We start from the raw sequence: 41,257 nt of genomic DNA on the forward strand, positions 1-41,257 counted from the left end.
AATAAAATAATCCATCTCATTTTTGCAGTACTCAAATCTGGAAAAAAATATGAAAATAATTACCAAAATAGTTTGGCGGTGTCATAGAAATCAAGTCGGGTCGCAAATCTAGTTTTTTAAACAAGTCCTCGAAAAGCCAGACGTTTTTATTATATTTGGTCAAATATCTACGCATGAAAAAGTTTACATTGCTTTTGCTTCTTTTTTCTCAGCTTGTTTTTGCACAGTTTACCGACATTAATATCGTTAAAGAAATTCATGCTAAAAATAAAGGTTTGGTTGTTTCAGCCCATCCTTTGGCAAGTGAAGCTGGCGCAAAAATGATGAAAATGGGCGGAAATGCTTATGACGCCGTGATTGCAACACAACTTGCTTTAGCCGTAGTTTATCCGCAAGCTGGAAACATTGGCGGCGGTGGATTTTTAGTAGGCGTAAAAAATAATGGAGAGAAATTCACCATTGATTTCCGCGAAACCGCGCCCGAAAAAGCTTCCAAAGACATGTATCTCGACAAAAAAGGAAATGCCAATACCGATCTTTCTCAAAACGGCAGATTAGCAGTAGGAATTCCGGGTTCTGTTGCGGGATATTTTGCTACTTTAAAATATGCGAAACTTCCGATGGAAAAACTCATTCAACCCGCCATTGATCTTGCGGAACAAGGGTTTTCTATAACAGAAAGAGAAGCCAATTTGCTCAACAATCAAATGCAATTTTTTGATCAACACAATACCAATAAAACTGTTTTTCAAAAAACGGCTCCATGGAAACAAGACGATATTTTGGTTCAGAAAGAATTAGCTGCGACTTTAAAATTGATTCAAAAAGAGGGAGCAAAAGGTTTCTATGAAGGTAAAACTGCAGAATTGTTAGTCGCTGAGATGAAACGCGGAAACGGAATTATCACTTTAAATGACCTGAAAAATTATAAAGTCATCGAAAGAAAACCGCTTGCTTTTAATTACAAAGGAAATGAAGTGGTTTCCATGCCTTTGCCTTCAAGTGGGGGAATTCTTTTAGCGCAAATGTTGAAAATGGCAAGTTTCGAGAATCTTGAAAATCACGCGCAAAATTCTACGCAAGCGGTGCAAATAATGGTTGAAGCAGAACGTAGAGCTTTTGCTGATAGAGCAGAATATATGGGAGATCCGGAGTTTATTCAAGATCAAACTGCGAGGTTAATTTCTGAGGAATATTTAAAAAACCGCTGGAAAAGCTTCAATAAAAATGCTGCGACACCAAGTTCAGAAGTTGGTAAAATTATCGCGCAACCCAAAGAATCTACCGAAACGACTCACATCTCCATCGTTGATAAAGACGGAAATGCAGTTGCAGTGACGACTACTTTAAACGGACTTTATGGAAGCAAAGTGGTTGTTTCTGGTGCAGGATTTTTCTTGAATAATGAAATGGATGATTTCTCCGTAAAACCAGGTGTTCCCAATATGTTTGGCGCAGTTGGTGGCGAAGCAAATTCCATAAAACCCGGAAAAAGAATGTTGAGTTCCATGACTCCGACCATCGTTTTAAAAAATGGCAAACCCTATATTATTGTAGGAACACCGGGAGGAACTACAATTCCGACTTCGGTTTTTCAATCGATTGTAAATGTTTTAGATTTTAAATTGAGTCCAAATATGACCATCAATTCGCCGAAATTTCACCATCAATGGTTGCCTGAAACGGTGATGGTCGAAAAGAATTTCCCCGAATCTACGATTTTAGATTTAGAAAAATTGAAGTATAAAATAGAAAGAATCTCCCAACTCGGACGAACAGAAATGATCGTAATCGATGAAAAAGGAAGTGCTGTTGCGGTTGCAGACGGTCGAGGTGATGATTCTGTGGCAGTACAATAAGCGTATAAAAATGACAGAACAAACCAGATTTAAAGAGAAGCTTAGGAAGAAATTATTATCCATTAAACCAGATTTCAATGATCATGATTTAGAGACCGGGATCGAACGGTTTAAATTGTTTGAAGGGAAAGCCGGAGATCTTATTGTGAAAAAGGGAGAAAGATGCGATACTATTTTTCTCGCCGAAAAATCCATAAGCAGATGTTATATTTGGGATGAAAATCACGAAGAAAAAACAATTTGGATAGAACCTGAAATGAGTTTTCTTACGGAGTTTAAAAGCTTTAAATCTGGAGAAAAAAGTGGAGCAAACATTCACTTATACGAGGATTCACTCGTGTATCTTATCGAAAGGGAGCAACTGTTTAATCTGTACGAATCTTATCACGAATGGGCTTTACTCGGCATCCTTTTTTTAGAAGAATTTCTGCATTATACCATGGCTTTTTCTCATCAAATGCATTTTAATAATGCTACACAAAATTATAAGCTGATCGAAGAGAAGTATCTTCGGTATTTAAATATTGTTCCGTTAAAACATATTGCATCTCGTTTGAATATATCACCTGTTCATCTTTCTCGAATTAGAAATAAACCGGGTGAAAATAGTAAAAATTAACAAATGTTTAGTTGATCTTATCAATGAACTCATAAATTTGCCACACACAAATGATGAAGAAGAATTACACGATTCTTCTCTTTTTAACTTCTGCAGCGCTCATTTATTTTTTTCAAAAAACCTATAAATAGCGTTTTTTGAAAATTATTTTTATAATTAGTCGTCAGAAGTTCATTTCTTTTGATCAAGCAATTTTACTTCACTGATTTTATAGAAAGTCAATTATTTTCCTGCTAATTTTTTCAACATTCCATTAAAAATTAAGCCATGAAAAGGCAGAACGGAATACCAATACAATCTACCCGACAATCCAAGCGGACGAAAAGTAGCTTCCTGATGCAAAATGCCATCTTTAATTTTGAATTCTAACCAAGCTTCACCCGGAAGTTTCATTTCAGCGAAAAGCAAGAGCCTTTTTTTATCTTTGTCAGCATATAAAACGCGCCAAAAATCTACAGAATCTCCCGCTTCTAATTCAGTCATATTTCGGCGACCTCTTCGTAATCCGACACCACCAAAAACTTTGTCTAGAAATCCCCTGATTCTCCACAAGAAATCTGCGTAATACCAACCGGTGGTACCACCAATACTGAAGATTCGATTAAGTGTTGCGGTCTCATCATCGGTTTTTACTTCGCGAATATCTTTGAAGCAGCCTTCATCAGGAACTTCTAAGTATTGCCAAACTTGTCGGGTATGAAACTGACTCGTAAAGGAATCGTACCAACTCGACAATACATTATTTTGCTTAATCTTATCGAACGCCAGTTTGATGGCTTCCTGATAAGAAAAAAGATGAATTCCTAGTTTTTCGGCAAGATCATTTTTGGTAGCAACGACATCTATTTTCATACTGTCGACTAAATTTTGGGCCAGAAAATAACTCGTAGAAGTCACGAAATACAACCAGTACGAAGATAATTTGGGCGTCATCACGGGAACAATAAAAATAGTTCGCTTTAATCCTCGGATTTCAGCATACTGCAAAAGCATTTGCTTGTAAGTTAGAACGTCGGTTCCGGCAATATCGTAATGTTGATTATACGTAAATTCTTTTCCAAGAACACCATTTAAATATTGAATAACATTTCGAATCGCGATTGGTTGACATTTCGTATTCAGCCATTTTGGGGTGATCATGATTGGCAATTTTTCTACGATATCACGAATGATTTCAAAAGAGGCACTTCCGGATCCAACGATTATTCCCGCACGAAGACTTGTTAAGCCATAATTCGAACTTTGCAAAGCTTCCTCTACATTTTTTCTAGATTGTAAGTGCTTTGAAAGCTTTTCCTCATTGATAATTCCCGTTAAAAAGACAACTTGTTGAACCTTTGTTTTTTCTAATGCTTTGCGAAAATTTTCCGCTGAAATTTTTTCTTTTTCCTCAAAATCACCTTCATTGGAAGACATGGAATGGATCAAATAATAAGCAGTATCAAGATCTTGCGGAATATTATCTAAAGTTTTTTCATCTAAAAAATCGTTTTCAATAACTTCTATTTGATCTAAATTATTTTTAAATAATTGAGTACCGAAACGTTTCTGATCTCTCACAGAACATACAATATGGTGACCTTCTTCTAAAAGCTGAATAAGAAGCCTTTTCCCAATATAACCAGTGACGCCTGTGAGAAGTATTTTCATGATGTAAAGTATTTTTCTAAAATGGTAAATCGACTTTCAAAAATAAATCTGACTTTATTTTTCACTAAAGCTCCGCCAAATAAATCTCCAAAAATCCCGAAAGGCATTTTGAAATTTACGATGTCGGTCATCTTTACTTTTCCTGCTTCAATTTCTTCAAAATGATGTTCGTGATGCCACATCGCATACGGTCCGAAACGTTGTTCATCAACAAAAAATTGATGATCTTCTAAATGCGTAATTTCTGTAATCCAATTGGATTTAATCAAAGGTAAAATTCCGATTTTATAGGTGATGATTTGGCCTTTATATGTTTTGGAGGGCGGATTATTGGTGATTTTGAAATCCATTTCCTTGGGTGTAATTTTATCCAAATTGGTAGGAATCGTAAAAAAATCCCAAGCTTTTTCCGGAGAAATGGGTAAAATCTGTTCAGAAGTTAGCGTATAAATCCCGGACTGTTTGGTGATATTAATTTTCATCGGTTAATCTCAATTTTTTTTATTTTTTAAATATTCAAACACAAGGGTAATCGAATAGAGGAGTGCAAAGCAATAGAAACTGTCTTCCAAAGGAATTGTTCCCAACCGAATTCCTAAGTTCTCGGTATTGTCATAAAAAACGACGGGTTTTTCAGAATAACTTCCCGTAAGCGCAGAATTCACAAAAAAGAATGGAATAAAAATGATGATGAAACTCAAATAAAATCTTTGGGCATATTTCCATTCAAATATAATTTGTAACAGCATTAAAATGGTGAAAATCCCTACACAAACGAAGGTGTACATTTTATCATAATTAAAAACGGTAATCAATAAACCCACAAGAAATAAAACGTAGGTGATCCATTTTGTGGTTTTTTTCTCCAATTGAATGGCCGGAAAAAAATATTTGAGCGCATAATGAATAAAAACACTCGCATAAGGAATCAGTAGAAAAAACAACCATTCTTCAAGAGGCAGTTTCAAAATCCTAAATCCGATTAAATATTGATCGTTGAAGCCCCAAACATTTTGGTAGGCAAAATAAATATCCCACAAAATAAAGATGATTCCCACTGCAATGATGGAAGTGAAATAGGCTTTCCAATGTTGAATAAAATGCATTCTTTTTTTCTCAAAACTGAAAAGAAAAGGAACGATAAAACTAAATACATCTAAAAGGAGATAATAGTAAGATTGCAAGATTTATTTTTTTGAGGTTGATAATCGGGCTTCTCTGAAATACTTCATCGGTACGAACAACATTCCGAAACATTCACCGTCTTCTTTGCCTAAATGTTTATGATGAATTTTGTGAGCTTTTCTTAAACCTCGCAAATACCAATTGTTGGTATTGTCAAACCACTTGAATCTGCGATGAATCAAAACATCATGAACCGTAAAATAGGCGATTCCGTATAACAAAATTCCTAAACCCACGAAAAACATCCAATTGAATTCACCGCGTGTTCCGAAGTAAAAAAGCATCATACTGGGAACAGCAAACACCACAAAGAAAGCATCATTCTTTTCAAAAACGTGTGGATATCCCGGTTGATGGTGATCTTCATGCAAAAACCATCCTGCAGAACCGTGCATGACAAACTTATGAGTAAGCCAAGTAACGCCTTCCATCGTAATGAAAACCCCGAGTGTTAAAAAAATATAGCCTACAAATTCCATTTTATAATTTTAAATAATTTTTAATATACAATTTTAGATCATCGTCTTCTGTACTTTTATATGTCCTGGTTAAAAAAGTACGGTCTTCGGAAATATTTTGTGTATATCCCAATATTCGGGGTGCTTTTTCCTGGGTAATCAGTCGCATCAATCTGATTTCTAAATTTCCCGGATCTGATTTTACCGCATATTCCAACGTTTTTTTTCCGTCGTTGAAATACTTCATTTTTTTCAGAGGGTTAAAAATATGTTTCGCCATAAAAAACTGTCCTACCGCCAAAAAACCGGCATACAGCGGTTTGTTGGTTTTTTTATAGGCGATGGTCGATTTTTCTATTAAATCTTTCGCTGCCTTTTCTGAACTTTCGCCAGACTTCAGCAAAGTCCTGTATTCATTTAAGTTTTGCGACAACATCATCTGTGAAAATATTAAAAATATAAGGATAATCCATTTTTTCATTAAAGTAAATTCAGATTTTTATTTAAGATCATTTCCCCAAAAAGATACATTTTTCGTGCATTACTCACGCGGATTCTTTTGGTCAAAAGCAAATCGGGCCTTGTTCTTCTAATTTTTTTCAAGAGGTTGAAATAATATTTATACGCCATGAAAACAGCTAATTTACTGGAAATAGGCAACATTTTGATTCCGATTTTTGCGTGTTCAAAATCATTTGCAATATCTTTTTCGATGGTGATTTTATCTTGTTTGGAAAAATTTTTGAAATCAACCCCTGGAAAATAAGTGCGGTTTAAATCGGTAAAATCGGCATTAATATCACGCAAAAAATTAATTTTTTGAAAAGCAGCTCCTAAACTTTGTGCATAAGGTTTTAGTTTTTCATACTCTTTTTCATTGCCATTTACGAATACTTTCAAACACATCAAACCTACTACTTCTGCAGATCCATAAATATATTCGTTGTACTTTTCATCATTCAAATCCTTGATTTCACCTAAATCCATCTTCATCGAATGTAAAAATGCGTCCACTAAATGTTGAGGAATATTTTTTTCGCGCTGTGTAAGACAAAATGAATGCAAAATGGGATTGAGCGAAATGCCATTCTCTTTTGCAGATTCGTAATTCTGCTCAAATTCTGACATCAGTTTTGCTTTGTCGTAATCATGAAAAGTATCTACAATTTCGTCCGCTAATCTTACAAAACCATAAATATTATAGATGTGTTGACGAATCTCTGGGTGAAAAAGTGACGAGGCTTTATAAAATGAAGTGCTGTATTTTTCAGTAACCATCTTTGAAGATTGCCCACAAAATGAATTGAAAATTTCTAAATTATTCATGATATTAGAATATTTTATTTTGATGTTGAATGATATAATCGGTAACTACTTTTCCAGAAATCAATGCTGGTGGAACTCCAGGTCCCGGAACAGTTAATTGACCAGTATAGAAAAGATTTTTAATTTTTTTATTGCTGATACTTGGTCTTAAAATGGACGTTTGCAAAAGCGTATTTGCCAATCCATAAGCATTTCCACGACAAGAATTGTACCGCTCTTTAAAATCTTGTACTCCAAAACTTTTCTTAAATAGAACCGATTGTCGCAAATCTACGCCGATGTTTTTCTCAATACGATCCATGATCAATCCAAAATATCTATCGTGAATATCTTGGCTATCTTCTAAATCTACCGCGACAGGAATCAGGAAAAAACCAATTTCTTTTCCTTCCGGACATAAATCAGGATCCGTTTTGGAAGAAAAATTCGCATAGAACAAGGGTTTTGTCGGTAATTTCGGCGTGTCGTAAATTTCTTTAGCATGATGCTCAAAATCGGTATCAAAGAATAAATTATGATGCTGAAGTTCCGGCACTTTTTTATCGAATGCTACATAATATAAGAAGGAAGAAGGAGCGAAAACTTTTTTCTTCCAATATTCTTCGCTATAATTCTTTTGGTCCGTCTGTAATAATTTCTCGGTATGTGCGTAATCTGCTCCTGAAATCACCAAATCGGCCTCGAAAATATGGGTTGTTGTAATAACTCTTCTTGCTTTGTTATTTTCAGTTTCTATTTTAGTAACTTCTTCATTAATATGAAACTGAACTCCTAATTCTTTTGCCAATTTCACCATTCCTAAAGCTACTGCATTAAATCCTCCTTTCGGATACCAAGTTCCCAAACCAAAATCTGCATGGTTCATGAAATTATAAAAAGCCGGCGTATTTTGTGGTTTTGCTCCTAAAAATAAGACCGGAAATTCTAAAATACTTTGCAGTTTTGGATTTTTAATATTCTTCCGCACGGTTTGAGAAATGTTCTGAACGAAAAGTGGCAACCGAACAGCAGTTTCTACACTCACCAATTCTAACAAGGATTTTCCGGGGTTATAAACCAAATCTTTCATCGCAATCTCATAATTCTTGCGAGAATCTTCCATGAATTTTCTCAGATGTTTTCCACTTCCCGGTTCTACTTCTTCAAATTTAGCAATGATTTTTTCGGGTTCATCAGAAATATCGATGTAATCATCTTTACCAAAAATCACGCGATAACCCGGTGAAAGTTTCTGCAATTGGTAATAATCTGAAACTTTTTTCCCGAAATCAGCGAAGAAACTCTCGAAAATATCCGGCATCCAATACCAACTTGGTCCCATATCGAACTTGAATCCCTCGATTTCTAATAGAGAAGCGCGGCCTCCAAGTTGTTCGTTTTTTTCTAAAACTTGCACAGAATAACCTGCTTTTGCCATATAACACGCAGAAGCAATTGCAGAAAAACCAGAACCAATAATGACTACTTTTTTCATTTTCATAATAATAGAACAAAAATATACTTTTATTTCTTAAATAGAAAAAATTTTTACTAAATTTGTCAATAAATATTAATGAATATATGAAAAATATAGATGCATCCCAGCAAAAAATACTCGAGCTCTATTCCAATTATGTTTTGCGGAACAATAAGAAGCCTTTGAATGTTTTTACTTTTTGTGAAGACCATGAAATTAGCGAAACTGATTTCTATTTTTACTACGCAAATTTTGAGAAATTAGAAAGTGATTACTTGCGATTTTTTATGGAGGAAACGCTGCGTTTGATTGCTGAAGAAGAAAATTACCATCAACAAAACGCAAAACACAAAATGCTCTCCTTTTATTATACCTTTTTTGAGCAGTTGACCATGAACCGAAGTTTGGTGATCTATTTATTAGAGTCAGACAAAAATAACTTGCAAAATGTTAAAAGGCTTTTGCCATTGAAAAAAGATTTTCAACTTTTTATAAGAAGTTTAGATATTTCTGAACCGATGATGGAAAATACTACCGAAAGTATGGCGAAAATTGAAAGGCTTAAAAATAAAGGCATTGAAGAATTGTATTGGGGTCATTTTATGGCGACACTCAAATTTTGGTTGGATGATACCAGTTCAAATTTTGAAAAAACCGATATTTTTATAGAAAAATCAGTGGATACCAGTTTTGAATTTTTAGAGGTGAAACCCTTGAAGAAATTGGTTGATTTGGGTAAATTTCTCTTTAAAGAAGTTAAAAATAACAGATGAAAACATTAGATAGAATTCCAACTGGCAAAATAGAAAGAGCGAGTAAATTGATTTCAACAGGTGCGAAAATCGGCGTGAACTACCTTAAGTATTACGGCGAAAAAATCACCAAAACAGAAGATGAAGCCAAAGGAAACCTTAATAAAAACAATGCTTCTGATATTTACGACGGTTTAAAAGAATTAAAAGGAAGCGCTTTGAAGGTTGCTCAAATGTTAAGCATGGAAAAAAATATTTTACCCGCTGCTTATGTTGAAAAATTTTCCCTTTCTCAATTCCAAGTTCCGCCACTTTCTGCACCTTTGGTTGCTAAAATATTCAAAAATTATTTCGGGAAAAAACCAACCGAATTGTTTGATCGATTTAATCCAGATTCCAGCAATGCTGCAAGTATCGGACAAGTTCATAAAGCCTGGAAAGACGGAAAAGAGTTGGCTGTTAAAATTCAGTATCCTGGAGTTTCTGATAGTATTTCATCTGATTTAGCGATGGTAAAACCGATTGCGATGAAGATGTTCAATATTAAAGGAAAAAATTCCGACCAATATTTTAAGGAAGTTGAAGATAAGTTGTTGGAAGAAACAGATTATGAATTAGAATTGAAACAAAGTCTAGAAATAAGAAAAAGTTGCGAAAATTTACCAAACCAGGCCTTTCCAAATTACTATCCTGATTTATCGAACGGGAAAATCATAACGATGGATTGGATGCACGGAAAGCATTTATCAACTTTTTGTGAAGCGAATAAAAATCCAGAATTGGCGAATAAAGTGGGACAATCTTTATGGGATTTCTACATGTTTCAAATTCACAGTTTGCGAAAAGTTCACGCAGATCCGCATCCAGGAAATTTCTTGGTTTCCGACGATGGAACTTTAGTCGCCATAGATTTTGGTTGTATGAAAAGCATTCCGGAGGATTTTTATTTCCCTTATTTCGAATTATCTGTGCGCGAAAATTTAGAAAATAAAGCGTTTTTCGACCAGAAACTGTTGGAATTGGAAATCATTAGGGAAGATGATTCGCCCGAAGAAAAAGAATTCTTCACCCAGATTTTTTATGAATTGCTCTATTTATTTACGACGCCTTTTCAGCAAGACAATTTTGATTTTTCAGACAATGCTTTCTTTGAAGCCATCGCAGATTTAGGTCAGAAATATGCCAAGAATACCCAAATGAAGGGCAGAAACGCCAATCGAGGTTCGAAGCATTTCATCTATATGAACAGAACATTTTTTGGTTTGTACAGTTTGATGCACGACATTAATTCAAAAAATATCAAGATTAATAATTACAAAAATTTTATTTAAAAGTGATTTTAAACGACGCACAAATAGATCGAGTTATAGAAATGGCTTGGGAAGATCGAACTCCTTTTGAAGCCATCACTTATCAGTTTTCTCTCGCAGAAAAAGACGTCATTGCTTTGATGAGAAAGGAACTGAAAAGAAGTTCTTTTAATCTATGGCGCGCTCGTGTAAATTCTGGTGTGAGTCAAAAGCATCTGTTTAAAAGGAATTCTGAAATTGACCGTTTCCGATGCAGCCGACAGAAAGCCATTTCGGGAAATAAAATCAGCAAACGATAAAAGAGAGATGGAGAAAAAAGTGATCACCATGACTAAAGAGATGATTTTGGAAAGTGAAAAATATTTCCGAATCAAACTCATTAATTCTTTAGCGGGAATTCGACAAGCATCTTTGATAGGTACAAAATCGAAAGATGGGCAAGAAAATCTCGCGATTTTCAATTCTGTGATTCACTTGGGAGCAAATCCGCCCTTGTTTGGTTTTATTTCCAGACCCGATGTTGTAGAGCGCGATACGTTAGAAAATATTAAAGAAAGTGGGACTTATACGATTAATTTGATCGACAAAAAGTTCGTGAAAGAAGCACATCAAACTTCTGCACGTTATCCAAAAAATGTCTCTGAATTTGACGCAGTAGGTTTTACACCAGAATATGTAGGAACAATTTTTCCGCCTTTCGTGAAAGAAGCAGAGATAAAAATTCAAATGAAGTTAGAGCAGATTTTGAATATCGAAATCAACCATACCATTTTGGTGATCGGAAGTATTGAATCGGTTCAAATTCCCGAAAATCGTTTAGCAGAAGATGGTTTAGTTAAGCCAGAAAATTTATTGTTAAGCGGTGGTTTAGATGCGTATTATTCGAGCCAGTTTTTAGAGCAAATGCCTTATGCAAAGCCGTAGATAAGAAGTAAAATATTGAAAAATATAAAGAAAGAAAATCTCCCTTTCAATATTTGTCCGGTTTGTAAAAAAGAATTTACCTGGCGAAAAAAATGGGAAAAAAATTGGGAAAACGTGATCTATTGTAGCGAAAGATGCAAACGAAATAAATAAAAAAAATAACATTCAACCATGAAAAACATAGTGATAATTGGAGCAGGAAAAGGCATTGGACTCAAATCTGCAGAACTCTTAAAAAACGAAAATCTCTACACCATTTCTCGCAATTTAACACCTGAACTGGAAAGTTTAGAGACCACTTTTTTTCAATTGGATGCCTCTAAAAATGATTGGAGTGAATTATCTTTGCCCGATCAATTACACGGATTGGTTTTTTGTCCGGGTTCCATTAATTTGAAGCCTTTTAATCGATTAACCGAAGAAGATTTTTTAGCAGATTTTCAGCAGAATTTTTTGGGTGCAGTACGGGTTATTCAAAAATGTTTACCAGCTTTGAAAAAATCGGGTGGTGCAAGTATCGTTTTGTTTAGCACTGTTGCAGCAAAAGTAGGAATGCCTTTTCATACGTCGATTGCGGCGAGTAAAGGTGCGATTGAAAGTTTTGCGAGAAGTTTAGCTGCAGAATTATCCGCAGCGAAAATTCGGGTAAATGTGATTGCGCCTTCTCTTTCAGATACTTCTTTGGCAGCAATGCTTCTTTCAACGGAAGAAAAAAGAGAAGCTTCTGCGAAACGCCATCCGTTGCAAAGAATTGGTTCAGCTGAAGACAGTGCGCAACTCGTGGAGTTTCTGCTTTCAGACAAAAGTTCTTGGATGACAGGACAAGTAATCGGTGTTGACGGTGGTTTAGGCAATATAAAACTTTAAAAAAAACATTAATAATATGGAATTAAATTTAATCATTGATATTTTATCGGAACTCGATACTTTTCAAAAAGCACAGTCTGGAAATCAAACAAGTTTAGAAGATTTTCGACTGTATTTAAACCAAAAAGCTTACGAAAGTGAAACTCCCAGAAATCTTACCCAAAAGTTTGGTTTGGAAGTTTTCGACCTCGAAAATGAAATTGCTAAACAAGTAATTATGTTGGGAAGATATTCTAAACATTTGATAAAGAAGTCTTTAGAGAGTCATCCCGATTTGGTGAATGAAGATTTTACCTACCTTTTTAGATTGATGGATTATCCTTCGCTGACGAAAATGCAATTGATTGAAAAAAATGCCCACGAAAAACAAACCGGTATTGAAATCATCAAAAGGCTTGTAAGAAACGGTTTATTGGTTGAAAGTCCAGACGAAAATGACAAAAGAAGTACCCGAATTGCAGTCACCGAAAAAGGAAAGAAGGTTTTTACAGAATCGATGCAAGATATCACCATGGTTTCGAAGATTATGTGTGGAAAATTAGATCAAGATGAAAAGGAAAACTTATTGGTTTCTTTAAAAAAATTAAACACTTTCCATCATACGGTTTATACAAATCTCCGAAATGAAGATCCTAAGAAATTATTGAAAATGGTGGAGAATGAAGGATAAAATAAGTGTTTTTTGGTTTCGAAGAGATTTAAGATTATCCGATAACCACGGTCTTTTTAAAGCTTTGGAAACTTCTGAAAATGTTTTGCCCATCTTTATTTTTGATACAGATATTTTATCAAAATTGGAAAATAAAGAAGATAAAAGGGTAGATTTTATCATGCAAACTTTGCAAACACTCAACGAATATCTCGAAAAATCCGGAAAAGCAATCCAAATTTTTTATGGAAACCCTTTAATCGTTTTTAAAGATTTAATAAAAAATAACAAAATTGAAAATGTTATTTGCAATGAAGATTACGAACCTTCGGCGATCCAAAGAGATTTAGAAATCGCAGAATTTTTAAATGAAAACGGGATTGATTTTTTAACTTTTAAAGATCAAGTTCACTTTCATAAAGATGATATTTTAAAAGCAGACGGAACTCCATATACGATTTACACGCCTTATTCGAAGAAATGGTTATTACAATATAATGATGGTGAAAGGGAGTTTTATCCTAGTGAGAAACTCCTTCATCATTTTATCGACGTTGAAAAACAACATCTTTCTTTAGAAAAAATAGGTTTTATAAAAACAAATTATCATTTCGAAATCCCTAAAATTAATAGGGAAATTATAAAATCATATCACGAAACCAGAAATTTTCCGACGACTAAAACTTCTGAAATGAGTGTTCATCTGCGTTTCGGAACAATAAGTATAAGAAAATTGGCTCATGAAGCTGCGCAACTCAATGAAACTTATTTGAAAGAATTGATCTGGCGAGAATTTTTTATGCAGATTTTGTATCATTTTCCGAAAGTGGTACATGAATCTTTTAAGAGAAAATATGACCAAATTTTGTGGCTTTATGATGAGGAAGATCTAAAAAAATGGCAAGAAGGAAAAACGGGTTATCCTATTGTTGATGCGGGAATGCGCGAACTCAATGAAACGGGTTTCATGCACAATCGCGTTCGAATGGTTTGCGCAAGTTTCTTCACCAAACATCTTTTAATGGATTGGAGAATCGGCGAAGCTTATTTTGCAGAAAAATTAATGGATTATGATTTATCTGCGAATAATGGAAATTGGCAATGGAGTGCAGGAACCGGTTGCGATTCAGCGCCTTATTTTCGAGTGTTCAATCCAGAAGAGCAGCAAAAAAAATTCGATCCAGCGTTTAAATATATCAAAAAATGGATCAAAGAATTTGGAACAAAAGAATACCCAAAACCGATTGTAGAACACAAATTTGCGCGATTAAGAGCACTTGAAACCTATAAAAAAGGATTGCAGGAATAAGGTGATGATTGTGATAAGAATCGATTTAGACTAAAATCTTCAAACTTTTAGGCAAAACTTTTATGTGAATAGGAGAGGAGATTTCGTTGTATTCACCGTCTAAATGCCAATCTTTGGTATTCACGCTAAATTCAATTTCGGGAACTGAAAGATAGGAAACATATCGATCTTCCTTTAAATTTTTTGAAAACATTCTTGCCGCAAAAATAGCTCCATAATACATCGGAAATTTTTTCACCAAAACAATTTCGGCTAATCCATCAACAGTACTTGCATGTGGAGCGATATAGGCATTGTTTCCGAATTGACGCGTGTTTGCAACATTCAACATTAAATATTCACCATCGTGTTTTTTAAATTCTTCTGATTTAAATTGAACCTGAATTGGTTTGTAATTGAAGAAAGTCTTGATAGAAACTTTTATGTAATTGGTAAAACCTCGACTTGTTTTTTCGAATTCTTTGACCACTTTTCCGTCGAAACCGGTTCCAGAAACATTAATTGAAAGTTGATTATTCACTTTAAAAGTATCGATTTCGCGAAATTGAAAAGCTTCTATTTTAGCGAGAAGGTCGTCTAAATTTTTAGTAAAATTCGTTTCATTCGAGAAGCCATTTCCAGAACCTGCAGGAAATATAGCAAGAATTTTCCCTGTATTGATAAGGCTTTTTGCCACCGAAGAAATGGTACCATCTCCACCAACTGCTACAAAAATATCGGTCTTCTCAAAGTGATCACGAACGAAATTTTCAGTTCCGTGAAGCGATTCGGAGATATAAAAATTTGCATTTTCGACCTCTTTTTTTAGTAAATCAACAAAAGGCTGATAATTTTTTTTAGCAGAGTAAGGATTGATGATAAAAGCTACATTTTTCATGGTGTGCAAAAATAAACAAAGCAACGGATTAAATCTGCTTTCTTTGTCATTATTATATTCCCAACCGTTTTTTAAATTCGCTTTTCAATATTGTTTGAATGGCGGAAAAAGGAACTTTAATTAAAACCGGACCCGCTGCATAAGCCGTAATTTCATATTGATTATAAAGGAAATACAGGTGATCCTGGTCAAAATAAAAATTATCGTTGAGTGGAATTTCTTTGACCAAAAGCATTTCTGATTGACCATTTTCCAAATCATTCTTTAAAAAGTAATCCATTAAAATTTTACTCCATATTTTTGGATTTTTGTCGGACAGTACATCAGCTAATTGAAGTGTTTTTTTGGTTTGAAGATCAAAAACTTTATAAAATTCATAATAATATCCATGAGCTCCACCTGTAAATCCGTCTCCAGAATACTTTATTGTCAGCAAATCATTTTTATTGGAAAAAATGGTCATGTCTGAATTGTTATTCCATGTTTGTTCAAAATCGGGTTTCCAACTTTGCAGTCCATCTTTTGTTTCTTGATAAAATTGAGATTTTTTAGCCTGAAGTTCCTTCAATAAATGAGACTTAGAATAATTGGTCGGGTGAATTTCTGTTTTGGAATAAATAGAATCTAACAAAATAGAATCTTTTATTTGAGGAAAAACCAATAATTTGGATTGAAAAGCGGCCGTTACATTTTCGTTAATTTTCAATGAATCATCAATCTGTACCGAATCAATTGCGAATTTTTCAGGAAGGGAATCATTGATTTTTGTTGTTGCAGAAGTATCTTCATGCATTTTCTTTGCTTTATTGCAACTCATTGCCGCGAAGAATAGAATGGTAAATATGGCGAATAAATTTTTCATTTTTAAATTTAATCAAATTTACTTGTTTAAAAAAATGTTCGGGATGGATATCTTTAACGAAAAAGACTGCGAATTTTATTTTTTAAGGATTTTTTCCAAAAAAAAACTGCTCAAAAATTTGAACAGTTTTATATGATTATTTCAAAAAAATATTAGACATCAATTTTAGCATAGATGGCATTTTTCTCAATAAATTCTCGTCTTGGTGGTACTTCATCGCCCATCAACATGGAGAAAACGTTGTCTGCTTCTGCTAAACTTTCGATTGTAACTTGTTTCAAAATTCTGTTTTCAGGATTCAAAGTTGTTTCCCAAAGTTGTTCAGGATTCATTTCCCCCAAACCTTTGTAACGCTGAACTTCAACACCTTTTCCGTCTGGAGCCATTTCTAAAGTGATTTCTTCACGCTCTTTTTCATTGTACGCGTAAATCTTTTTGTTTCCTTTTTTCAAGAGATATAATGGCGGTTGAGCGATATAAATGTATCCGTTTTCGATTAATTCCTTCATATATCTAAAGAAGAAGGTCAAAATCAAAGTTGAAATGTGAGAACCATCGATATCCGCATCGGTCATGATGACTACTTTGTGGTAACGTAGTTTTGCCATATTCAAAGCTTTGGAATCTTCTTCTGTTCCTACAGAAACTCCAAGTGCGGTATAAATATTTTTGATCTCTTCGTTGTCGTATACTTTATGAACCATTGATTTTTCAACATTCAAAATCTTACCTCTTAATGGTAGAATTGCTTGAAAATGACGATCTCGACCTTGTTTCGCAGTACCACCTGCAGAATCTCCCTCGACTAAGAACAATTCAGAAATAGCGGGATCTTTGGAAGAACAGTCAGACAGTTTTCCAGGTAATCCACTTCCTCCCATTGGAGATTTACGTTGAACGAGTTCTCTTGCTTTTTTCGCAGCTTGTCTTGCTTTTGCAGCCAAAACTACTTTCTGAACGATGAGTTTTGCTTCATTTGGATTTTCTTCCAAAAAGTTGCTCAACATTTCTCCCACGATTTTGTCAACCGCACCAGAAACTTCGGAGTTACCCAATTTTGTTTTGGTTTGCCCTTCAAACTGAGGTTCCATCACCTTTACAGAAATCACCGCAGTTAAACCTTCACGGAAATCGTCACCGGTAACTTCTACTTTTTCTTTTGCAGGAAGTCCTAATTCATCGGCAAACTTCTTCAAAGTTCTTGTTAAAGCTCTTCTAAAACCTGCAAGGTGAGTTCCACCTTCATGGGTATTGATATTGTTAACGTACGAATGTAAGTTTTCGGTGTAAGAAGTGTTGTATCTCATCGCAACTTCTACAGGGATATTATCTTTTTCACCTTCCATGAAAATCACATTATTCATGATGCTTTCACGGTTTCCATCGATATATTCTACGAATTCTTTTAATCCACCTTCAGAGAAAAACAGATCTTGTTTAGCATTTCCATCTTCGTCTTTTTCTCTTTCATCGGTTAACGTAATTTTGATGCCTTTGTTCAAATAAGAAAGCTCTCGCATTCTATTCGCTAAAGTATCGTAATTAAAGATTAATTCCTGAAAAATGGTATCATCCGCTTGAAAGAAAACTTCGGTTCCACGTTCTGTTGTGGTTCCAATTTCAGCAACTTCTGCGAGCGCTTTTCCTTTCGCATATTTCTGTTGATAAATTTTACCATCTCTGTTAACGGTTGCAATCAAGGAATTTGAAAGGGCATTTACTACAGAAACTCCAACTCCGTGAAGTCCACCGGAAACTTTGTAAGAATCTTTATCAAATTTTCCACCAGCTCCAATTTTCGTCATTACAACTTCCAATGCAGATTTTTGCTCCTTTTCGTGCAGGTCTACAGGAATTCCACGGCCGTTATCTTTTACAGAAATACTTTCACCCTCATGAATTGTTACGGAAATAGCGTCACAATGTCCCGCCAAAGCTTCATCAATCGAGTTATCCACAACTTCATAAACCAAATGATGCAAACCTCTTATACCTACATCACCGATGTACATTGAAGGTCGCATTCTTACGTGTTCCATTCCTTCTAAAGCCTGGATGCTACTCGCTGTATATTCTTTTTGACTCATAATATTTTTTATTTGTTGAAGTTTTAAAACTCCAACATTTTCAATGAAATTTAAATTAAAATGATACTGAAATTTCTGTCTTTTTTATCTTTTCAAAAGACTCACAAATATACTGAATTTCGACGTACTATCAAAGTTAAGGAAGTCATAAAATTGCAGTTCTGTTGCCAAAAAAAATCCTCAAAAATTTGAGGATTTGTATTTATTTAATGGCTTTGCGTGGAATTAAACTAAAGTTGCCTGAACTTTAATTTCGGTATTTAATAACTTGGAAATTGGGCACGTTTTTTCTGCATCTGCAACCAATTCATCAAACTTTTCATTTGAAATTCCAGGAATATTGGCAATTAGCGTTAAACTGGATTCTGTGATTTCACCTTTTGTAGGATCTAAATTAATCACGCATTTCGTTTCTAAATTTTGTGCTTTAAAACCTGCTGCATCAATTTTAAAAGACAAAGCCATGGTGAAACAACCAGCGTGTGCGGCTGCAACCAATTCTTCAGGATTTGTTCCTACTCCTTCTTCAAAACGGGAATTGTAGGAATATTGAGTCTGATTCAAAGTAGTACTTTGCGTGGTCAAATTTCCTTTTCCTTCTTTACCTGAACCTTGCCAAACGGCTGTTGCATTTCTTTTCATGACGATATTTTTTTAGATTTTACGTAAGTTTCATCAAGACAATATCGTCAATTTTTTCCACTTTTACCAGATTATATTTGGTTAAATTTTTCGCGGCTTTGTCCCATTTTTTACCAGAAAGTTCACTTTTCACTTTTACGAGTCCTAAAGTCATTGGTTCTTCCTGACTTTTTAGAATTTCTAAAACCTTTTTTTCGTCTTCATCCAATTCGAAAGTTGGCGCTGCTTTTTCCGGTTTCATTTGCGGGAAGAATAAAACTTCTTGAATGGAAGGATTGTTCGTCAAGAACATGATCAAACGGTCCATACCGATTCCCAAACCTGAAGTTGGCGGCATTCCGTATTCTAAAGCTCTGAGGAAATCTTCATCAATAAATCCGGTCGCTTCATCGTCGCCTTTTTCAGCGAGTTTTAATTGTTCTTCAAAACGTTCTCTTTGGTCAATCGGATCATTTAATTCTGAATAGGCATTTGCGATTTCTTTTCCGCAAACCATTAATTCAAAACGTTCTGTTAAACCTTCTTTGCTTCTGTGTTTTTTGGTTAACGGAGACATTTCTATCGGATAATCTGTGATAAAAGTTGGCTGAATGAAATTTCCTTCGCATTTTTCGCCAAAAATTTCATCGATTAATTTTCCTTTACCCATTGTTTCGTTCACGTCAACTCCAATGGATCTCGCAAAATCAAAAAGTTCCTGCTCCGATTTCCCAGTGATATCAAAACCTGTAAATTTCTGAATAGCTTCTGTCATCGAAACTCTTGGATAGGGCGCTTTCCAACTGATGATATGTTCGCCAAAAGTAGAATCTGTGCTTCCGTTCACTTGAATAGCAGAAAATTCCAACAATTTTTCTGTGAAATCCATCATCCAGTTGTAATCTTTGTAGGCAACGTAAATTTCCATTGCTGTAAATTCAGGATTATGAGTTCGGTCCATTCCTTCATTTCTGAAGTTTTTCGAGAATTCATAAACTCCATCAAATCCACCTACAATCAATCTTTTCAGATACAATTCATTGGCAATTCTTAAATATAATGGAATATCCAAAGCATTGTGATGCGTGATAAATGGTTTTGCCGCTGCTCCACCTGGAATTGCCTGTAAAATCGGAGTTTCAACTTCAAAATAACCTGCGTTGTTGAAATAAGTTCGCATCGCATTGAACAATTTTGTTCTTTTAATGAAAACTTCTTTCACTTGAGGATTTACAATTAAGTCAACGTAACGCTGTCTGTATCGAAGTTCTGGATCATTAAATGCATCATAAGTCACTCCGTTTTCATCCGTTCTTGGTTGCGGAAGTGGGCGCAAAGATTTGGTTAGAATTTTGAAATTCGTAACTTTTACCGTCATTTCACCAACTTGGGTGTTGAACAATTCTCCTTCAATCCCGATGATGTCTCCGATATCTAAAAGGTGTTTGTAAACGTCGTTATAAAGCGTTTTGTCTTCACCAGAACAAATTTCGTCACGATTAAAATACACCTGAATTTTACCTTCCGAATCCTGAAGTTCAGCAAAACTTGCTTTCCCTTGAATTCTTCGGCTCATCAATCGGCCTGCAATGGTAACTTTTTTCCCTTCAACAAAATCTTGCTTAATGGTTTTGGTTGTTTCTGTAATGGTATATTCTTCGGCCGGAAAAGCGTTGATCCCCATTTTTTCTAGGGTTTGTAGCTTTTCTCTTCTGATGATTTCCTGTTCTGATAACTGCATTTTTCTTGCTTTTTAAGTCCGCAAATTTAGTGATTTTTTATCTGAAATGATAGGGTTTATTAACAAAAAATACACCCAAAAGTCACTGTCTTCCAAAGTGTTTTTTGATAGCATTGTTACAAAATTAATAGGTAATAAAAACATTGGTCTTCACCAAAGGCAAGATCATATTGATCTGATCTTGAAAAAGATTCATTTTTTGAACATGAAACAATCATCAAATTCAATTTTTTTGAAAACGAAAAGATTATTGCAATTTATTATTTTGCAACAACTGAATGCTAATATCACGAATCATGCATTGTCTAAAACTTTTTTCATTTCATTTTATTTTTAGGAAAATCAATAAATCAAAGGGAAAAAACCTTCAATAATTTGAAACATGGACTGCTTCAATTTTTCTACATCAAACTTCTTTGGTGGCAATTTGCGTTTTCTGATACAATCTTTTGTAATTTTAAATTCTGAAAACCAAAACCATGAAAAAACAAGAATTAGAAATTCAATCGATCGATTTTACGGAGTTTTCAAATAAACTGAAAACGAAAGGTGAAAGTAAGGAAACTTATCTTCACTTGCTGAAAACTACTTTAGAAGAATTACCGAATTTTGCAATTGGTCCTTATTATTGGTTTATACCCGATAATACAGATATGTCGATTATTGACAGCAGTGATAATATACATGAATTAACGCCCTTCAAAAAAGACGAATGGAAAAAATATTATCCTAATTTTTTTGAACGAATAATGGCCACCGAAGATTACCAGTATTTCTTGGGTTGTACCGTAATGATGTTGGATTTTTTAGAGAAAATTGATGCGAAAGAAAGACAAAATTATAAATTCAGCATCTATTGTAGAATGGAAGATAAAAAGAAAAAACTGAGATGGACGTTGATACAATTTCCTAAAATTATTTATAATGAGGAAGGTCGCGGTGTAAGTGGAGTAGTAATGGTAACCGATTTGGGGATTTTTGAAGTCATTAATAAACCGAGAATGACCATTATGAACATTTCTAATGCAAAACACCCGTATTATTTGGCGATTTTGGAGAAGAAAAAAATTGAAAATTTAGATATTCCAAATATTTCTAGAAGAGAACGTGAAGTTTTGGCGTGCATCATCAATGGACTCAAAACACCCGAAATTGCAGTAAAACTCTTTATTTCTTACCACACTGTAGAAAACCACAAACGAAATCTTCGGATAAAAACGAATTGTAAAACTTCCGGCGAATTGGTGAATTTTGTGCTCCAAAATCAATTGATGTAAATATCTTATTTAATTCATTGCCCATTCAAAATCAATATCAATGAATCCGTGAATGATGTTATCTGTTGAAAATTCTGGAAATTGTTGCCAATGTCCTTGTTTGTAATTGGTAGAAATCAGCGTGAAATGTTCGTCTGATAAAGGTAATTTTTTAAAATTCAGTTCGTGGTAAAAATAAGAAACTGTGTTGAAAGACAAGGTATAAATTTTCCCTTGAACTAAAGGAAAATCTACAAAAATCTTGTGATAATCTTTGGTGTTTTCTATTTTTAAAAAATAGGTCGCAATTGGCAACCTTGTTTCGGTGTCCCACATCGTGATTCTTTTGATACCCAATTCTGAATTTTTGATGTTGATGGATTTTATTTTTCCGCCAGATTTTGCCAAAAAAGTTTCACCCATTTCCCAAGGTCCTGTATTTGCTATTTTTATGGGTAATCCGGAACTATATAAAGCCGTTTGAAAATAATTCTCTTGCGAACCGAATGAAAATCCACCTTTAAACATCATACAACCTACTGTAAAAAACAAAATAACAATCGATGCGTAAAAAGGAAGTTGGATTTTGGTTTTCATCGTCTTTTTTATTTCAATTAGTAGTCAATTTCGTTGATGCATTTTATCTTTTTAATATCCAATTTTTCAAACCGACTATTTTTGAGAACAAATGCCTGAAGAATTTTTAATTTGGGAGTATTATTGGTAACTACCGCAACAATTTTTTCGTCTGGATAAGGATTTTTTCTTGAACAACCGGAAACTCGTACTTCCTGATTTTTGAGGACATTTGAGAATTTCAAAACCTCAATCACCGATTTGGTTTTGGTTTCAGGATTCACCATTTTTTCAAAAATCACTACGCGAACATTTGCTTTTCTAAAGACTTCAAAAGCCAAATAATACGGCGCACTTTCTGATATTTCACCTAAAATAATACCTTGTTCATAACGAAATCCTTTCAAAAGAGACAAATCTTTTTCGGTGACGAATTTTTTTTCTAAAAGTGAAGAAAATTCATAGGAATATTTGCCTTGCGAAAAACAAAGTTGTGGGATGAAGAATAGAAAAATAAGGGAGTATTTCATTTATCTTCTTTTCATTATTTCTTGTATTTGGTCTCTCAATTTTTGGGCACCTGCATCCATAGTTGTGGTTTTCTTCTTTCCATCTTTATCAAAATTACAATTCAGATCGATGTCTTTTATTTTTTTGAAATAGTGAAGATTTTTTTCGCTGATTGCCTTCGCATAATTGGTTCCGTTTCTGGCATTTATTTGTTCTAACTGCGTTTTCAGTTCATTCAATTGGTTGATGGCGATGTTGTAACATTGTATTTTATTATTCGCGATGGTTTTTAATTTTTCGCCATAACCACTGTTGTTATTATAAATGTAAAGCGAATATTCCTGGCTGCAAATTCTTTTCTCTAATTCTAACCGATCCGTCACCACTTTATCTATCACATCCATTGCCATTGCTCCTAGACGAAGACCTTCTCTACTTTGTGCACTACCACCAGCTTTTAAGAAATTATTTAAGTTTTTTTCTTTATCCAACATTTGGCGTTTGTGTTGAACCAAAGCTTCGGCTGCTTCGCAATTTTTTTTCGGATCATTATTACCTTGATATTCTAGATCTTTTTCCTTTTCTCTTATTATTTCTTCATTGGTGGCAATAGCTTCTTGCATTTCATCACCAAAATCACGGCCATCAAAACATTCATTTACGTCTTCTATTTTTTCTATTTTCACAAAATGTTTGTCGCTTTCTACCGCCAAAGCAATCATCGTATTTCCCATGCTATCTTTATAATAACCTGTACCAAAAGCTCCGATGTAATCTTTTATAGAAATTCTCTGCGCATGATACGCACTAAACAAATATTTTTTGCTGCTTTCTGTACTTCCTTCAATTCTGTACGGAAGTGTTGGAAGATTTTGACTCGTAAATGGTTCTCGATAAGGTGAAGCAAGTGCATTAGGATTGTTGAGTACAAAATTGGTAAGCATTCCGTAAGGAATGGCTTCTGGAGGCAATTGTGCGAAAAACGTTTTTTTTCCTTCTTTACTTACCCGGAAGGTGAATGATTCTCCGATTTTAGAAATAATCATCATATCAAATCCGGGTTGTGTATTTGCCATTCCGTCGCAACTTTCTTCTCCACGAGACATAAATTGCGCAACATACCCATCTTTGGTATTGATGTAGAAACAACCTCTCATTACTTTCCCATAACTGTTGGAATAATATTGAAATTTTTTATCGAAACAGATTTTTCTATTTCTTTCAATTCTTCTCGGGACATGGTTTTTGAAAACCGAATTGGCGCCAATCAAATCACCATAAAAAGAACACGTTGTTGGGGAACGCCGACAAATTGAGTCCAATTTCGCTTGGTCTTTTCGTCTTTGCGCTTCTGTATAAGGACCTTGTGCAAAGGTAATTTGCAGAAAAAACAAGGTGATAAGAAAAGAAAATAGGGTTTTCATTTTTTTTAGATTTTTACGATTTTTTCTTCACGGTAAAAAATAACCAAATTCTGTGTGAGTCATCTGGATTACCTTGATAAGCACTAGAAACAACAGTACCTCCTCTTGCCGTATAAACAGAATAATACCCATCTGTTTTAACGAGCATCACTTCTTCTTTTGAAGGAATATCTTCCAAATAGAAATATACGATCTTCTTTTCAGTCATTCTTAAATGATCAAAACTTGCAAAATCATTATCTTTATGGGCATTCTTCATAACGCATTCCACCACGGCGACAATACGTCTTTCTTTAACTAATTTTTCAGAAACTCGAACCGAAATTCTCTTAATATAATTGTTAGAATCAACTTCTCTATTATCACCATAGTAACTATTGGAACGATGAAAGGCATTGTCCCCAGCAAAAATATCAAACAAGTTTTTCTGATTTAGATCTGTTTTGATTGGCGGGACATTAACGTTTATTTCTCCATTTGCATCTAATTCTCGAAAAGTCACATTTACTTCTCCCCAAGTTTGTCGGCAATCGTTATTATCAATGGTATTTCGGGAAGCTTCTGCTATTGCGATAGAATTTAAGGAAAATTCGTAGGAAACCAATTGGTCTTTTGCAGCATCGTCTTTATCTTTTTTTCCAACTTCTGTTTTTATAATTTTTTTAGTTTCTAATGCTTTTACTTTTGTTGGCACAAGTTGCGCCCAGAACATCATCTGAAAACATAAAAATGCAACTAGTGTAATTGTTTTTTTCATTGCTGGTTTTTTTAGTAAATGATTAAATGTCTTCCTTTCTAAAATTTTCTAATATATTGTTTGGACACCCGATTTTTTAGCACCGATAGAAGCGGCATCCTTTTTCTTGCGAGGGGAAAAGCGAAGGAAGAAAAAGATACAGCGGATAGCGGGAAATAGCTTCAAATGAATCGTGAATTATTTAATCACCACAAATTCCACTCTTCTATTGAGTTTTTTGTCGTTTTCAGAAGTGTTCGCATTCAACGGTTCGGTTTCGCCTTTTCCGAAAGTTTCTAATCGGGAACTGGATATTTTGTATTTGGTTTGAAAATATTGGGCAACTGCTTTTGCTCGGTCTTCGGAGAGTTTTTGGTTGGCTGCATCGTTTCCATCGCTATCGGTGTGTCCTGTAATACTCACTTTTACAGAAGGATTTTCGGCGAGCACTTTTCCTAATTCATCTAAAATTTTGAAACTTGCGGGTTTTATGGTTGCTTTATTTACATCAAACAAAATTTCGTTGGTGGTGAAACTTCCTGTTTCCAAAAGTTTGTGGCGTTGGTCTTCACCGGCTTCTGCCAATCGCAGATTGGTGATAAAATATTTGTCTTTTGTGTTTTTGTAAGTCCCGATAAAGAAAATAATCTGGTTGTAATTTGCTTCGCCAAATGCGGTTGGCAAATCCCAATATTTTTTGCCATTTATATACATACGGAAGCGGTTTTTTTGTCGCCAAACTTGTACACGAACGGTGTTGTTGGATTTATTAAATTCAGGTACAACTACTACATTTTTCATGATTTCCTTTTTTTCGGAAATTACAGAAATGTTGCTATTTCCTGTTGTTCCTGCTAGGGAATTTGCTGGATCTACACCAAATATCATGGCTTCTTTTCGTTTAAAGGTAGTGTTCCAAATATTATCTGCTTTGGTAGTTTTTTCGGTAAAAACAACGCTCAAAGATGTAGAATAATAATTAAAATTTTCGGTGGTGGTTACATCGAATTCAAAGGTGAAATTTTCGGGTAACTTGGTGATATTATTTGGGGTAAAACTGCCTTTATCAGAAATTTGCAACCATTTTTGACCGTTGAAATTTTGTATTTCTCCGCTGCTGTTGGTGAACCAATTGACAGGGAAATCTCCTTCTGCATCTTGACTAAATTTTTCTTCAAAAATCACTTTGCTTCCTGGGACAAAATCCGAGTTTTTATTCGTCCCGATTGATGAAGAGGAAGATGAACTATTTTTGGTGTTTGTTTTTTTGTTGTTCAAAATCGCATCCATACCTTCATTGGTGGTTTTGGTGGCTTTTTGTTCTACTTTATTTTCGATGGCTCTTTCAGTAGATTTTTGGGCTTTTTTTGCCAATTTTTCTAAGAATTGCGCGTTAGAAAACGAGAAAAATAGAACTAAAACGGTGGTAAATATGGTTTTCATGTTTATTTTATTTTTTAAAATGGTTTTTATTATTTCAATTAAATTTTTAGGATCCGTAAGTTGTTTGTAATGCATCTAAAACCTGAGTTGCGGTATACGACCTACCTCGTAAAAAGGTAGAAACATCATTTCTGGAAATGTTTAGATGTTTGCCTATTTTGGCTAATTCTAAAGCCGTTCTTGCATCTGTAGAACTAAAATATACATTTTTGAAAGCTACTAAAATTTCGATTGGTGCGGGTTCGAAAACCATTAATCCATCTGCATAATTAAAATTTCTATCCACACTTCCACCCATTCTAGAACGCATTAGCGTTTGTAAAATTTGGGTAAGTTGTCCTCTATTAAAATATCTTAATTTTCCATTTAATAAAATACAAACTTCTCTGCAATTGGTTGCTAAACCACCATAACCAATAGCATCAATCGTTTCCGAATCATTGGGTGAAAGCGTTAAAAGTACATCTACAATTTCACCGGGAATTTCGGTATATTTTGCTCTGATGATACTAACCATATCATCAAGCCTAATTCTATATGTTTCTTTTACGGCTCTTAGTACTAAATTTCTTGTAAAGGTACATCCTTCGGAATTTTTGAGTAAATGTGTCGTTTCCAAGGCGGTTTTTCCATCCATTTTTAAGGTTTCAGTTATTTCCCAAATAGTATAACCTGCGGTACACAATGCACCTACATTTTCGCTATCAGAGACACTTGGTTTCATCGAGTGATACACTTCCGGTGCGGTAGCGTTTTCTTTTTTCAGCATTGCAGCAATTTCTTTGGACGTTTTTCCAGAAATCCTTAGGTTTTTTGCATTAGCTACAGTTTCAGGGCTTAATTTCCTTACTTTAGGTAAATCTGGTTTTGCAGCGACATCACCATTGGGTTTAATGAGGTGTTGCGCATTAGAAATGGAAAATATTCCTAAAAAAAGTAAAAAAAAGTAATGTTTAATTTTCATTTCAATTAAGGATTAGGATTTTGTTTGATGAAATGTACTCTGAAGTCTTTGAAAATTCCGCCCGAAGCCAAAGTTGTATTATCAGGACTTCCTATTGCACGAAAAGGACCGATGCTAAAAAATGTACCCAATTCTGTATATGGAAGTCTTATGATTTCTTTTCTTGCCATTTTTACATTGGATGAAAAATCTGATGAAAAATCTCCGGATTTATGAGCAGAAGCCAAATCGATTTCAAATTCTACAAAAATTCGGTTTTCGGTAAGTGCATAAGAATTCACCAAAAACACATCGCCAATTTTTTGAGTAGCCGTTTTTTGTACAGCGGTGGTAATTTCTGGCACCGGATTGTTGCTGAAAACGTAATTGTGAAGCGTGTTTTGAGAATTGAGCGTAGGAACATTGAAAATGGTTGCTACAGTATTTGTAGGATTTTCTGGATTTTGCAGGGTTCTGTCGGCAATTTTTATTGGGCAATATATATATTGATTGTCGGCTGTTTTTTCGACCATTCTCATTTTTATACTTCCAAAAAATCTTTTGCAATCGTTGTTTTCAATAGTGGTAGAAATTCCTCCAAACCCAATATTAGCATATCCTGCTTGTACAATTTTTATAGAAAGAATTTTTTTAGTTCCTAGTTTTTGATAAAAATTAGGATTTTCTCCCCAAAAAATAATCGTGCTATTAAATTCATCATCAAAAGTAATGTAGGCAAGATAATCTGGCGCTACCTTCATTGAAATATATTGTGGATTTGCGAATGGCATTACAAAATTATTAACTTCTTGCGCATATTTCGCAACACTTCCTGTGAAACCATTTCTTTCGTAAAACGCAATCCAATCTGGACGATTTGTAGTAGGTAATGTAAGTGAAATGTGTTTTTGAGGAACTATTTGTTTAGCAACAGTAGTATTTATTTGAGCAAAAAAAGAACTTGTGAAAAATAAAGCGAAAAGTAAATTGAGAATTTTCATTTTTTTTTAATTTATCGAACGTTATACATTAGATTACCTTCATTATCAATATAAAATTGAGTGAAATAGACTTCTACATTGGGAATCCCAAGAAGAGCACGGTTGGTTGTAATTCCATCCATCAATTTATTAGAAATATCATTGATGGTTTCAGGAGTATTAAGATATTCGGTAATTTTTCCAGAAAATAAATCAAACAAAGGTCCGTTCATGGCTCTTGTAAGTGGCTCTAATTGGGTGAAAATAAAATTAAAACCATCGTGTCCTGCATTGGCGGAAATTTTCCCCACTGCATTTCTATATTTTATTTTTCCGTTTTCAGCATACGGTTCTATTTCTATATTTAAACTTAAATCATCTACCTGAAATTGTGGATTTCCAATTCCTCCGCAAACGATATTTCGTATACAATTCACACTTATTTCCACATCTTCTTTTTCAAAACCTACCGAAATTTGTATTTTTCCGTTTTTGGCTTCTACAAGTGCTCTGTTTGTATTAATGTTTTTAAAATAAACTGTAAGTGGCTCAAAACGAAGCGGCTCTAATTTAAAAATGGTTTCAACTCCATTTCTTCCCAATCGCATTTTTACGTCATCTGGTTTATAAAACTGAAAATTCCCCGAAGCATCGGTTCCTGCCGCGTCAAAATTGTTGATTTTGAGGTAGGATTGTCGCAAAGTAGCATTCAATAAGGTAACCCAAAGTCCACGATCTATTTTTTTTAGATAATTTATTTTTGGTTTATCAATTATTTTTTTTGCTACATTGGGATTTAGCACAATTTGAGCTTGCGAAAATTGTCCTAAGAATAGAACAAAAATCAAGAGTACAATCTTTTTCATGACTAAATTTTAAAGGACTTTAAAATAGTATGTACAAGTTTTACATGTATTTTTTCCGCATTTTGCAGACAAAACCAATTTGTAGTTTCCACTGGAAGGAAATTGAAGAACCTCGGTAAAATTAAATGGAGTGAAATTTTGAACCACGGTAGATCCATTCATCAGTTTTGCAGAAATTTGAGCTTTGCAACCTGCTTTGTCGATGCACAAATAACCGCCACTTACGAAGGTGATTTTAGCAGTAGTTTTCACGGTGAGTTGATAACCACAAGAATATTTATTGATAGGATCATCATTAATTCTGAAACCAATTCCGTCCCATCTGCTTTCTGAAGCGGTGGTTCCGCAGAGACATTGTGCATTACTATAATTCCCAAACGCAAAGAATAGCAGCATTATAATTATAAATTTTTTCATCATCTTATTTTTAAAGTAAAACTCATTAAAAATAATCATGAAAAAAATAGCAGATATCTGTCATTTTTTATGACAAAAATCATGTTTTGGAAAAAATTGTAAGTATAGAGTCCTAAAGCTTAGCAATATTTATAAAAAGCATAAATATTTTTAACTATTCCTGAAAATCAATTAATTAAAACTGTTCTAAATTATGAAGTAAAATAAAATCACGAGAATTTTTGCCTATTTTTGTAAAATCATTATTATTATGAAAAATTTTCTCACCTCTTTTCTCCTTGCTATTTATCTTTTTTCTTTTACAGAAGCAAGGGAGGTTTTGAAATTTCCAAATCTTATAGAACATTACATTTCACATAAGATTAGCAATAAAAATACGAGCATTTTTTCTTTCATTAAAATGCATTATTTAGATGATCAAGTTCTGGATTCAGATTTTAATCAGGATATGAAACTTCCTTTCAAAAAAGTTGAAGTAGTTCATTCAGTTACTATTTCTCTTCCTGTACTTTTTACTTATCATTTTCAAATTCCTGATTTCTTCAAGGAAAAAACGCTCATTTATTCAAAATCACATCATTTCAAGTCTAGTTTATTAGATTCAATTTTTCGTCCTCCGATTTTAGGTTAAATTTTAAACATAAAAAGATTTTTTTTTCAGTATGATAATTACTGGAAAAATCTCCCTATATCGTTTCAATTTAATTTTTAAAATCAAAAAAAATGAACAATGCACACTTGCATTTGGTGTTCAACCATTTGCCTATTATATTTCCTATTGTAGGAATCATCGTACTATTAATCGGGATTTTCACAAAATCCGAAGTTTCCAAAAGAAACAGTTATGCAATTTTTATTCTCGGAGCTATTGCTTCTATTGCAGCAATGGCAACTGGTGAAGGTGCCGAAGAAACGGTAGAAATTATCGCAGGAATTTCAGAAAACCTCATTAAAACCCACGAAGAAGCCGCCGAATTGTTTGCAGGTTTAACGTACTTTTTAGGTGGGATCTCATTAATTGCTCTATACGCGAGTTTAAAAAATCTTTCTTTTTCCAAGTTTTCACCATTCGTGATTGGTGTTTTTGTTTTGATCGCCATGTTTTTTGCCAAAAATGCTGGAACAACAGGTGGTGAAATTCGTCATTCCGAAATCCGAAGTGGAGCAACTGTTCAAAATGCAGAGCAAGGTGCATCAGAAAATGAAAAAGGTAAAAATACCGAAGAACAAGAAGACGAGGATTAATTAGAACCAAGAATCGAGCTTCAAGAACCAAGATTTTTTACGCTAGGTTCTTAAATATCGATTCTAAAATCTTTAAAATATATGCTTAATAAAATTATAGAATTTTCTATAAAAAATAAACTGATCATCATTTTGATGACGCTCGGTTTGATTATTTATGGATTGTTCGAACTCAAAAAACTTCCCATCGATGCGGTTCCCGATATAACCGATAATCAGGTTCAAATCATCACCGTTTCACCAAGTTTAGGAGCTCCAGATGTGGAACGGTTTATAACTTTCCCATTAGAACAAACGAATTATAACATACAAGGAATCAAAGAAATGCGGAGTTTTTCGCGGTTTGGTTTGTCTGTTATTACCATTGTTTTTCGTGATGATATCGATTTGTTGGTGGCTCGTCAACAGGTTGCAGAAAGGTTGCAACAAGTTTCAAAAGACATTTCTACAAATCTGGGAGTTCCACAAATGGCGCCGATTTCTACTGGTTTAGGCGAGATTTATCAATATGTGGTTCGTCCGAAAAAAGGTTTTGAACATCGTTATAATCCGATGGAATTACGAACCATTCAAGATTGGATTGTTCGCAGACAATTGCTCGGAACACCCGGAGTTGCTGATGTCGCCAGTTTTGGTGGAAATTTGAAACAGTATGAAGTTGCGGTAAATCCAGCCATTTTAAAATCAATGGGTGTTACGATTACCGAGGTTTTCAATGCCCTTCAAAAAAATAACCAAAATACTGGTGGAGCTTACATTGAAAAAGGACCAAGTGTTTTGTTTATCCGAACAGAAGGTTTGATGAATAAAATACCCGATATTGAAAATACGGTTGTCAAGAATTTGGCAGATGGAACGCCGATTCTTATTAAAAATATTGGGAAAGTTCAGTATGGAAAAGCCATTCGTTATGGTGCGATGACTTTCAACGGTAAAAGCGAAGTTGCGGGTGGAGTGGTGATGATGATGAAAGGTTCAAACTCCAATGAAGTGATCAAATTGGTGAAAAGTAGAATCGAAGAAATCCAGAAAACGCTTCCAGAAGGAGTGAAAATTGATGCTTTTCTAGACAGAACAAAAATGGTGAATAACGCCATCGGAACTGTAAGCAAAAACTTGTTGGAAGGTGCTTTGATCGTGATTTTTGTCTTGGTTTTATTTCTAGGGAATTTTCGCGCGGGACTTTTGGTTGCTTCCGTAATTCCATTGGCAATGCTTTTTGCGATCATTATGATGAATATTTTCGGGGTTTCCGGAAATTTAATGAGTTTGGGAGCCCTTGATTTCGGTTTGATTGTCGATGGAGCCGTGATTATTGTTGAAGCCATTCTGCATCGCTTCAAACATTTAACCAAATTTCAAGATAAAAAAATCTCTCAGGAATTTATGGATCGCGAAGTGTATACTTCCTCCAGTACCATGATGAATTCTGCAGTTTTCGGTCAGATTATCATTCTGATTGTTTATTTGCCGATTTTAACTTTGCAAGGCATTGAAGGAAAGATGTTTAAACCAATGGCTCAAACGGTAATTTTTGCTTTATTGGGAGCATTTATTCTTTCTCTTACGTACATTCCAATGATGAGTTCGCTCTTTTTATCTAAAAAAATAGATTTAAAGAAAAACTTTTCCGACAAGATGATGGATCAGTTAGAAGCCTTTTATCATCGCACTTTAAACTTGGTTTTAAAGATTCCAAACTTGGTTTTCTTTAGTGTTGTTGGCTTATTTTTGATCTCACTATTTTTAATGTCAAGATTGGGAGGCGAATTTATTCCGTCTCTTCCAGAAGGGGATTTCGCCGTTGATACGAGAGTTTTGCCCGGAAGTAATCTCAAAACTTCCACCGATGCAGTTCAGAAATCATCAAAAATTTTAATGAAGAAATTTCCCGAAATCGAAAAAATTGTCGGCAAAACCGGAAGCAGTGAAATCCCAACCGATCCAATGCCGATTGATGCAAGTGACATGATGATTATCCTGAAACCTCGAGCAGAATGGACTTCCGCAAAAACCTACAATGAACTCGCAGAAAAAATGTCTGCAGAACTAAAGAAAAATTTAGTGGGCGTTACTTATTCTTTTCAATATCCTGTCGCAATGCGTTTTAACGAATTAATGACGGGTGCAAGACAAGATGTCGTTTGCAAAATTTATGGGGAAAATCTCGATACTTTAAAAGTGTACGCTGAAAAATTAGGCGCAATTTCTAAGAAAATTAATGGTGCTCAAAACATTTATGTAGAACCCATTTCTGGAATGCCGCAAATCGTAATTTCTTACAAAAGAGAAGCACTTTCACAATTTGGTTTGAATGTAGAAGATGTAAATAACATCGTTAACACAGCGTTTGCAGGACAATCTACGGGTTCGGTTTTCGAAGGCGAGAAAAAATTCGATTTGGTGGTTCGTTTAGATGGTGAACAAAGAAAAAATGTAGAAGATGTTAATAATCTCCTCATTTCCACTCCTTCTGGAATAGAAATTCCGCTAAGTACCGTCGCAAGAGTTGAGTTGAAAGAAAGCGTCAATCAAATCCAGCGTGAAAATGCACAACGCAGAATTATTGTTGGATTCAACGTTAGAAATCGAGATATCCAATCAACCGTGGAAGATTTGCAGAAAGTGGTTGAAAATGATTTTAAACTTCCTTCCGGATATTCTATCTCTTATGGCGGAACTTTCGAGAATCTTCAACAAGCAAAATCTCGTTTAATGATAGCGGTTCCCATCAGTTTACTGCTCATTTTGTTGATGTTGTATTTCGCTTTTAATTCTGTGAAATATGGGTTGCTTATTTTCTCCGCAATTCCACTTTCTATGATTGGCGGAATTCTTTCCCTTTGGATTCGCGATATGAATTTCAGTATTTCCGCAGGAGTAGGTTTCATCGCTCTTTTCGGAGTTGCCGTATTGAATGGGATTGTTTTAATTGCAGAATTTAACCGGCAGAAATTGGTACATTCCGATTTAAAAGAAGTCGTAAAAATTGGTGGAAAAACCAGATTACGCCCCGTTTTAATGACTGCTTTTGTCGCCTCACTCGGCTTTTTACCAATGGCAATAAGCACTGGTGAAGGTGCAGAAGTTCAAAGACCATTAGCAACAGTCGTGATCGGCGGTTTGCTGTTGGCAACTTTCCTCACGCTTTATTTATTGCCCCTCATTTACATTTGGTTCGAGGAACATTTCCCGGATCGACGTAAAAAATTTCAGGAAGTAAGCGCCGAAGAAGATGGTTATGATGAGTAAAATGAATATTAAAATATAAACCACAAAGTCACAAAGATCATGAAGCCATTAATATAAGCAGATTTTTCTTTCTGAACTTTTAGCAATTAGTTTAGGAAATATTCTTTTGTGACTTTGTGGTTGAAGAAACCTTAAATATAAAAAATGAAACAACTTATAAAAATAGTACTAACAATTTCAGTGTTGATCGCCATTCAACTGAAAGCACAAACGCCGATTTCTCTGGAATCTGCCTACGAAAAAGCCTTTAAAAATAACCTCAATCTAAAAAGCGGACAACTTCGAATTGATTACCAAGACAAGATTAAGAAATCTCATGCAGTAATTGATCCGTTGAATGTTTCTGGGGAAATTGGGCAATTTGTTTCCGCATATTCAGATACTAAATTTTCGGTCAATCAAACCTTAAGATTACCCGGTTTTTATAACAGTCAGAAACAAGTTTTGATGGAGGAATGGAAAAATTCCATGCTTAGCTTAGAGGTTCAAAAATGGCAATTGAAGAGAGAAATCGCTTTGATTTACAACGAGCTCAACTATCAGAATGAAAAGGAAAAATTGCTTTTGAGAGCCGATTCCATTTATACCAATTATTATAAACGTGCAGAACTCCGATTAAAAAAAGGAGAAAGCAATATTCTGGAGAAAACAACGGCAGAAAATTACAGAAGTCAGGCAGAAATTCAATTGGTAAATCTGAAAAAAGATCGAGAAGTTTCTCTTTATCAGTTTAATTTTCTGATCAATGATGAAACAATGTATTCCAATGAAAATGTAAATTTTTATGAAATAAGTGAGTTCAATAGAGATTCAAATTACGCTGGAAATCCTGCTGTTTTAAAACAATTGGAACAGCAAAAAAGCATTGAACTTGCCAAATTAAAAGCCGAAAAATCGAAACTTTTGCCGACTTTTAATATTGGTTATAATAATTCAAGCATGTACGGAACAGGAGCAGATGACAAATTTTATGAGCGATCTGCACGATTTCATTCCGGCATGATTGGCGTTGGAATTCCGCTTTTTAATGGCGCACAAAAATCATTAATTGAAGGACAGAAAATCAATCAATTGATCGCTGAAAATAATTATGAAATCGGTTCGAAAAATTTAAAAAATCAATATGAAATGCTATTCGGAGCGTTCGAAAAACTGAAAAGTGAAACCGATTATTATCAATCAAAAGGCTTAAAAAACGCCGAAACCATTATGAAAACTGCAAATCGTCTATACGACGAAGGTGAGATTAATTATCTGGAATGGTCCATTTTAATCAACCAAAGTTTAGACATTCAAAATAAGTTGATTGACACTCAAAAAATGCTGAATGAGAAAATCATTCAACTGAACAACTTAACTCAACAATAATTTAAATTTTTATCACAATGAAAACATATACCGTCCTTCACCGCATCCTTCACTGGGTTTTTGCAGGAGTAATGCTGGTTTTATTCACCACCGGATTTCTCAGAATATACTGGATGAGCAAAACTGTAATTACAGATGCAGTCAATAAAAATGTGGAAATAAAGAACTTAAATCTCGATAAACAAAGCCTCCGAACCATCGTACATTCTGTGCAGGAACCGATGTTTGAGTGGCATGTTTATGCAGCTTATGTCATCACTTTTGCATTTATCGCAAGAGTAATTTATATGATTGTAAAAGGAATTAAATTTCCGAATCCATTTGTAAAAGGTGTTTATAGCAAAGATCAATTTCAAGGTGCCATTTATATTGCATTTTACTTTTTAATCGCCATTGAAATCATAACGGGAGCAATTCTAAAATTTGAAATCGGCACAGAATCTTTGGCAGATTTGGCAGAAACCGTTCACAAATTTGCGGTGTACTGGACTCCGATTTTTATCCTTTTACACTTTGCCGGAATCGCAATTTCCGAAAATACAAATCGAAAAGGAATTACCTCTAAGATGATTGGCGGTGATTCTGAATTATAAAATTTTTACCATGAGAAAACTACTTTTAATAATATTAAATTTAACCATAATTTCCTGTTCAAAAGAGGAAATAAAGACGGAAGAAATTCCTGCTGTGTCAGGAAATCAGGTGACTTTAACCGATTTGCAAATCAAAAATTCGGGCATTGAAACCAGTACCTTAAGCAATCTCGACATTGCCCACAAAATTTTACTTACTGGTCAAGTCGACGTTCCACCGCAAGGAATGGCACGTGTTTCTGCACCAAGTGGAGGTTATGTGAAAGTCTCCAATTTTATGCCTGGAAATTTTGTAAGCAAAGGACAGACTTTAGCAATTTTGGAAAATCCAGAATTGGTGCAATTGCAGCAAGATTATCTCTTGGCAAAATCGAATTTACAGTATGCGAAACAGGATTATTCCCGCCAAAAAGATTTGAATGCGAACAAAGCCAGTTCAGATAAAGTGACTCAAAAAGCCTTTAATGAAAGCCAAAATCAAAACATTATGATGAAAGGAATGGCGCAAAAATTAACTGCGGTAGGAGTTAACCCTGGATCTTTGAACGCGAATACGATTCGCCGAACTTTTGCAGTAAAGTCCCCGATTTCAGGATATATTTCTACCGTCAATGTGAATATCGGACAATACGTTTCACCGGTCGACAAAATGTTTGAGATCGTAAATACAGGCGATTTACACTTGGCTTTGAAGGTATTTGAAAAGGATTTAAATAAAATTAAAACAGGTCAGAAAGTTTTTGCATTCACCAATCAAAATCCTACAAAAAAATATGAAGCCCGAGTTTTCATTATCGGAAAAGATTTTTCTGCGGATCGGAGCGTTTTGGTTCATTGCCATTTTGTAGACGACAGTTTGGCTTTGCTCCCCGGAACTTTTATGAATGCCGAAATGGAAGCAGATTCTGAAGAAGGCATCGTGATTCCTGATTACGCGATCATAACTTGGGAAGAAAAGCAATATGTATTTGAAGAAATTCAACCTAAAACCTACAAAATGTTCCCCGTCGAAATCGGAAATTCTGAGAATGGTTTTACACAACTTTTGAATGTAAAAGAAGAAAATACCAAGAAGAAATTTGTAATCAAAGGCGCTTATCAATTGTTGATGGCGCTGAAAAATGTAGAAGAGTAAAAATGGAAAAAAAAAGCAGTCTTTATTTAGACTGCTTTTTTTTACTGATTATTTCGTCATTGTAGAATCTGGCGTCGCAGGAACTGCTGCAGGAGCAGAAGGTGCTTTAGCGGTATCAGTTGCAGTGACTGTTGGTTCTTCAAGCATGGTGTTGGTTTCTGTTGCTTGTTCCTTTTTGGCACAACTTGCTACCATTAAACCACCGATAAATGCAATTGCTAATAATTTTTTCATTGTAAATTTATTTGGCGGCAAAGATATCATTTTCGACGCGAGAGGATCAAGAATTTCACTTAAAAATAGAATCGATTTTATCAATGGCTATGATTTTTTTGAATAAAAATTTGCGATTATAATTTTTAATTTGGAAAACATTTATATATTTGCCGCATTGAAACGCTTTAGAAATATTTCTTAAAAATAACAGAAGGATTTACTCGCGTTCCAATTAAAATTGAAAAAAGCATTTTTATACAGATGAATTCAGGAACAAACAATACTTGGTGGTGGCATTCAAACTCCTTTAGGGTCTGAAGCAAATCTTGTATTCTGTTTGTAAAACATATAAAAGACTTTGACGGGCTCCGTTGAAGTCTTTTTTTTTGCAAAAATGTAAAAGGGAAAAATGAATAAACTACCGAACCAATCCTATGAGGTTTATAATTAATAAAAATAAAATCAAATGAATTTTGACCAGAAAGTCAACATGAAAACCACCGTAAAATCGGTAATGAGCGATCTCTTCACGCCGGTTGGAATTTACCTGAGATTGCGCGACAAATTTCGGGACACGATTTTATTGGAAAGTGCCGGAAATCAAAATACCGATAACAATTTTTCTTTCATCGCCATCAATGCAGTGGGAGGAATTGAAATCCGAAATTTTCAGGAAGCAGAAATTAAATTTCCTCTTGGTAATCCGCAAATAATCGCTTTAGAGAAAGAGAAATTGAGCGATTTATTAAGTGATTTTACAAAGTGTTTTATCGCCGAACAACCTTCGAAAGATATTGGAAAATCGGCTCAAGGATTTTTTGGTTATACCAGTTACGACGCGATTCCGTTTTTCGAAAATATTAAATTCAAAGATCTTTCAGAAGAGAATAAAATTCCCTTGTTGCGCTATCGTTTGTACCAATACGTGATCGCAATTAATCACTACAATGATGAAATGTTCATCATCGAAAATAAAATAGATGGATTAAAATCGAATACTATTGAAATTGAAAATTTGATCAATCAGAAAAATGCACCTATTTTTCCGTTCCAGAAAATTGAGGAAGAAACCTCTAATTTACGCGATGAAGAATACCGCGAATTGGTAGAAATTGTCAAAAAACACTGTTTCCGAGGTGATGTTTTTCAGTTGGTTTTAAGCCGCAGATTTGAACAGAAATTCAATGGTGATGAATTCAATGTTTACCGTGCTTTACGACATATCAATCCTTCGCCTTACTTATTTTATTTTGATTACGGAGACTATAAATTAATGGGTTCCAGTCCAGAAAGTCAGTTGATTATTAAAAACGGAAAAGCCATTATTCATCCCATCGCAGGAACTTTTAAGAGAACCGGCGAAGTTCAGAAAGACCTGGAAGCTGCAGAAGATCTGAAAAAAGATGCCAAAGAAAATGCTGAACACACGATGTTGGTGGATTTGGCACGAAACGATTTAAGCATTTGCGGAAAAAACACCACGGTGACTAAATTGAAAGAAGTTCAGTTTTTTTCTCATGTCATTCATTTGGTAAGTGAAGTTACGGCAGAAGTTGAGGAAAATCAAAATCCTTATGAAATGATCGCAACCACTTTCCCACAAGGAACTTTGAGTGGCGCACCAAAATATAAAGCGATGGAATTGATCGACTCTTATGAGAAAACGTCTCGTTCATTTTACGGCGGTTGTATCGGTTTTGTTGGTTTTGATGGAAGTTGCAATCAGGCGATTATGATCCGCACTTTTTTAAGTAAAAACAACACTTTGTATTATCAAGCTGGAGCCGGAATTGTCGCCAAATCCTCCGCAGAAAATGAATTGCAAGAAGTCAACAATAAACTCAATGCCTTGAAAATGGCGGTTAAAAAAGCGGCATCATTATAACAACCTTAAAATTGAACAATGTAACAATTGGTAAACTGTTACATTATTAAATTGATACATTTAAATTATGAAAATACTAGTCTTCGATAATTACGACAGTTTTACGTACAATTTGGTTCAGATGATTGAGCAGATTATGGGTGAAAAAGTAGAGGTCTTCCGAAACGATCAAATTGAATTAGCGGAAATCGAAAAGTATGATAAAATTGTACTTTCTCCAGGTCCCGGAATTCCAAGTGAAGCCGGAATTTTGCTAGAACTGATAAAAAAATACGCACCCACAAAATCTATTTTAGGCGTTTGTCTCGGTCAACAAGCCATTGCGGAAGCATTTGGTGGAAGTTTGATTAATTTAACAGAAATCTATCATGGAGTCGCAACCACTGCGCAAACCATTAAAAAAGAAGCAATGCTTTTAAGAGATTTACCCCAAAATTTAGAAGTTGGGCGATACCACAGTTGGGCTGTAAATCCTGAAGATTTTCCTGAAGAACTAGAAATCACCTCCGTTGACGAAAACGGAATGATCATGTCGCTTCAACATAAAACGTACGATGTTCACGCAGTTCAGTATCATCCAGAAAGTATTTTGACTCCCGACGGAAGAAAAATAATTGAAAATTTTTTAAAAAACTAATATGAAGGAAATCTTACAATATTTATTCGACCATCAAACCTTAAGCAAAGCGCAAGCGAAATCAATCTTGCTCGAAATTTCAAAGGATATTTTCAATGAAATTGAAGTCACTTCATTCGTCACGGTTTTCTTGATGAGAAGTATTTCTTTGGCCGAATTAGAAGGTTTCACGGAAGCTTTGCAACAATTATCCCCACAAATTGATTTGGGAACACTTGATTTGGTAGACATTGTCGGAACCGGCGGCGACGGAAAAAACACCTTTAATATTTCAACTTTGGCGAGTTTGGTAGTTGCCGGAACCGGACAAAAAGTGGCGAAACACGGCAATTATGCAGCCTCCACAATCAGCGGTGCATCCAATGTTTTAGAAACACTCGGTTATCGTTTCAAAGACAATGAAGCAGCATTAAAAAATGATCTAGAAAAGGGGAATTTCTGCTATTTACACGCACCGATTTTTCACACTTCCTTAAAATCTATTGCTCCAATGCGGAGGAATTTAGGATTGAAAACTTTTTTTAATATTTTGGGACCATTGATTAATCCAGCGAAACCAAAATACACCATGATTGGCGTGGCAAACCTGGAAATTGCACGGATTTATCAGTATTTACTGCAAAAGAAAAATGCCGATTTTCTGTTGGTCAATGCGTTGGATGGTTACGATGAAATAAGTTTGACCAGCGATACCAAAATCATCGATAAAAACGGTGAAAAGATCTTTTCAGCAGAAGATTTACAATTTAAAAACATCGATCCAGAAACCATTTTTGGTGGTAACAGTATTGATGAAGCCGCGCAGATTTTCAAAAACATTTTAGAAGGAAATGGAACCTACGAACAAAATGCCGTGGTTTTGGCGAATGCTGCAATGGCTCTGAAAAACACCGGAAAATACGGCGATTACGCCAATTGCTTAAAGATGGCGAAAGAAAGTTTATTGGAAGGAAAAGCACTGAATGGTTTTAAAAGATTAGTGGATTAGAATTTTTTGGGCGACAATCCCGATCCCGAAAGCTTTCGGGATTATCGGGACCGTCTTCCGCTCCCAATCTTTTTTGTTCCGCCTTGCTCCACAAAAAAGGATTTCCGCTCCTTTAGATTTGTAATCGATAAAATTATTAAATTTAGAAAGAGAAAAGCATTTAATTAAACTATGTTCCGCTCAGAGTAAAACTCAAGGCTTGATTCAGAATTAAATGCTCTTCCTTTCATTAAAA

The 41,257-nt window shown here is 34.7% G+C and carries 42 protein-coding genes; 20 read left to right on the forward strand and 22 right to left on the reverse strand.

Going from position 1 to position 41,257, the window contains the following annotated elements:
- The first annotated feature begins 173 nt into the window (after positions 1 to 173).
- Complete coding sequence (gene ggt, locus BW932_RS13560) at positions 174 to 1,859, forward strand: gamma-glutamyltransferase (RefSeq protein ID WP_076388504.1); 1,686 nt, start codon at positions 174 to 176, stop codon at positions 1,857 to 1,859.
- Between the two features lie 10 nt (positions 1,860 to 1,869).
- Positions 1,870 to 2,478: a Crp/Fnr family transcriptional regulator gene (locus BW932_RS13565; protein ID WP_076388506.1), complete on the forward strand. Its 609-nt coding sequence runs from the start codon at positions 1,870 to 1,872 to the stop codon at positions 2,476 to 2,478.
- Between the two features lie 222 nt (positions 2,479 to 2,700).
- Here BW932_RS13565 and BW932_RS13570 read toward each other — a convergent pair whose 3' ends face one another.
- Genes BW932_RS13570 through BW932_RS13600 form a run of 7 tightly spaced genes read right to left on the reverse strand, consistent with a single transcriptional unit; the run spans position 2,701 to position 8,571 of the window.
- On the reverse strand, positions 2,701 to 4,128 hold the full coding sequence (locus BW932_RS13570; RefSeq protein ID WP_076388508.1) for an SDR family oxidoreductase: 1,428 nt from the start codon (positions 4,126 to 4,128) through the stop codon (positions 2,701 to 2,703).
- Positions 4,125 to 4,610, reverse strand: a complete 486-nt coding sequence (locus BW932_RS13575; RefSeq protein WP_076388510.1) for an SRPBCC family protein — start codon at positions 4,608 to 4,610, stop codon at positions 4,125 to 4,127. Before BW932_RS13575 ends, BW932_RS13570 begins: the two co-directional genes overlap by 4 nt.
- 9 nt (positions 4,611 to 4,619) lie before the next feature.
- The gene (locus BW932_RS13580) at positions 4,620 to 5,312 is read right to left on the reverse strand and encodes a lycopene cyclase domain-containing protein (RefSeq protein ID WP_076388512.1); all 693 of its coding nucleotides are present in this window, start codon (positions 5,310 to 5,312) and stop codon (positions 4,620 to 4,622) included.
- 3 nt (positions 5,313 to 5,315) lie between these two features.
- Positions 5,316 to 5,792 carry a sterol desaturase family protein gene (locus BW932_RS13585; protein ID WP_076388514.1) on the reverse strand — a complete coding sequence of 159 codons (477 nt, stop codon included), beginning with the start codon at positions 5,790 to 5,792 and terminating at the stop codon, positions 5,316 to 5,318.
- A 1-nt stretch (position 5,793) separates the two neighbouring features.
- The gene (locus BW932_RS13590; protein WP_143745572.1) at positions 5,794 to 6,252 is read right to left on the reverse strand and encodes a hypothetical protein; all 459 of its coding nucleotides are present in this window, start codon (positions 6,250 to 6,252) and stop codon (positions 5,794 to 5,796) included.
- Positions 6,252 to 7,097, reverse strand: a complete 846-nt coding sequence (locus BW932_RS13595) for a phytoene/squalene synthase family protein (RefSeq protein ID WP_076388518.1) — start codon at positions 7,095 to 7,097, stop codon at positions 6,252 to 6,254. Before BW932_RS13595 ends, BW932_RS13590 begins: the two co-directional genes overlap by 1 nt.
- Before the next feature lie 4 nt (positions 7,098 to 7,101).
- Entirely contained in the window at positions 7,102 to 8,571 is a 1,470-nt protein-coding gene (locus BW932_RS13600) for a phytoene desaturase family protein (protein WP_185113924.1), read from the reverse strand.
- An 86-nt stretch (positions 8,572 to 8,657) separates the two neighbouring features.
- Here BW932_RS13600 and BW932_RS13605 point away from each other — a divergent pair, with 86 nt between their 5' ends.
- Genes BW932_RS13605 through BW932_RS13640 form a run of 8 tightly spaced genes read left to right on the forward strand, consistent with a single transcriptional unit; the run spans position 8,658 to position 14,364 of the window.
- Entirely contained in the window at positions 8,658 to 9,326 is a 669-nt protein-coding gene (locus BW932_RS13605) for a TetR family transcriptional regulator C-terminal domain-containing protein (RefSeq protein ID WP_076388522.1), read from the forward strand.
- A complete protein-coding gene (locus BW932_RS13610; protein ID WP_076388524.1) occupies positions 9,323 to 10,636 on the forward strand; it encodes an ABC1 kinase family protein in 1,314 nt (437 codons plus the stop codon). The genes BW932_RS13605 and BW932_RS13610 overlap by 4 nt, the downstream gene beginning before the upstream one ends.
- Positions 10,637 to 10,677: 41 nt before the next feature.
- Positions 10,678 to 10,914: a TIGR03643 family protein gene (locus BW932_RS13615; RefSeq protein WP_076388526.1), complete on the forward strand. Its 237-nt coding sequence runs from the start codon at positions 10,678 to 10,680 to the stop codon at positions 10,912 to 10,914.
- Complete coding sequence (locus BW932_RS13620) at positions 10,853 to 11,539, forward strand: flavin reductase family protein (RefSeq protein WP_245820749.1); 687 nt, start codon at positions 10,853 to 10,855, stop codon at positions 11,537 to 11,539. The genes BW932_RS13615 and BW932_RS13620 overlap by 62 nt, the downstream gene beginning before the upstream one ends.
- Positions 11,540 to 11,563: 24 nt before the next feature.
- The gene (locus tag BW932_RS13625) at positions 11,564 to 11,692 is read left to right on the forward strand and encodes a DUF2256 domain-containing protein (protein WP_221404518.1); all 129 of its coding nucleotides are present in this window, start codon (positions 11,564 to 11,566) and stop codon (positions 11,690 to 11,692) included.
- 18 nt (positions 11,693 to 11,710) lie between these two features.
- Positions 11,711 to 12,406, forward strand: a complete 696-nt coding sequence (locus BW932_RS13630; protein WP_076388532.1) for an SDR family NAD(P)-dependent oxidoreductase — start codon at positions 11,711 to 11,713, stop codon at positions 12,404 to 12,406.
- A 16-nt stretch (positions 12,407 to 12,422) separates the two neighbouring features.
- On the forward strand, positions 12,423 to 13,076 hold the full coding sequence (locus tag BW932_RS13635) for a MarR family winged helix-turn-helix transcriptional regulator (RefSeq protein ID WP_076388534.1): 654 nt from the start codon (positions 12,423 to 12,425) through the stop codon (positions 13,074 to 13,076).
- Positions 13,066 to 14,364: a cryptochrome/photolyase family protein gene (locus BW932_RS13640; RefSeq protein ID WP_076388536.1), complete on the forward strand. Its 1,299-nt coding sequence runs from the start codon at positions 13,066 to 13,068 to the stop codon at positions 14,362 to 14,364. Before BW932_RS13635 ends, BW932_RS13640 begins: the two co-directional genes overlap by 11 nt.
- Positions 14,365 to 14,389: 25 nt before the next feature.
- Here BW932_RS13640 and BW932_RS13645 read toward each other — a convergent pair whose 3' ends face one another.
- From BW932_RS13645 to lysS, 5 genes are all read right to left on the reverse strand, one after another.
- Complete coding sequence (locus tag BW932_RS13645) at positions 14,390 to 15,241, reverse strand: diacylglycerol/lipid kinase family protein (protein WP_076388538.1); 852 nt, start codon at positions 15,239 to 15,241, stop codon at positions 14,390 to 14,392.
- 52 nt (positions 15,242 to 15,293) lie between these two features.
- On the reverse strand, positions 15,294 to 16,103 hold the full coding sequence (locus BW932_RS13650) for an RsiV family protein (RefSeq protein ID WP_076388540.1): 810 nt from the start codon (positions 16,101 to 16,103) through the stop codon (positions 15,294 to 15,296).
- Between the two features lie 152 nt (positions 16,104 to 16,255).
- Positions 16,256 to 18,190, reverse strand: coding sequence for a DNA topoisomerase (ATP-hydrolyzing) subunit B (gene gyrB, locus BW932_RS13655; protein WP_076388542.1), 1,935 nt, complete (start codon positions 18,188 to 18,190; stop codon positions 16,256 to 16,258).
- Positions 18,191 to 18,415: 225 nt separating this feature from the next.
- Entirely contained in the window at positions 18,416 to 18,832 is a 417-nt protein-coding gene (locus BW932_RS13660) for an OsmC family protein (protein WP_076388544.1), read from the reverse strand.
- 19 nt (positions 18,833 to 18,851) lie between these two features.
- Positions 18,852 to 20,552 carry a lysine--tRNA ligase gene (gene lysS / locus BW932_RS13665; protein WP_076388546.1) on the reverse strand — a complete coding sequence of 567 codons (1,701 nt, stop codon included), beginning with the start codon at positions 20,550 to 20,552 and terminating at the stop codon, positions 18,852 to 18,854.
- A 479-nt stretch (positions 20,553 to 21,031) separates the two neighbouring features.
- Here lysS and BW932_RS13675 point away from each other — a divergent pair, with 479 nt between their 5' ends.
- Positions 21,032 to 21,829: a response regulator transcription factor gene (locus BW932_RS13675; RefSeq protein ID WP_076388550.1), complete on the forward strand. Its 798-nt coding sequence runs from the start codon at positions 21,032 to 21,034 to the stop codon at positions 21,827 to 21,829.
- A gap of 9 nt (positions 21,830 to 21,838) precedes the next feature.
- Here BW932_RS13675 and BW932_RS13680 read toward each other — a convergent pair whose 3' ends face one another.
- The 9 genes from BW932_RS13680 to BW932_RS13720 form a co-directional block, all read right to left on the reverse strand.
- Positions 21,839 to 22,405, reverse strand: coding sequence for a hypothetical protein (locus BW932_RS13680; RefSeq protein ID WP_076388552.1), 567 nt, complete (start codon positions 22,403 to 22,405; stop codon positions 21,839 to 21,841).
- 17 nt (positions 22,406 to 22,422) lie between these two features.
- Entirely contained in the window at positions 22,423 to 22,914 is a 492-nt protein-coding gene (locus BW932_RS13685; protein WP_076388554.1) for a hypothetical protein, read from the reverse strand.
- The gene (locus tag BW932_RS13690) at positions 22,915 to 24,318 is read right to left on the reverse strand and encodes a hypothetical protein (RefSeq protein WP_076388556.1); all 1,404 of its coding nucleotides are present in this window, start codon (positions 24,316 to 24,318) and stop codon (positions 22,915 to 22,917) included. It abuts the gene before it with no gap.
- Positions 24,319 to 24,331: 13 nt separating this feature from the next.
- On the reverse strand, positions 24,332 to 25,075 hold the full coding sequence (locus tag BW932_RS13695; protein ID WP_143745573.1) for a hypothetical protein: 744 nt from the start codon (positions 25,073 to 25,075) through the stop codon (positions 24,332 to 24,334).
- A gap of 177 nt (positions 25,076 to 25,252) precedes the next feature.
- Positions 25,253 to 26,497: an OmpA family protein gene (locus BW932_RS13700; RefSeq protein WP_159436436.1), complete on the reverse strand. Its 1,245-nt coding sequence runs from the start codon at positions 26,495 to 26,497 to the stop codon at positions 25,253 to 25,255.
- Positions 26,498 to 26,543: 46 nt separating this feature from the next.
- Positions 26,544 to 27,461, reverse strand: a complete 918-nt coding sequence (locus tag BW932_RS13705) for a hypothetical protein (protein WP_076388562.1) — start codon at positions 27,459 to 27,461, stop codon at positions 26,544 to 26,546.
- A gap of 5 nt (positions 27,462 to 27,466) precedes the next feature.
- Positions 27,467 to 28,441, reverse strand: a complete 975-nt coding sequence (locus BW932_RS13710) for a hypothetical protein (RefSeq protein ID WP_076388564.1) — start codon at positions 28,439 to 28,441, stop codon at positions 27,467 to 27,469.
- Between the two features lie 11 nt (positions 28,442 to 28,452).
- Positions 28,453 to 29,286, reverse strand: a complete 834-nt coding sequence (locus BW932_RS13715) for a hypothetical protein (protein ID WP_076388566.1) — start codon at positions 29,284 to 29,286, stop codon at positions 28,453 to 28,455.
- A 9-nt stretch (positions 29,287 to 29,295) separates the two neighbouring features.
- Positions 29,296 to 29,703, reverse strand: coding sequence for a hypothetical protein (locus BW932_RS13720; protein WP_143745574.1), 408 nt, complete (start codon positions 29,701 to 29,703; stop codon positions 29,296 to 29,298).
- 250 nt (positions 29,704 to 29,953) lie between these two features.
- Between BW932_RS13720 and BW932_RS13725 the strand changes: the two genes are divergently transcribed.
- The 6 genes from BW932_RS13725 (at position 29,954) to BW932_RS13750 (ending at position 37,296) form a co-directional block, all read left to right on the forward strand.
- Positions 29,954 to 30,334, forward strand: a complete 381-nt coding sequence (locus BW932_RS13725) for a hypothetical protein (protein WP_076388570.1) — start codon at positions 29,954 to 29,956, stop codon at positions 30,332 to 30,334.
- 92 nt (positions 30,335 to 30,426) lie between these two features.
- The gene (locus BW932_RS13730; RefSeq protein ID WP_076388572.1) at positions 30,427 to 30,948 is read left to right on the forward strand and encodes a hypothetical protein; all 522 of its coding nucleotides are present in this window, start codon (positions 30,427 to 30,429) and stop codon (positions 30,946 to 30,948) included.
- 81 nt (positions 30,949 to 31,029) lie between these two features.
- Positions 31,030 to 34,200, forward strand: coding sequence for an efflux RND transporter permease subunit (locus BW932_RS13735; RefSeq protein ID WP_076388574.1), 3,171 nt, complete (start codon positions 31,030 to 31,032; stop codon positions 34,198 to 34,200).
- Positions 34,201 to 34,344: 144 nt separating this feature from the next.
- The gene (locus tag BW932_RS13740) at positions 34,345 to 35,568 is read left to right on the forward strand and encodes a TolC family protein (RefSeq protein ID WP_076388576.1); all 1,224 of its coding nucleotides are present in this window, start codon (positions 34,345 to 34,347) and stop codon (positions 35,566 to 35,568) included.
- Between the two features lie 17 nt (positions 35,569 to 35,585).
- Complete coding sequence (locus BW932_RS13745; protein WP_076388578.1) at positions 35,586 to 36,161, forward strand: cytochrome b/b6 domain-containing protein; 576 nt, start codon at positions 35,586 to 35,588, stop codon at positions 36,159 to 36,161.
- Positions 36,162 to 36,171: 10 nt separating this feature from the next.
- Positions 36,172 to 37,296 (forward strand): efflux RND transporter periplasmic adaptor subunit, encoded by a 1,125-nt coding sequence (locus BW932_RS13750; protein WP_076388580.1) that lies wholly within the window; start codon positions 36,172 to 36,174, stop codon positions 37,294 to 37,296.
- A gap of 48 nt (positions 37,297 to 37,344) precedes the next feature.
- On the opposite strand, the gene BW932_RS13755 is transcribed toward BW932_RS13750, so the two are convergent.
- Positions 37,345 to 37,530: a hypothetical protein gene (locus BW932_RS13755; RefSeq protein ID WP_076388582.1), complete on the reverse strand. Its 186-nt coding sequence runs from the start codon at positions 37,528 to 37,530 to the stop codon at positions 37,345 to 37,347.
- A gap of 448 nt (positions 37,531 to 37,978) precedes the next feature.
- Between BW932_RS13755 and BW932_RS13760 the strand changes: the two genes are divergently transcribed.
- From BW932_RS13760 to trpD, 3 genes are all read left to right on the forward strand, one after another.
- Positions 37,979 to 39,397, forward strand: a complete 1,419-nt coding sequence (locus BW932_RS13760) for an anthranilate synthase component I family protein (protein ID WP_076388584.1) — start codon at positions 37,979 to 37,981, stop codon at positions 39,395 to 39,397.
- 67 nt (positions 39,398 to 39,464) lie between these two features.
- Positions 39,465 to 40,034 carry an anthranilate synthase component II gene (locus BW932_RS13765; RefSeq protein ID WP_076388586.1) on the forward strand — a complete coding sequence of 190 codons (570 nt, stop codon included), beginning with the start codon at positions 39,465 to 39,467 and terminating at the stop codon, positions 40,032 to 40,034.
- Between the two features lies 1 nt (position 40,035).
- Positions 40,036 to 41,022, forward strand: a complete 987-nt coding sequence (gene trpD, locus BW932_RS13770; RefSeq protein WP_076388588.1) for an anthranilate phosphoribosyltransferase — start codon at positions 40,036 to 40,038, stop codon at positions 41,020 to 41,022.
- Positions 41,023 to 41,257 lie beyond the last annotated feature (235 nt).

The organism is Kaistella chaponensis (assembly GCF_900156725.1).
GTDB classification, from domain to species: domain Bacteria; phylum Bacteroidota; class Bacteroidia; order Flavobacteriales; family Weeksellaceae; genus Kaistella; species Kaistella chaponensis.

What these genes read in the sequence shown, in the direction of transcription:
- BW932_RS13650 (WP_076388540.1), bottom strand. Translation starts at nt 16,103, where the DNA reads ATGAAAAATTTATTCGCCATATTTACCATTCTATTCTTCGCGGCAATG.
- BW932_RS13735 (WP_076388574.1), top strand. Translation starts at nt 31,030, where the DNA reads ATGCTTAATAAAATTATAGAATTTTCTATAAAAAATAAACTGATCATC.
- BW932_RS13720 (WP_143745574.1), bottom strand. Translation starts at nt 29,703, where the DNA reads ATGAAAAAATTTATAATTATAATGCTGCTATTCTTTGCGTTTGGGAAT.
- BW932_RS13675 (WP_076388550.1), top strand. Translation starts at nt 21,032, where the DNA reads ATGAAAAAACAAGAATTAGAAATTCAATCGATCGATTTTACGGAGTTT.
- BW932_RS13765 (WP_076388586.1), top strand. Translation starts at nt 39,465, where the DNA reads ATGAAAATACTAGTCTTCGATAATTACGACAGTTTTACGTACAATTTG.
- BW932_RS13715 (WP_076388566.1), bottom strand. Translation starts at nt 29,286, where the DNA reads ATGAAAAAGATTGTACTCTTGATTTTTGTTCTATTCTTAGGACAATTT.
- BW932_RS13600 (WP_185113924.1), bottom strand. Translation starts at nt 8,571, where the DNA reads ATGAAAAAAGTAGTCATTATTGGTTCTGGTTTTTCTGCAATTGCTTCT.
- BW932_RS13690 (WP_076388556.1), bottom strand. Translation starts at nt 24,318, where the DNA reads ATGAAAACCCTATTTTCTTTTCTTATCACCTTGTTTTTTCTGCAAATT.
- BW932_RS13660 (WP_076388544.1), bottom strand. Translation starts at nt 18,832, where the DNA reads ATGAAAAGAAATGCAACAGCCGTTTGGCAAGGTTCAGGTAAAGAAGGA.
- BW932_RS13605 (WP_076388522.1), top strand. Translation starts at nt 8,658, where the DNA reads ATGAAAAATATAGATGCATCCCAGCAAAAAATACTCGAGCTCTATTCC.
- BW932_RS13615 (WP_076388526.1), top strand. Translation starts at nt 10,678, where the DNA reads ATGGCTTGGGAAGATCGAACTCCTTTTGAAGCCATCACTTATCAGTTT.
- BW932_RS13570 (WP_076388508.1), bottom strand. Translation starts at nt 4,128, where the DNA reads ATGAAAATACTTCTCACAGGCGTCACTGGTTATATTGGGAAAAGGCTT.
- BW932_RS13695 (WP_143745573.1), bottom strand. Translation starts at nt 25,075, where the DNA reads ATGAAAAAAACAATTACACTAGTTGCATTTTTATGTTTTCAGATGATG.
- BW932_RS13595 (WP_076388518.1), bottom strand. Translation starts at nt 7,097, where the DNA reads ATGAATAATTTAGAAATTTTCAATTCATTTTGTGGGCAATCTTCAAAG.
- ggt (WP_076388504.1), top strand. Translation starts at nt 174, where the DNA reads ATGAAAAAGTTTACATTGCTTTTGCTTCTTTTTTCTCAGCTTGTTTTT.
- BW932_RS13565 (WP_076388506.1), top strand. Translation starts at nt 1,870, where the DNA reads ATGACAGAACAAACCAGATTTAAAGAGAAGCTTAGGAAGAAATTATTA.
- BW932_RS13630 (WP_076388532.1), top strand. Translation starts at nt 11,711, where the DNA reads ATGAAAAACATAGTGATAATTGGAGCAGGAAAAGGCATTGGACTCAAA.
- gyrB (WP_076388542.1), bottom strand. Translation starts at nt 18,190, where the DNA reads ATGAGTCAAAAAGAATATACAGCGAGTAGCATCCAGGCTTTAGAAGGA.
- BW932_RS13640 (WP_076388536.1), top strand. Translation starts at nt 13,066, where the DNA reads ATGAAGGATAAAATAAGTGTTTTTTGGTTTCGAAGAGATTTAAGATTA.
- BW932_RS13730 (WP_076388572.1), top strand. Translation starts at nt 30,427, where the DNA reads ATGAACAATGCACACTTGCATTTGGTGTTCAACCATTTGCCTATTATA.
- lysS (WP_076388546.1), bottom strand. Translation starts at nt 20,552, where the DNA reads ATGCAGTTATCAGAACAGGAAATCATCAGAAGAGAAAAGCTACAAACC.
- BW932_RS13610 (WP_076388524.1), top strand. Translation starts at nt 9,323, where the DNA reads ATGAAAACATTAGATAGAATTCCAACTGGCAAAATAGAAAGAGCGAGT.
- BW932_RS13745 (WP_076388578.1), top strand. Translation starts at nt 35,586, where the DNA reads ATGAAAACATATACCGTCCTTCACCGCATCCTTCACTGGGTTTTTGCA.
- BW932_RS13755 (WP_076388582.1), bottom strand. Translation starts at nt 37,530, where the DNA reads ATGAAAAAATTATTAGCAATTGCATTTATCGGTGGTTTAATGGTAGCA.
- BW932_RS13635 (WP_076388534.1), top strand. Translation starts at nt 12,423, where the DNA reads ATGGAATTAAATTTAATCATTGATATTTTATCGGAACTCGATACTTTT.
- BW932_RS13590 (WP_143745572.1), bottom strand. Translation starts at nt 6,252, where the DNA reads ATGAAAAAATGGATTATCCTTATATTTTTAATATTTTCACAGATGATG.
- BW932_RS13750 (WP_076388580.1), top strand. Translation starts at nt 36,172, where the DNA reads ATGAGAAAACTACTTTTAATAATATTAAATTTAACCATAATTTCCTGT.
- BW932_RS13645 (WP_076388538.1), bottom strand. Translation starts at nt 15,241, where the DNA reads ATGAAAAATGTAGCTTTTATCATCAATCCTTACTCTGCTAAAAAAAAT.
- BW932_RS13685 (WP_076388554.1), bottom strand. Translation starts at nt 22,914, where the DNA reads ATGAAATACTCCCTTATTTTTCTATTCTTCATCCCACAACTTTGTTTT.
- BW932_RS13700 (WP_159436436.1), bottom strand. Translation starts at nt 26,497, where the DNA reads ATGAAAACCATATTTACCACCGTTTTAGTTCTATTTTTCTCGTTTTCT.
- BW932_RS13760 (WP_076388584.1), top strand. Translation starts at nt 37,979, where the DNA reads ATGAATTTTGACCAGAAAGTCAACATGAAAACCACCGTAAAATCGGTA.
- BW932_RS13725 (WP_076388570.1), top strand. Translation starts at nt 29,954, where the DNA reads ATGAAAAATTTTCTCACCTCTTTTCTCCTTGCTATTTATCTTTTTTCT.
- trpD (WP_076388588.1), top strand. Translation starts at nt 40,036, where the DNA reads ATGAAGGAAATCTTACAATATTTATTCGACCATCAAACCTTAAGCAAA.
- BW932_RS13575 (WP_076388510.1), bottom strand. Translation starts at nt 4,610, where the DNA reads ATGAAAATTAATATCACCAAACAGTCCGGGATTTATACGCTAACTTCT.
- BW932_RS13680 (WP_076388552.1), bottom strand. Translation starts at nt 22,405, where the DNA reads ATGAAAACCAAAATCCAACTTCCTTTTTACGCATCGATTGTTATTTTG.
- BW932_RS13710 (WP_076388564.1), bottom strand. Translation starts at nt 28,441, where the DNA reads ATGAAAATTCTCAATTTACTTTTCGCTTTATTTTTCACAAGTTCTTTT.
- BW932_RS13705 (WP_076388562.1), bottom strand. Translation starts at nt 27,461, where the DNA reads ATGAAAATTAAACATTACTTTTTTTTACTTTTTTTAGGAATATTTTCC.
- BW932_RS13585 (WP_076388514.1), bottom strand. Translation starts at nt 5,792, where the DNA reads ATGGAATTTGTAGGCTATATTTTTTTAACACTCGGGGTTTTCATTACG.
- BW932_RS13740 (WP_076388576.1), top strand. Translation starts at nt 34,345, where the DNA reads ATGAAACAACTTATAAAAATAGTACTAACAATTTCAGTGTTGATCGCC.